This window comes from Streptomyces chromofuscus (genome assembly GCF_015160875.1).
Taxonomy (GTDB): Bacteria; Actinomycetota; Actinomycetes; order Streptomycetales; family Streptomycetaceae; genus Streptomyces; species Streptomyces chromofuscus.
The window spans coordinates 4,132,483-4,188,811 of the sequence record NZ_CP063374.1 but is presented as its reverse complement, the minus strand read 5'-3'; the positions used below and the strand labels follow the sequence as shown (position 1 = coordinate 4,188,811).

Genomic DNA, 56,329 nt, shown 5'->3' with positions numbered 1-56,329 from the left:
CACGCCGGGCGATGTCTTCCAGGTCGAGTGCTGGGTCAACACCGCCATGACCAGGGGCAACAAGATCGAGCTCAAGGCCGTCTTCGACCGCAGCGGAGGGGCGTACGGCTTTGTGAGCGGAGTCTTCGACATCTCGACGGGACAGGTCAGTATCCACTCCGGCACGCTGAACGGCACGAGCACGTACTTCTACTGGACCTCCAGCAAGCTGGCGGCCCTGCGGGGCACCTGGCATCTCGGCTTCATGGTCGACACCAGGTCGTCCGGCAGCAGCGTGTTCCCGACCGTACAGCCCCGGATGACGGGGCCCGACGGCTCGTACTTCGTCGGCGGCATGGCCACCTTCACGGATCCCGCGGCGAGTCAGCCCCGCGCCGAGCTCTACCGCGTCGACATGACCACGGACATGGCGGTGGAGTGCCTTCAGGTGACCGACCGGGTCTGGACCGACACGGCGACCTATCCCACGGCGGAGTGGGAACAGCGGGACAAATGGATCAAGGGTGCGGTGCTCGACGACGCCGACCTGCCCCTGTACGACATCCCGAAGGTGTCGGGTTCGCAGTGGGACGTGATCACCGAGATCGCCCGTGCCAGCATGTCCACGGCCGAATTCGACGAGCAGGGCATCTTCCACTGGAGGGGCCCGGCCCGGTTCGGCACAGTGCCCACCGAACCCGATCTCACCGTAACCACCCGCCGCGACATCGCCTCGCTCACCATCAGCGAGGAGATCGACGCCTGCCGCAATCACTGCGAGCAGCCGTACAAGGACTGGTCGGGTGTCAGCAGCGCCGCCGGCGCCGTCGTGGACGACACGGTGATACGGGAGCTCAAGCCGGGCATCCCGGTGGAAGTGCCCTACGCCATGGCGGAGGACGAGTACGACATCGGCCCCCTGGTCACCGTCGACGACTCGGTGGTGAACAACGGCCACCGGGTGCGCTTCGGCACCCTGGCCACCGGTGGTACGGCGGTCAAGGGTGTGGTCACGGTCAGCTGCCGTCGCGAAGGCCCGTCGTACATCGCCCGTTTCACCAACACCGGGACCACGAGCCTGTGGACGGTCACCTCGGACGGCAAGCCTTCCGTGCGCGTCGTCCCTCAGAAGGCGACGGGCGAGGCGAAGCAGCGCAACTGGGCCTGGTGGAACACGACCAGCCAGCAGTACTACGGCAAGCAGCAGTTCACGGCTCCCGCCTCCGACTGGGTGCAGAACAGCGCCACCGCGAGCACCCTGTCGAAGACCATGCTCAACGCCGGCCGCTATCCGGTGCCGGTGCTGGGAGAAGTCGAGGTCCTGCACGATCCCCGCATCCAACTCGGCGACGTAGTACGGGTGGTGGACACGTCGGGGGCGCAGCTCGACACGCTCGCCTGGGTGGTCGGGATGCGCACCTCCTTCACCGCGGGCAGCGCGCCGCAGCAGACACTCACCCTGCGCGGCACCTCGTACAACGGTGTCCCGCTGGACGCGGATCTGACCCCGGACGGGCCGCTCGATCCTGCCTACGGCACACAACGTCTGTACGCGCAGGTCACCGCCCAGTACGCCACGCTGGCCGACCTGATGGCGGGCGAGCCCCACTACCGGGCGCTGCTGACGGCCACGGGAGGTGCGTGATGAGCGAAGCGCCCGTCGAGCCCTCCGCCGAGCTCTTCGTCGAGCCCTCCGCCGAATCGCCCGCCGCGCTCTTCGTCGAACCCGCCGCCGAGCCGCCCGTCGGATTGTTCGCTGAGCCGTCCGTCGGCCCCACGGCCGAGCCGCCCCTGGACCCGCCCGCCGGCGTCCCCGTGCCCATCGACAGTCCCGTCGTGCGCTCGGGCGATGAGAGCGCCGGACCCGTGGTCCTGCCGCCGCTCTTCGAAGCCTGAGCCCGCCGCCCACTCCCTCTCCGTACAGCACCGCCGCCAGGAGGTCTCCCTGTCATGTCCCTGTTGACCCCGTTGGGGAATCTGCCCTACCCGCAGTCCACCGACGCCGCCAACGTCCCGCTCCACATCCAGTCGCTCGCCGAGGCGGTGGACGGCCGCACCGTCCTGCGCTTCGCCGACGCCGCCACCCGGGACGCCAAGATCACCGCCCCGGTCGCCGGCATGCTCGCCTGGCTCACCACGCCGGGGCGGCTGTACTACTACACGGGCACCCTCTGGGCCCTCGTGTCCCCCGGCCCGGTCCACAAGGCCAACACCACGACCGGCACCACCACGTCCACCGCCTACGTCGAAACCCTCACCGGCTCCACGGGGGACCCGACGGCCGTCTCCTTCACGGCCCCGCCGTCCGGCACCGTGCTCGTCTCCGTCGGTGCGAGGGGCAACAGCAGTGCCGCGACGTCCTGTTTCGTGTCGGCCAACGTACGGCTGGGCACCACGGTCACCTCGGCGGCGGCGGACACCCGTGCCGCGGTCGTCACCGGTACGAGCGCCGCCTCGGCGCACACCCAGTACCAGCTCACGGGCCTCACCGTGGGCGGCGCCTACACCGCGACCCTCGCCTACAAGTCGGCCGTCACCACCAGCACGGCCACGTTCACCAACCGCTTCGTGACCATCACCCCCGTCATGTGAGGACCCGCTCATGGCAGCACCCCTGACCGCAGACGCCTTCGTCCGCGCCCTGCGCGGCGAGGGCGTCCGCTTCGTGGAACACGGAACCTGGAAGACCCACAACCGCAATCACAAGGGCCCCTGGGGCCCGGTCCACGGCGTGATGCTGCATCACACCGCCGGCATCAACAGCCTCACCCTGTGCCGTGACGGCACCGCGGCGCTGCCCGGCCCGCTGTGCGTCGGGCTGATCGCCAAGGACGGCACGGTGCATCTCGTCGGATACGGCCGTACGAACCACGCCGGATCCGGCTCCACAGCCGTACTCGACGCGGTCGTCGCCGAGCGCACGCCGCCGTCCCCGGGGCCGGACGCAGTCGACGGCAACGCCCGTTTCTACGGCTTCGAGATCGAGAACCTCGGCGACGGCCGCGATCCGTACCCGGCGGATCAACTCGCCGCCGCGGAACGGGTGTCTGCGGCGCTGTGCCGGGCCCACGGCTGGTCGGCCGGGAGCGTGATCGGCCACAAGGAGTGGACCCGGCGCAAGATCGACCCGTCGTTCTCGATGGCCGGGATGCGCTCGCGGATCGAGGCCCGGCTGGGGACCAGGCCCGTCCCCGCGCCCGCGGCCTGCGCCCCCTTCCCCGGGGCCGCCTTCTTCGTGCCGGGCCGGCGCAGTGCGCTGTTCACGGCCGTCGGACAGCGCCTGGTGGCCGAGGGCTGCGGTCGGTACGCGGTCGGTCCTGGCCCGGTCTGGGGCGAGGCCGACGTCCGCTCGTACGCGGCGTGGCAGCGCAAGCTCGGGTACGCCGGTGCCGGGGCCGACGGCATACCGGGCCGGGCGAGTTGGGACAGGCTGCGTGTCCCGGCCGTGCCCGGCACGGGGTCATGACCCCGACGGAGGCCGGCGGAGTGGCCGTGGAACTGGAACGCCTGCGCCGCTCCGTGGACGTCGGCTTCGCCACCACCCGCGGTGACCTGGCCCTCCTCCTGCAACGCGCCGACCAGACCGACAAGACCCTCGCCGACCACGAGGAACGCCTCGACGCCCTGGAACGCACCCGCTGGCCCCTGCCGTCCCTGGCGGCAGCGACGTCCTGCACGGCACTCGCCATCACGCTGTGGGAGACGGTGGGACGTTGAGAAGCTGAGAAGGCTGCAGAGCGGACGTAGTGGCACGTATGTGGCACGACCCCGGATACGACGAAGGGCCGGCCTGGGAGGAAACCCGGATCCACATGGCTGACCACCGCCTTCCAGAGCCCAGATCCCCCGTCACCGTCACCTCCCACCCGTGCCGCCAGGCATCCGCGGCCCGGCCGATGTCCTCGGCGCGCAGTTCGACCCGGACGCGTCGCTGACGCTGGGTTTCTTCGTGGAGGAAGGATCCAAAGATCGTCGAGGGAGTGTTCTGAGCCCTCTGAGCTGATCTACAACCCTCCGGGGCGCTGAGTGGTCCCCTTCTCCGGCTGTGTGTCGAAGAAGGGGACTTCTCATGCGTGGATGGGGTGGGGCCGCGGTCGTGGCCGCCTCGGTGATCGCGGCGACGCTGGCGCCGGCCGGGTCGGCCGCCGCCGTGCACGGGGCAGTGCCGGGGGACTTCAACGGCGACGGGTACCGGGACCTGGTGCTGCCGGTGCCAGGGGCGGATATCGGCCCTTACGACAAGGCGGGAGCCGTCGTCGTGGTGTACGGCTCGGCGAACGGCGTCTCGACGACGAGCCGACGCCAGACGATCACCGAGGACTCGCCCGGTATCCCTGGGCACCTGTTCGAGGGGGACCGGTTCGGCACCACCACGGCAACGGCCGACCTGAACCGGGACGGATACGCCGACCTGGTCGTCGGCTCCCCGTACAGCATTGCGGACCGGCAGGTCACGGTGCTCTGGGGAAGCGGGAGCGGCCTGGCCAAGGGCACCCGGCTGCCGCAGCAGTTGCACCAGGGCGACAACGGCCTGGACGTGGCCGCGACCAGCCTGGGGACCGGCTCCAAGACCAAGATCCTGATCGGCGGCGACGTGTGGACGACCGTCTTCAAGGGCCCGTTCGCCACGGGCGGCTCGTACGGATCGAGCGTCGAGACCCGGATCGACAACGCCGTCGGCTCGGTCGCCCTCGGCGACTTCAACCGCAGCGGCAGCCCCGACCAGGTGGCCTTCGGCGCGCTCCGGCCCGAGCTGAGCGGCAGCCCGATCATGGTCAACCACGGCGGCACCGAGACGTGGCCGGAGCCGCTGGAGCAGGGCAACGGCCTGCTCGCCGCCACCGGTGACGTCAACGGCGACGGCTACGCCGACCTCGTGGTCGGGGACCCGCTGGAGCCCGTGACGCCTGGCGTCGACGGCGAGCTCGGCGGGCGTGTGCTGGTCTACCGCGGTTCGGCGAGGGGTATCAACCGCGAGCAGAAGCCCGAGGTGATCACCCAGCAGACCTCGGGCGTCCCCGGTACCAGCGAGAAGGGCGACGCCTTCGGCGGGGGCCTGGCCGTGGCCGACCTCAACCGGGACGGCGCCGCCGAGATCGTCGTCGGAGCGCCGTACGAGTCCGTCGGCGCGGCGGAGCGGGCGGGCACCGTCACCGTGGTCCCCGGCCGCCGCTCGGGCGCGCTCGGCACCGGCGGGTACTCCTTCCACCAGGACACCGCCGGAGTCCCCAGCGGCAACGAGGCCGGTGACTTCTTCGGCACCACGGTCGCCGCGGGGGACCTGAACCGGGACGGCAGGCCCGAACTGACCATCGGCGCGGCCGGTGAGAACAACGGCAACGGCGCGGTCTTCGTGCTGCCCGGTGGCTCCTCGCGCCCGACGGGCACCGGCAGCCGCGTCTTCACCCTGGAGTCGCTCGGCATGGCACAGGCCGAGGGCTGGCTGGGCGGCAAAGGCCTGCTCAGGCTCCTGTGACGGCCTGTCGCGACAATCTCCGTACAAGGTGACGTAACCAGCCGTACAACCGACCGGCGCCGTGACAAGTCCCCTTTCTCAAGGGCGTTGGGGAAGGGGAAAGACATGGGCAGATGGAGGGCGGCCGCACTGGTGGCCGCCGGACTGGTCGCGGGGCTGCTGGCACCGGCGACCCCCGCCGCGGCCATCCACGGTGCCGTGCCGGGCGACTTCGACGGTGACGGCTATCGCGACGTGGTGCTGCCGATCCCGGGCGCGGACATCGGTACGCACTCCCGGGCGGGTGCCGTCGTCATCCTGTACGGCTCCGCGAACGGGGTGACGACCAGGAGCCGGCGCCAGGTCATCACCGAGGACTCACCCGGCATTCCGGGGGAGATCCGCGGCTACGACCGGTTCGGCACCTCAACGGCCACCGCGGACCTGAACCGGGACGGCTACGCCGACCTGGTCGTCGGGACACCCTACGAGGGCGGCGGCGGCACGGTGCAAGTGATCTGGGGCGGCAGGAGCGGCCTGGGCAAGGGCAGCTTCCTGCCGATCGTCGCGGACGGCGCCGACTGGCACGGCGTGGACGTGGCGGCGATCAGTGCCGGACCCGGTGACAGAACCAAGGTCCTGGTCGGCGGATCGCAGCACACCGTCGTGTACAAGGGCCCGTTCAGCAGCACCGGCAACGCCTTCGCCTCGGCCTATCAGATCGGGTGGAACAGCACCGTCGGGTCGGTGGCGTTCGGCGACTTCGACCGCAACGGGACTCCCGACCAGGTGTACTTCGGCCCCCGGCGGGCCGATGTGACGGGCAGCGACATCGTGCTGGTCAAGGACGGCTTCACGGGCGGCCGGGACACCTTCCAGCAGGGCAACGGGTTCATCGCCGCGACCGGGGACGTCAACGGCGACGGCTACCCCGACCTCGTGGTCGGCGACCCGCTGACGCCCGTGACCCCGGGCGTCGACGGCGAGCTGGGCGGGCGGGTGCTGGTCTGGCGCGGATCGGCGCGCGGCCTCGACCCCTACGCCAAGCCCGAGGTGATCACCCAGGAGACCGAGGGCGTGCCCGGCACCAGTGAGAAGCAGGACACCTTCGGGGCCGCCCTCGCGGTGGCCGACCTCGACCGGGACGGTGCCGCCGAGATCATCGTCGGGGCGCCGTACGAGGCCGTCGGCGCGGTCCGGCGTACGGGCATGGTCACCGTGATCCCGGGCCGCCGCTCGGGCCCGCTCGGCCCCGGCGGGTACTCCTTCCACCAGGACACCCCCGGTGTCCCCAGCGTCAACGAGACCCGCGACTGCTTCGGCACCACGGTCTCCGCCGGAGACGTGAACCGCGACGGCAGACCGGAGCTGTTCATCGGCGCGGCGTGCGAGAACCACTACAACGGCGCTGTCTTCATGCTGCCCGGCGGCTCCTCCCGCCCGACCGGCACCGGCAGCCGCGTCTTCACCCTGGACTCGCTCGGCATGCCCCAGTGGTACGAGGGCTGGCTGGGCGGCAACGGACTGTTCTGGGTCATCTGACGCAGCCGCTCCGGTGAGTGCCCCCCATACGCCAGTGGCCCGGAACCGGCGTCGGTTCCGGGCCACTGGCGTGAGGTGCCTACTTCGGCTGCGGCTTGCGCACCGTCAGGTGCAGCTCCTTCAGCCGGGCCTCCTCCAGCTCCGTCGGGGCGCCCATCATCAGGTCCTGGGCGTTGCCGTTGAGCGGGAACGCGATGGTCTCGCGGATGTTGGGCTCGTCGGCGAGCAGCATGACGATGCGGTCGACGCCGGGCGCGATGCCACCGTGCGGCGGGGCGCCGAAGCGGAACGCGCGCAGCATGCCGGCGAACTTGTCCTCGACGGTCTCCCGGTCGTACCCGGCGATCTCGAAGGCCTTGAGCATGATCTCCGGCTCGTGGTTCCGGATCGCGCCCGAGGACAGCTCCACGCCGTTGCAGACGATGTCGTACTGCCAGCCCAGGATGTCCAGCGGGTCCTGGGTCTGCAGCGCCTCCAGGCCGCCCTGCGGCATGGAGAACGGGTTGTGCGAGAAGTCGATCGCGCCGGTCTCCTCGTCCTTCTCGTACATCGGGAAGTCGACGATCCAGCAGAAGCGGAAGACGCCCTCCTCGAAGTGGCCGGCCCGCTTCGCGGCCTCGACGCGCACCGCGCCCATGATCTTCGAGACCTCGTCGAACTCTCCCGCGCCGAAGAACACCGCGTGACCGGCGGCCAGCGACAGCCGCTTGGTCAGCTCGGCGACGTTGTCCTCCGTGAGGAACTTCGCGATCGGACCGGACAGCGTGCCGTCCTCGCCGACCCGCACCCACGCCAGGCCCTGCGCGCCCAGCGAGACGGCGTACTCGCCGAGCTGGTCGAAGAACTTCCGGGGCTGCGCGGCGACGTCCGGCACCGGCAGCGCCCGCACGTGCTTGCCCGCGAACGCCTTGAACGCGGAGCCCTCGAAGATGTCGGTGATGTCGACGAGTTCCAGCTGGGCGCGCAGGTCCGGCTTGTCGGAGCCGTACTTCAGCATCGCCTCGCGGAACGGGATCCGGGGGAACGGAGAGGTGACGTGGCGGCCGCCGCCGAACTCCTCGAACAGCTCGGTCATCAGCTGCTCGACGGGCTGGAAGACGTCCTCCTGCTCCACGAAGGACATCTCGATGTCGAGCTGGTAGAACTCGCCCGGCGAGCGGTCCGCGCGCGCGTCCTCGTCGCGGAAGCAGGGCGCGATCTGGAAGTAGCGGTCGAAGCCGGAGATCATCAGCAGCTGCTTGAACTGCTGCGGGGCCTGCGGGAGGGCGTAGAACTTGCCCGGGTTCAGGCGGGAGGGGACGACGAAGTCGCGGGCGCCCTCGGGAGAGGTCGCGGACAGGATCGGCGTCGCCATCTCGTTGAAGCCCAGCGCCGTCATCTTGTGCCGGATCGCCGAGATGACCGCCGTGCGCAGCATGATGTTGCGGTGCATGCGCTCGCGGCGCAGGTCCAGGAAGCGGTACTCCAGACGCCGCTCCTCGTTGACCCCGTCCTCGGTGTTGATCGTGAAGGGCAGCGGGGCGGCCGCGCCCAGCACCTCGACCTCGCCGACCTCGATCTCGATCTCGCCGGTGGGCAGCTCGGAGTTGATGTTCTCGGCGCCACGGGAGACGACCTGGCCGTCGACCCGGACGACGGTCTCCTTGGAGAGCTTGTCCAGCGCCTCGTACGCGGCCGTGTTGGGCCGGGCGACCAGCTGCGTGATGCCGTAGTGGTCACGCAGATCGATGAAGAGGATGCCGCCCAGGTCGCGCCGATTGTGCAGCCAGCCACTCAGCCGGACGTCGGTGCCGACGTCAGAAGCGCGGAGCTCGCCGCAGGTGTGGGACCTGTACCGATGCATCGTCGTTCATCCAGCCTTCGCAGATCGGGGTTGTTTCACGTGAAACACCCCCAGGGTACCGGCCGCCCGGGAAGGCCTCTTCACGATGACCGGTGTACCGACATGGGTGGCAGCGTCCGATCACCTGTTCTTAGAGTGGGGCAATGCGCACTGGTGAGCCCCTGCCCGCCGTGGGGCAGGTTCTCACTGCCCTCGCGACCGGCCTGTGGCACTGGGACACGGCCACGAAGCTGGTCACGGTGGACGCCGAGGCCGCTCGGCTGCTCGGCCTGCCCGCCGAGCAGGCGACCTTCACCGAGGCCCGGGTCAGGGCCCGGCTGCACCCCGTGGACTGGAACGAGATCGTCAGCGTCGTCGGCCTCGCCGCCGCCGAGGGCACGCTCGCCGAGGTGCGCGTGCGGATCATGGACGAGCGGGGCCGGGTGATCCGTACCGTGCGCAGCCGGTCCAAGCCGAGCTACGACCGCACACGCCGGGCCTTCCAGCTGATCGGCACCCTCCAGGAGGTCACCGACCCCTCCCCGGGCACCCCGGCGGGCCGCCGAACGGTCACCGGCGACTGGCGGCGCTCCAGGGAGGCGTTCCTGCTGGACGCGGGCCGTGCGCTGGCCGAGGCACGGTCCACCACGGAGGTGCTGCGGGTCGCGGCCGGGCTGTCGATGCCGGGCTTCTCCCCGGACGGGCTCGCGGTCTTCGGCGTCGAGGGCGACCGGCTGACGATCATCGGCCACCACGGTCAGCGGCCCGGTGACGAGGACCCGTTCCTGGACATGGCCCTGGCGACGGACTATCCGGCGGCGGAGGTCGTGCGGACCGGCCGCGCCGTCTACCTCTCCTCGCCCGAGCAGTACAAGTCTCGTTACCCGCTCACCTGGCATCTCGCCGAGCAGTTCGGCCGCCAGTCGTGGGCCTTCCTTCCGCTGACGGTCGCCGGGCGGACCATGGGCGCCTGGATGGCGGCCTTCGCCTATCCGGTGACGTTCACACCGGACGAGCGGTCCGTGCTGACCACGGTCGCCCGGATGCTCGCCCAGGCCCTCACCCGGGCCGGCGCCGCCGAGTCCGAGCGGGAGCTGACCGACGGCCTCCAGCGCTCCATGCTGCCCACCCTGGGCCCGGAGATCCCCGGCATGAGCGTCGCCGCCCGCTACGTCCCCACCGGCGGCGGTCTGCAGGTCGGCGGCGACTGGTACGACATGATCCCGCTGCCCGGGGGCACGTCCCGGACGACGTCCGGGGGAGGCAGGTTCGCCCTCGTCATCGGCGACGTCCAAGGGCACGACGTGCGGGCGGCGGGCCTGATGGGCCAGCTGCGGATCGCCCTGCGGGCGTACGCCTCCGAGGGCCACCGCCCCGACGCCGTGCTGTCCCGCGCCTCCCGCTTCCTGCACGGCATCAACGCCGCCGGCGAGGACCCCGCCGACCTGCGCTTCGCGACCTGTCTGTACGTCGAGGCCGACCCGGAGACCGGTGTGCTGGAGATCGCCCGCGCCGGGCACCCGGACCCGGCGATCAGGATGGCGGACGGCACGGTCCTGAAACGCCCGACGGCCGGCGGGCTGCCCCTCGGCATCGACCCGGACGCCGACTACCCCACCACCGAGCTGGTCCTCGAACCCGGCGAGACCATGCTGCTGTGCACCGACGGCCTGATCGAGACCGGCGGGCACGACCTGGACACCGGCTGGGCGCGCGTCCGCACCATCCTGGAGGAGCACCAGGGCGACCTGGACGAGCTCGCCGACTCGCTGGTCCAGGCCGTGCACGGGCCGTCGTCCCACCACACCACCGGTCCGCTCGTCGACCGGCGCGAGGACGACATCGCCGTCCTGCTGCTGCGCAGACAGGTTGAGGGCTGCGGCGGCGACACGGCGCCCGCACCGCCGCGGCGCCGGCGCACGGTGCTGACGGTCGCCCAGGCCGAGCCGGAGCGCGTCGCCGAAGCCCGGCAGCACTTGCGCGAGCTGCTGCACGACTGGGGCTCCGCCGACCAGGTCGACTCGGCGGTGCTGCTGCTGTCCGAGATGCTCACCAACGTCCTCGTGCACACCGACAACGACGCGCTGCTGGTCGCAGAGGTCACCGAGGTCGCCGGGGAGCCGGGCGCCCGGCGGATGCGGGTGGAGGTCACCGACGCCAGCGACAACCTGCCGCACAGGCGCCGACCCGGGGAACTGGCGTCCTCCGGGCGCGGCCTGATGCTGATCGAGCTGCTGGCGCACGCGTGGGGGGTCGATCCGCGGGGTGAGGGCAAGAGCATCTGGTTCGAGCTGAACGAGGCCGACGCGTCGGACGGCGCCGCCGGGACCGACGGCCACCACCCCTGACGAGGGCGCGCCCGCCCGCCGGCTACGACTCTGCGGGCTCCGGAGGTGCTCCGCTGCGCGACCGCAGCTCGTGCACGACGGCGAAGGCGGCGGCGGTGAGCGGCACCGACAGCAGGATGCCCAGGATCCCGGCGACCGACGCCCCGGCGGTGATCGCGAGCAGCACGATCGCCGGATGCATGTGCACGGTCCGGCTCTGCACCAGCGGCTGGAGCACATGCCCTTCCAGCACCTGCACGGCGAGCACCACCCCGAGCGCCCACAGCGCGATGACGAACCCCCGGTCGGCGAGCGCGACGAGCACGGCCACGGCACCGGAGAGGAACGCGCCGAGGTAGGGGATGTACGCGGCGACGAAGACCAGCGCGCCCAGCCCGACCGCGCCCGGCACGTCCAGGATCAGCAGCCCGACGGTGATGCACACGGCGTCGATGAAGGCGATGAAGGTGGTGCCGCGCATGAACCCCTCGACGGCCCGGAAGGCCCGCCGCGCCATGGCCTCCACGGTGTCGGCGGTGCCGCGCGGCGCGAGCGTGCGCAGGCCGTGCGCGGCCCGGTCGGAGTCCCGCAGGAAGAAGAAGACGAGCAGCAGGGCCAGTACGGCCATGGCGATGGTCTCCCCGACCACGCTGACCCCGCTGATCACTCCCGAGGCGGCCGTGCCGCCGAACCTCCGCAGCAGTTCGCGGGAGTTGGAGGCGAGGTCGTCCAGCGACGTCCCGGCCGCCCCGAAGTACTTGGCGATGTCCTGGGCCGCCCGCCGCAGCGAGGCGACGATCTGGTCGCCCGACTCGATGAGCGCGGCGACGACGATGTAGAGCGCACCGCCCACCACCGCCACCACGGCGACGCAGGTGAGGGCGGCGGCGAGGGACCGGTTGACGCCGACGTCGACGAGCCGCCGGTACAGCGGACCCAGCAGCGCGGCGCCGAGCAGCGCGAGCAGCACCGGCACGACGGCCGTGCGCAGCTTGCCGCAGAGCAGGACCCCGAGGTACCCGACGGCGGCGGCCAGCAGCACGACCGCGCACCAGGCGGCGAACCGCCGGACGGGAACGGGAAGCAGGTGCACGCTTCCCACCCGACCATGCGACGGCCGGGCTGTCTCGCGCGGACAGCCCGGCCGGGTGACGGTGCGTCAGGACGTCAGTCCTGCGGGCCGCTCTCGGTCATGCCGTGCACCGCCGGGATCGTCCCCAGACGGCCCTTCTGGAAGTCCTCGAAGGCCTGCATCAGCTCGTCCTTGGTGTTCATGACGAACGGGCCGTAGTGGGCCATCGGCTCACGGATCGGCTGTCCGCCGAGCAGGACGACCTCCAGGTCCGGCGTGTGCGAGTCCTGCTTCTCGTCCGCGCGGACGGTCAGCGCGGAGCCCGCGCCGAACACGGCGGTCTGCCCGAGGTGGATCGGCCGCCGCTCGGCACCCACCGCGCCCCGCCCCGCCAGCACGTACGCGAGCCCGTTGAAGTCCTCCCGCCACGGCAGGGTGATCTCCGCGCCGGGCGCCAGCGTCGCGTGGATCATCGTGATCGGGGTGTGGGTGATGCCGGGACCGGCGTGACCGTCCAGCTCACCGGCGATGACACGGAGCAGCGCGCCGCCGTCGGGGGACGTGAGCAGCTGGACGCTGCCGCCGCGGATGTCCTGGTAGCGCGGCGCCATCATCTTGTCCTTGGCCGGCAGGTTCACCCACAGCTGGAGGCCGTGGAAGAGGCCGCCGGACATCACCAGATGCTCCGGCGGGGCCTCGATGTGCAGCAGGCCGGAGCCCGCGGTCATCCACTGGGTGTCGCCGTTGGTGATGGTGCCGCCACCGCCCTGGGAGTCCTGGTGGTCGAAGATCCCGTCGATGATGTAGGTGACGGTCTCGAAGCCGCGGTGCGGGTGCCAGGGCGTGCCCTTCGGCTCTCCGGGCGCGTAGTCCACCTCGCCCATCTGGTCCATCATGATGAACGGGTCGAGGTGGCGGTAGTTGATCCCCGCGAACGCCCGGCGCACCGGGAAGCCCTCGCCCTCGAATCCGCTCGGCGCGGTCGCGACGGCGAGCACGGGGCGTGCCACGGCGTCGGCCGGCGCGGTCACGCGGGGCAGCGTCAGCGGGTTCTCGACGGTCACTGCGGGCATGTCGGTACCTCCTTGGGCGACGTGCGTTTCAGTTTAGTTGAGCGTTGAACTTTCTGCCACCCCACAACGCCGACGGCCCGGAGGCCATTCCCTCCGGGCCGTCGTCGTCGCACAGGTGCGCCGGTTGCTTGGGTCAGCTGCTTCAGTTGCTGAAGTAGAGGTACTTCCACGAGCCGTACGTCGTGGAGTTCACGGAGTCGCCGGACGAGCCGTTGACGTACACCGAGCGCATCCGGGCCCGGATGCCCGACTCGTCGGGCGCCCCCAGGCTCACGGCCGACTTGCCGGCCGTACCGAGCGGGAAGTACTGCGACTCCGCGGAGTACCAGGTGCCCTGGTAGTAGACCTGCAGGTCGAACCGCTGGTGACGGCCCGGGTAGTAGGTCATCGTCGTGGTGAGCAGCGGGTCGGTGCTCTTGTGGAACCAGTAGTAGAGCGTCGTGCCGATCTTGGCCGTCTTGTAGTGCTTGGAGACGGCGGTGGAGATCCGGACCCGGGCGAACGCGGTCGACTTCACCGTCTTGGGCTTGTAGCGGGCGTCGCCTCGGAAGACCGCGGTGACGGTGGTGTCGCGGGTCATGTCCACCCAGGCGGCGATGTTGCCCTGGGAGTCGACCGTGCCGAGCTTGATCCGCGTGTTGGGCTTGTCGGCGCCGAACGGGTCGGCGTAGATCTCGACCGAGCGGTTCTTGTACGTCGTGCCGAGGTGCGCGACGAACCGGACGTCGGCGCCGTAGTTGTACAGCTTGCCGTTGTTGTTCAGGGTCAGCGAGGTCGAGGCGCGGGACACCTCGACACTGTCCGAGGCGCTGACGGCCGTGTGCCCGGAGTCACCCGCGTAGGCGACCTTGTAGGTGACCTTGCCGCCGGCCGGCGGGATGTCCGTGAAGGAGTACGTCCCGTCCGCCTTCACCGCGACGGAGGCCAGCGCCTTGCCGGCCGGGCTCTCCAGGTCGGTCCGGGTGACCGACAGCCTGATCCCGGTGGGCAGCGGCACGGTCGCCGAAATCCTGCCGGTGACGGTGAGCTGCTTGGCGCGGGTGGCCGTGGCGGGAGCGTTGACCGTGAGGGTGGGGACGTTGAGGGTCGGCTGGGTCAGCGGCTTGAGCGTGTAGCCGCCGGCCGACGGGACCAGCGCGAAGATCCGGGAGGAGTCCGGCGCCCAGGCCACCGCGGCCGCTGCCTGGGTGCCCATGCTGTACGTCCGTACCGGCTGGGTGGCGTTCGGACGGTAGACCGCGACCTTGGTGCCCGAGATCTGGGCGATCATGCCGCTGAGCCCGACGTCGGCCCGCTGCCCGGCCGGGTAGGCACCGGCCTCGGTGAGCGTGCCGTTCGCATAGGCGTGCCGTTCGGTGCCGTTGATCAGCACCTGGTCGCCGCCCGCGACGAGGTCGATGTCCCCGACGCCGTCGTTCAGCTGGTACGAGCTGTCGTGCCAGGCGGTCAGCACCGGCGTGCCGCTCGACACGTCGAAGACGGCCTCGGTGCCCGTGGAGTCCCCCGTCTCGCCGACGGCCAGCAGGCCGGGGCGCAGCGGGTCGGTGTCCAGCAGGGCCTGCCCCCACATCCCGGACCCCGTGCCCTCGGCCGGGATCTGGGCCAGCGCCACCGGGTCGGCGCCGCTCGCCGGGTCCACCGACGGGTCGACGGAGCCCAGGTCGCCGTCCCACTGGTCGCCGTAGCTGAACCAGACCTTGCCGCCGGCGAACTCGACATACGCCGGACCGGCGTTGGTGGCGACCGGGTAGCGGGCCTTGATGTCCAGGGTGGCCGCGTCCAGGGCCACGATCTCGTGGCTGACCCGCGCGGTGGCGTACAGGGTGCTGCCGTCGTCGGAGAGCGCGAGGTCGAAGACGCCGTTGATCCCGCTCACCGAGTCGACCCGGTTGCCGTTGTAGTCGGCGGCGATGATCTGCCCCGTCGCGTCGTCACCGAGGTAGACCCGCCCGCGCGCCCCGTCGACGACCATGCCGCCGTACGAGCCGACCGTGGCCGTCACGGCCGAGGCGGGACCGGCCGCGACCACGCTCAGCACCGCCGAGCTGAAGAGGACCGCGAGCGCCGTCGCGGCCGAAGTGCTGCGCATACGCACAGTGATGAGACCCCCACAGGAAATCCCGGCGGAGCCGGGAGGTGAAAGCGCCGCGCGGCACCCGGGAGGACCGCGGGGGACGCGGTGGCACACGGGGCGCGGCTGCCGGGGCAGCATATGGCATGACTGTGACAGTTGAGCAGGCAATTACGGGCGGGCGATCAGCCCGTGCCCGGCCGGACTCCAGGCGTCCTCAGCCGTACATCCGCCGCATCGCGAAGTCGACCATTTCCTCCACGGCCTTGGCGTCGAACACCATCCGGTGTTCGCCCTCCATGTCGAGGACGAAGCCGTACCCGGTCGGCAGCAGGTCGATCACCTCGGCGCCGGTGATCACGAAGTACTTCGACTCCTTGCCCGCATAGCGCCGCAGCTCCTTCAGCGAGGAGAACATCGGGATCACGGGCTGCTGGGTGTTGTGCAGGGCCAGGAAGCCGGGGTTGTCACCGCGCGGGCAGTAGACCTTGGACGTCGCGAAGACCTGCTGGAAGTCCTCCGCGGTCATCTGCCCGGTGGTGAAGGCGCGCACCGCGTCCGCGAGCGACGGCGGCGACGGCTCCGGGTACAGCGGCGGCTGCTGCCCGTAGCCCCCGGCGCCGGGCATCTGCTGCTGCGGCTGGGCGTACTGCTGCCCCACGCCCGCGCTCTGGTCGTAGCCGTACATGCACGCAAGAGTACTGACCGACCACGAGGGCTGAGTCACAGATGCCCGGATCGGGGTTGCTTCTTATTACCGACGGGTAGCATCATCTCAGTCACCAGTTGGTACGTGTACTTGGGCGCGAGGTCCGTGCCTCGCCGATCTCTCTCAACGGAGCCAGTCGCCATGGGGCACTACAAGTCGAATCTCCGCGACATCGAGTTCAACCTCTTCGAAGTACTCGGGCGCGACAAGCTGTACGGCACCGGCCCGTTCGAGGAGATGGACGTCGACACCGCCAAGAGCATCCTCGACGAACTGAGCCGGCTCGCGGAGAACGAGCTGGCCGAGTCCTTCGCGGATGCCGACCGCAACCCGCCGGTCTTCGACCCGGAGACCAACACCGCGCCGGTCCCGGAGTCCTTCCGCAAGAGCTACCAGGCCTTCATGGACTCCGAGTACTGGCGCCTGGGCCTGCCCGAGGCCATCGGCGGTACGACGGCTCCCCCGTCGCTGATCTGGTCGTACGCGGAGCTGGTCCTCGGCTCGAACCCGGCCGTGTGGATGTACTCCTCCGGCCCGGCCTTCGCCGGGATCCTGTACGACGAGGGCAACGACGTACAGAAGAAGATCGCGCAGATCGCCGTCGAGAAGCAGTGGGGCTCGACGATGGTCCTCACCGAGCCGGACGCCGGCTCGGACGTGGGCGCGGGCCGCACCAAGGCCGTGCCGCAGGAGGACGGCTCCTGGCACATCGAGGGCGTGAAGCGGTTCATCACCTCCGGCGAGCACGACATGTCGGAGAACATCCTCCACTACGTGCTGGCCCGTCCCGAGGGCGCCGGCCCCGGCACCAAGGGCCTGTCCCTGTTCCTCGTCCCGAAGTACGTCTTCGACTTCGAGACCGGCGAGCTGGGCGAGCGCAACGGCGTCTACGCCACGAACGTCGAGCACAAGATGGGCCTGAAGGCCTCGAACACCTGCGAGATGACGTTCGGCGACAAGCACCCCGCCAAGGGCTGGCTGATCGGCGACAAGCACGACGGCATCCGGCAGATGTTCCGGATCATCGAGTTCGCGCGGATGATGGTCGGCACGAAGGCGATCTCCACGCTGTCCACGGGCTACCTCAACGCGCTGGAGTACGCCAAGGAGCGCGTCCAGGGTCCGGACCTGGCGAACTTCATGGACAAGACCGCGCCCAAGGTCACCATCACCCACCACCCCGACGTGCGCCGCTCGCTGATGACGCAGAAGGCGTACGCGGAGGGCATGCGCGCCCTGGTGCTCTACACGGCGTCGGTGCAGGACGCGATCGCCGTCAGGGAGGCCGCCGGCGAGGACGCCTCCACCGAGCACGCGCTGAACGACCTGCTCCTGCCGATCGTCAAGGGGTACGGCTCGGAGAAGGGCTACGAGCAGCTCGCCCAGTCGCTGCAGACCTTCGGCGGCTCCGGCTTCCTCCAGGAGTACCCGATCGAGCAGTACATCCGGGACTCCAAGATCGACACCCTGTACGAGGGCACCACCGCGATCCAGGGCCAGGACTTCTTCTTCCGGAAGATCGTCCGCAACCAGGGCGCCGCGCTGAACTCCCTCGCCGAGGACATCAAGAAGTTCCTCGCCCTCGGCACGGGCGGCGAGGAGCTGTCCGGCGCCCGCGAGCAGCTGGCCAAGGCGGCCGTGGAGCTGGAGTCCGTCGTCGGCCTGATGCTGACCGACCTCGCGGCCACCGAGCAGGACGTCAAGAACATCTACAAGGTGGGCCTGAACACCACCCGCCTGCTGATGGCCTCCGGAGACGTCATCGTCGGCTACCTGCTGCTGAAGGGCGCCGCGGTCGCCGCCGAGAAGCTTCCGACGGCCTCCGCCAGGGACAAGGCGTTCTACACCGGCAAGATCGCGGCGGCGAAGTTCTTCGCGGCCACCGTCCTGCCGGGCGTCACCCTGGCCCGCAAGCTCGCGCAGGGCGTCGAGCTGGACCTGATGGAGCTGGACGAGGCGGCGTTCTAGCCGGCCCGCCCGGTCGGCGACCGGATTTCCACACCGCTCTCACGAGGGCCCGCTCCCGGCAAGGGGGAGCGGGCCCTCGTCCGTCGTTAAGGTGAACCCATGAGCGAACCCTCCCGCTTCGACCGCGGCCACACCGACGACCTCATGTCCTTCCTGGCGGCGAGCCCCTCTCCGTACCACGCGGTGGCGAACGCCGCGGAGCGGCTGGAGAAGGCCGGCTTCCGGCAGGTCGCCGAGACGGACGCCTGGGACGGGACGAGCGGCGGCAGGTTCGTGCTGCGCGGTGGCGCGATCGTGGCGTGGTACGTCCCGGAGGGCGCCGCCCCGCACACCCCGTTCCGGATCATCGGCGCGCACACCGACTCCCCCAACCTGCGGGTCAAGCCGCTGCCCGACACCGGGGCGCACGGCTGGCGCCAGGTGGCGGTGGAGATCTACGGCGGCCCGCTGCTGAACTCCTGGCTGGACCGCGACCTCGGCCTCGCCGGCCGGCTGACGCTGCGCGACGGCACCACCCACCTGGTCAACGTGGACCGGCCGCTGCTGAGGGTGCCGCAGCTGGCCATCCACCTGGACCGCTCGGTGTCCTCGGAGGGCCTCAAGCTCGACAAGCAGCGCCACCTCCAGCCCGTCTGGGGCCTCGCGGGCGACGTGCGCGACGGCGACCTGATCGCCTTCCTGGAGGCGGAATCGGGGATCGCACCGGGCGAGACGACCGGCTGGGACCTGATGGTGCACTCCGTCGAGCCGCCCGCGTACCTCGGCCGCGACCAGGAGCTGATGGCCGGGCCCCGCCTGGACAACCTGCTGTCGGTGCACGCGGGCGTGGCCGCGCTGACCGCCGCCGCGACCGGCGGTGAGGACCTGTCCTCCATCCCGGTGCTGGCCGCCTTCGACCACGAGGAGAACGGCTCCCAGTCGGACACGGGCGCGGACGGCCCGCTGCTCGGCGGCGTCCTGGAGCGCTCCGTCTTCGCCCGCGGCGGCTCCTACGAGGACAGGGCGCGGGCCTTCGCCGCCACCGTCTGCCTGTCCTCCGACACCGGTCACGCGGTCCACCCGAACTACGCCGAACGCCACGACCCGACCCACCACCCCCGGGTCAACGGCGGCCCCATCCTCAAGGTCAACGTCAACAACCGCTACGCGACGGACGGTTCGGGCCGCGCGGTCTGGGTCGCGGCCTGCGAGAAGGCCGGCGTCCCCTTCCAGTCCTTCGTCTCCAACAACTCCATGCCCTGCGGCACCACCATCGGCCCCATCACGGCGGCCCGGCACGGCATCCGCACGGTCGACATCGGTGTGGCGATCCTGTCGATGCACAGCGTCCGTGAACTGTGCGGCGCGGAGGACCCCTACCTGCTGACGCGGGCGCTGGTGGCGTTCCTGGAGGGCTGAGCGGACCGCGCCCCGGGCGAGTTGACGGGCGGTGAGGACTGCATGCCGGGCGCGCGGGTACCCGAACCGCACCGGAAGCTCCGGAATCACCGGACCGGAACAGGGAGGCAACGCTCATGGGCCTCGGCGGGTGCATCATCCTCATCGCCGTGGGAGCCATCCTCACGTTCGCTACCGACTGGAACATGGAGGGGGTCAACCTCGATCTCGTCGGCGTCATCCTGATGATCGTCGGACTGATCGGGGTCACCACGTTCAGCAGCATCGCGCGGCGCCGCCGCGTCGTGATGCCGCCCACCGCGCCGGTCGTCGAGGAGGAACGGCCCCACCACCGGCGCGACGGCTACAGCGACGGGTACGGGGTGTGACACCCCGCGCCGTCAGCCGTCCAGGCCGGCCAGGACGAGGGGCAGGCGGGCCGTCCCCTTGTCGGTGAGGCGGACCGGGACGCCCCAGTCCTGCTGGTGGACATGGCAGGCGGGGTATTCGTTCGCCGGATCGTCGTCGCACGAGGCGGCCATCGCGGAGACGTGCAGGACTCCCTCCGGCACCGCGGGGTCGAGTTCCAGGGCGCGGGACAGGTCCGTTCCCGCGCCCTCGCCGTGTGCCAGTAGCTCCGGTGGCGTCGAGGAGACCAGCAGGCGGGTCGAGGGGCCGTAGCGGGTGTCGAGTTTCTGGCCCGCGGGCGCCTCGAAGATCACGTCCAACTGGAGCCGCCCGGGGGCGACTTCGGTGGCCGCGCGCTGCGTGCGGTGGGCGACCGCCTCGACGCGGACCGCCTCCTGAGGCAGCCGCAGCCGGGTCAGGCGGTGCCGGGCCGACTCCACGACCACGATGTCGTCGCCGACCAGCACCGCGTCGCTCGGCTCACGCAAGTCCGTGGCCAGGGTGGTCACTTCGCCGGTCGCCGGGTCGTAGCGGCGCAGGGCGTGGTTGTAGGTGTCGCTGACGGCCACCGAGCCGTCGGGCAGGGCGGTGACGCCCAGCGGGTGCTGCAACAGGGCCTGCTCGGCGGGTCCGTCGCGGTGGCCGAAGTCGAACAGGCCGGTGCCGACGGCGGTGTGGACGGTGCCGTCGAGGCCGACCCAGCGCAGGGCACTCGTCTCCGAGTCCGCCAGCCACAGCCGCTCGGACGTGGCCGAGAGGCCGGACGGCTGGGCGAACCAGGCCTCGGCGCCGGGGCCGTCGACCAGCCCTTCGTTGGTGGTGCCGGCCGCTACGGCGACGGTGCCCGCCGCCGGGTCGTAGGTCCACAGCTGGTGCACGCCCGCCATCGCGATCCACACCCGGCCGCCGAAGAGCGCCACGTCCCACGGCGAGGAGAGGTTCACCTCCCGACCGGGGCCCGACGTGGAGTCGCCCTGCATCCACTGCCTGCCGGTCCCGGCGAGCGTGGTGACCGCACCGGTGGTGAGGTCCAGGCGGCGCAGCGCGTGGTTGACGGTGTCGGCGACCACCACGGAGCCGTCGCCGAGGAGCGCCGGCCCCTGCGGCTCGTTGAAGGACGCCGACTCGGCCGGACCGTCGGCGAACCCGCGCGCGCCGGACCCGATGCGCCGGACCACGCTCTCCCCGTCCTCCGCCAGCTCCACCAGCTGGTGCCGGGTGGTGTCGCTGACCAGGAACGTCCCGCCGGGCAGCAACAGCGCCTTGCCCGGGAAGCGCAGCACCGTGGGCTCCGGCTCCGGCGCCACGTACGGCCCGTCGCCCCGCCGCAGCGTGCCCTTCGCCGTGTGCTCCGCCTCCAGCTCGGTCACCAGCCGCTCGATGGCGTGCACATGCCCCTCACCGGCGTGCTGGGCGACGACGTACCCCTCGGGGTCGATCACCACGAGCGTCGGCCAGGCCCGTACGGCGTACTGCTTCCAGGTGCCGAGCTCGGGGTCGTCGAGCACCGGGTGCTCCACCCCGTACCGCTCCACGGCGTCCGCCACCGCCGCGTGCTCCGCCTCGTGCACGAACTTCGGCGAGTGCACCCCGATGACCACGACCGTGTCCCGGTGCTTGGCCTCCAGCTCGCGCATCTCGTCGAGGACGTGCAGGCAGTTGATGCAGCAGAACGTCCAGAAGTCCAGCAGGACGATGCGTCCTCGCAGGTCGGCGAGGGTGTACTGCTTCCCGCCCGTGTTCAGCCAGCCACCCTTGCCGATCAGTTCGGGGGCGCGGACACGGGCGCGGCGGCGGCTCGGGGCCGGGGCGGAGTCGGTCATGACTCCAGAGTGCCACTCACCACTGACAGTCACCGCACCGGCCGCCCCGCGACCCAGAGTCACCCCAGCGAGTGGCCCGTGGTCGCGTCCACGTGGTCGGGTACGTCGTCATGGCGGTCGCCGACCGTGAGGGTGCCGGTCGGTTCGAAGAGGAGGAGCGCGGTGGGGACGGGGGCGTACGGCTTGTGCTCGGTGCCGCGCGGCACGGTGAACACGGAGCCCTTCGGCAGCACGACCGTGCGCTCGCCGCCGGACTCCCGCAGGGCGATGTGCAACTCGCCCTCGATGACCAGGAAGAACTCGTCGGTGTGGTCGTGCGCGTGCCAGACGTGCTCGCCCTCGACCTTGGCGACGCGTACGTCGTAGTCGTTGACGGCGGTGACGATGCGGGGACTCCACCGCTCGGTGAAGGAGTCCAGGGCCTGGGTCAGCGAGATGGGTTCCATGCGGTCATCGTCCGGGGTGGTGTCGCACCCGCACGAGTGCTAGGAATCGCACATGCCGCAACGATCCTCTCAGCAGCCGGGACCGCACCGCGTCGTCGTGATCGTCGACGAGAACTCCAACCCCTTCGAGATGAGCTGCGCGATCGAGGTCTTCGGGCTGCGCCGGCCCGAGCTGGGGCGGGAGCTGTACGACTTCCGGCTGTGCGCGGCCGGAGAGCGCACCCGGATGCGGGACGGCTTCTTCACGCTGACGGACGTCGCCGGGCTGGAGGCCGCGGACGAGGCGGACACGCTGATCGTGCCGAACCGGCCGGACACCGACACCCCGCGCGCGGGTGCGGTGCTCGACGCCGTACGCCGGTCACACGCGCGTGGCGCCCGGCTGGTCGGCTTCTGCTCGGGCGCGTTCACGCTCGCCGAGGCGGGGCTGCTGGACGGGCGGCGGGCGGCGTGTCACTGGATGTGGGCGGAGACGTTCCGCGCGCGCTTCCCCCGGGTGCGCCTGGAGCCGGACGTGCTGTTCGTGGACGACGGGGACGTCCTGACCGCCTCCGGCAGCGCCTCGGCGCTGGACCTGTGCCTGCACGTCGTACGCCGGGACCACGGCGCCGAGATCGCCAACGCGGTCTCCCGGCGCCTGGTGTTCGCCGCGCACCGGGACGGCGGCCAGAAGCAGTTCGTGGAGCGGCCGTTGCCCCAGGTGCCGGACGAGTCCCTGGGTCCCCTGCTGGCGTGGGCGCAGGAGCGGCTGGGCGAGCCGCTGAGCGTGGCGGACCTCGCGGCGCGGGCGGCGGTGTCCCCGGCGACCCTGCACCGGCGCTTCCGCGCCCAGCTCGGCACGACCCCGCTGGCGTGGCTGACCGGGGAACGGGTGGCGCTGGCGTGCCGGCTGATCGAGCACGGCGAGGAACGGCTGGACGTGGTGGCCGCGCGCTGCGGCCTGGGGACCGCGGCCAACCTGCGGGCCCGGCTGCGGCGCGCGACCGGCCTCAGCCCGTCGGCCTACCGGCGGCGTTTCGGAGCGGCCGCCGGGGAACCGGTCATGGCATGAGATTCCTCGTGCGCGAACGGCTCCTCGGATTCGGTGACGACTACTGGATCGAGGACGACCGGGGCAACAGGGCCTTTCTGGTCGACGGCAAGGCGATGCGCCTGCGGGACACCTTCGAGCTGAAGGACACCCAGGGGCGGGTGCTGGCGGACATCCGGCAGAAGATGTTCGCCCTGCGGGACACCATGCTGATCGAGCGGGACGGCGAGCCGCTGGCCCGGATCAGGCGCAAGCGGCTGTCGCTGCTGCGCAACCACTACAAGGTGATCCTGGTCGACGGCACCGAACTCGACGTCAGCGGCAAGATCCTCGACCGCGAGTTCGCCGTCGAGTACGACGGCGAACTCCTCGCCGTGATCTCCCGGCGCTTCCTGCACGTGCGGGACACCTACGGCGTGGACGTGGTCAGGGACGACGCGGACCCGGCGCTGCTGATCGCCGTGACGGTGTGTGTGATCCACCTGGCGGACAAGGAACGGGAGGACGACTAGGGCCGTCGCGGGTCGCGCTGCTGGTGCGCCCCGTCGCTCAGCGTCGCCGGGGCCGGTCCAGTCCCAGCACCCGGTCCTTCAGCACCGGGAACTGCTCCCGGGTCGCCGCCACCTTCCCGGGGTCGAACTCCACGGTGAGCACCTCCTCCCCCCGGCCGGCCTCCGCCAGCACCTCGCCCCACGGGTCGACCACGAGCGAGTGACCGGCCTGCGGAACTCCCGCATGCGTCCCGGCCGTTCCGCAGGCGAGGACGAACGCCTGGTTCTCCACCGCCCGCGCCTGGGCCAGCAGCGTCCAGTGGGATCGCCGGCGCTCCGGCCACCCCGCCGGGATCACCAGCGTCTCGGCGCCCGCGTCGACGAGCCCGCGGAACAGCTCGGGGAACCGCAGGTCGTAGCAGGTCGCCAGCCCCAGCGTCGTCGCGCCCGGCATCCGCACCGTCACCAGGTCGTCACCCGCGCCCATCAGCACGGCCTCGCCCTTGTCGAAGCCGAAGCGGTGGATCTTGCGGTACGCGGCGACCAGATCACCGGTAGGGGAGAAGACGAGCGAGGTGTTGTACAGCGGCCCGTCGCCCGCGGGTGAGCCGCCGTCGGGCTCGCCCCGCTCGGGAATCGAACCCGCGTGCAACCACACGCCCGTGTCGCTCGCGGCCTTGGCCATGGCCTCGTGCGTCGGCCCTTCGAGCAGCTCGGCCTCCGGGCCGAACTCCTCGTAGGCGAACGCCCCCGTCGTCCACAGCTCCGGCAGGACCACGAGGTCGGCACCCGCCTGCTCCCGTACCAGGGAGACCGCCCGCTGTCGACGTTCCGCGACCGATTCGCCCTCGTCTACGGCGATCTGGATCAGAGAGGCGCGCACACTACCACCGTCCTGGCGTTCGAGCCGTCCATACGGGCCTACGATCGTCACACGAAAGCACTGCCGGGGTGCCTCACAGCAGCGTAACTTGGGGGTCCTCCCTGTTCGAGCCCAGCCGAGAACCGGGGGAACCTCAAGACACCCGCCGAGTGCAGCCACCTCCCACTGGCAACGCCGCCACAACCTGCCCGTGTACCGACCGCCGAGGGGTCCCGTTCCGTGAGTCTGCATCCCACCCTCCAGCCCTACGCCGACGCCTGGACCCACTCCATCGAAGCGATATCCGAGCTGGTGCAGCCCCTTGTGGAGGGCGAGTGGAACCGGCGGACCCCGTGCCCGGGCTGGTCCGTGCGGGACATCGTGTCGCATGTGATCGGCCTGGACTGCGAGATGCTCGGCGACCCGCGCCCGATCCACACCCTCCCGCGCGACCTGTTCCACGTCACCAACGAGCAGCAGCGCTACACGGAGATGCAGGTCGACGTGCGCCGCCACCACACGGCGCCGGAGATGACCTCCGAGCTGGAGTACACGATCATCCGGCGCAACCGGCAGCTCCGCAACGAGTCGCGCGACCCCGGCACCAAGGTGCGCGGCCCGCTCGGCAAGGAGCTGACGCTGGAGGAGTCGATGCGGACCCACGCCTTCAACGTGTGGGTGCACGAGCAGGACCTGCGCGCCGCCCTCGGCAGCCCCGGCAACCTCGACTCCCCCGGCGCCCACGTCGCCAGGGACGTCCTGCTGTCCGAACTCCCCGACGTCGTCGCCGCCAGGGCGAACGCGCCGCGCAGCTCGGCGATCGTCTTCGACGTGCACGGCCCCGTGGAGTTCCTGCGCACCATCCGCGTCGACATCCAGGGCCGCGGCACGCTGGAGACGGCCCCCGCCCTGGGCCCCGCGGCCACGCTCACCCTCGACTGGGAGACCTACGTCCGCCTGGCCTGCGGCCGCGTCACGCCCGAGGCGGTCGCGGACCGCGTCAAGACGGAGGGCGACCCGGATCTGACGGCGGCGATCCTGCGCAACTTCACGGTGACGGCGTAACGCCGGCCGGCAGGTCACAGCCGGTCCGGCATAGGAGGACGAGGCCCGTTCAGGGCCGGCGCGGGGGTCTGGGGGCGTCAGCCCCCAGGGCGCCCACCCCGGCCCCGACCCCGACGCCGGGCGCCTGCGCAAAAACGCGCACCGCGTACGCAGGAACGTGCACCGCCTACGCAGGAACGTGCACCGCCTCCACGCGACTGGCCACCAACCGCTCCCGCTCCCGCCGCGCCGCCCGCCTGCGCAGCCGCAGCACCTGCGAGACCCCCAGTGCCTGGAGCACGAACACGGACGAGAAGGCCACGGTGTAGTCGCCGCCGGTCGCGTCGAGCAGCGCTCCCACCGCGAACAGCGTGGTCATGGAGGCGACGAAACCACCCATGTTGGTGATCCCGGACGCCGTCCCCTGACGCTCCGGCGGATTCGCCGGGCGGGCGAAGTCGAAGCCGATCATCGAGGCCGGCCCGCACGCGCCGAGCACCACGCACAACACGATCAGCAGCCACATCGGCGCCCGGTCGGCCGGATGGAACACCGTCGCGGCCCACAGCAGCGACGTCGCCCCGACCGTGCCGAGCGCGAGCGGCAGCCGAGCGCCGTGGTGCCGGGCGACGATCTGGCCGTACACCAGTCCGATCGCCATGTTCGACAGCACGACCAGGGTCAGCAGCTCACCGGCTGTGGCCCGGGACAACCCCTGCGCCTCGACCAGAAACGGCAGTCCCCACAGCAGCAGGAACACCATCGCCGGGAACTGGGTCGTGAAGTGCACCCACAGCCCCAGCCGGGTCCCGGGCTCGCGCCAGGACGCGGCGATCTGCCGCCGTACGTACGCGGCCCCCATGTGCGCCACCGGCTCCGGTTCGTAGCCCTCGGGGTGGTCCTTCAGGAACAGCAGGAGCGGCACCAGGACCACCACCCCCGCGAGCGCGCTGCCCGCGAAGGCGGCCGTCCAGCCGATGCCGTGCAGCAGCCGGGCGAGGACGAGGGTGGAGACCAGGTTGCCCGCCATGCCGACCAGCCCGGCGAACTGCGCGACCAGTGGGCCGCGCCGCGCCGGGAACCAGCGGGTGCCGAGCCGCAGCACGCTGATGAACGTCATCGCGTCACCGCAGCCGAGCAGCGCGCGCGAGGCGAGCGCCATGCCGTACGAGGGGGAGAACGCGAAGCCCAGCTGCCCGGCCGTGAACAGCACGACGCCCAGCCCCAGCACCTTCTTGGTGCCGAGCCGGTCGACGAGCAGGCCGACGGGTATCTGCATGCCGGCGTAGACCAGCAGCTGGAGGATCGAGAACGTCGACAGGGCGGAGGCGTTCACGCCGAACCGGTCGGCCGCGTCGAGGCCGGCGACCCCCAGCGACGTACGGAAGATGACGGCGACGAAGTAGACCGAGACACCTGTGCCCCACACGGCGACGGCGCGGCGGCCGCCTGGGGGTGCCCCCTCGGGGGGAGGGTCGCCGGGCAGGGACACCGACGGGGAGGTCATCGGACCTCACCCCGTGCGAGGTGGGAGAACCAGCCGATGTGCCGGTGGACCACGTCGACGGCCGCGTCGGGGTCACCGGAGCGCAGCGCCTCCAGGATCTCCTGGTGCTCCGCAAGGGTCTTGGCGATCCGGTCGGGGTGGGAGTGCATGACGGCGACGCCCATCCGCAACTGCCGGTCGCGCAGCTGGTCGTACAGCCGGGACAGGATCTCGTTGCCGCCGCTGCGCACGATCTCGGCGTGGAAGCAGCGGTCGGTGACGGCGGCGGCGGCCAGGTCTCCGGCGGCGGCCTGCTCCCTCTGCCGCTCGAGGAGTTCCTCGAGGCGCCCGATGAGCCCGGAGGACGCGGGGACGGCCTTGCGCGCGGCGTGTTCCTCCACCAGCAGGCGGGTCTCGACGACGTCCGCGATCTCCTGCGCGGAGACCGGCAGCACCAGGGCGCCCTTCTTCGGGTACAGCTTGATCAGGCCCTCGACCTCCAGCCGCAGCAGCGCCTCGCGCACCGGCGTGCGCGAGACCCCGACGGCGTCGGCCAGCTCGCCCTCGGTGAGGAGGGTGCCGCCCTCGTAACGGCGGTCCAGGACGCCTTGTTTGACGTGGGTGTAGACGCGGTCGGCGGCAGGGGGTTGCTTCACGGCGGCCATGGTCATGCCGACAGGATAGATACAACACGTACGCATGGCCCGCACCGTCCACCATGCGGACCCGCCCCCGTACCGCGGACCACGTCCGGGCGTCTCTCGAAAATTCCCCCGGTCGGACCAAGTTCCCGCGCAACCATCCGCGCCACTCGCGTGTCACATACATGCGGCCTGCCGTAGTCCCGTTCACATCGGCCGCGTACAGGGGCATTTCGACGTATTCGGGGTATCTCAGTTGATAACCGCCATCAAGGGCATCCGTATTCGCAGAGCCGCCGCCGCCGCCATGACGACCGGCGCGGTGCTCGCCGCCGGAGTCGTCACCGCGGCTCCCGCGCAGGCGCTGACGACGCCCACCATCACCGCCAAGGGCGGGTTCCTGATGAACAGCGCGACCGGCGCGACGCTCTACACCAAGTACGGCGACACCAGGAGACTCACCGCCTCCACCACGAAGATCATGACTGCCAAGGTGGTGCTCTCTCAGACGAACCTGAACCTGGACACCAGGGTCACGATCAAGAAGGCCGTCAGCGACTACATGGTCGCCAAGGGTTACCCCTCGTCGGCCCGCCTCATCGTGGGCGACAAGGTCACTGTCCGTCAGCTGCTGTACGGGATGATGCTCCCGTCCGGCTGCGACGCCGCGATGGCCCTCGCCGACAAGTTCGGTACCGGCACGACGGTGAGCGCTCGCGTGAACTCGTTCATCGGCAAGATGAACACCATGGCCAAGAACCTGGGCATGACGAACACGCACTTCGACTCGTTCGACGGCATCAGCAACGGCTCGAACTACTCGACGCCGCGCGACCTGACCAAGCTCGCCCGCAGCGCCATGAAGAGCACCACGTTCAGGGCCGTCGTGAAGACCAAGTCGTACACGGCGAAGACCATCACGAGCAGCGGTTACACGCGCACGATGGCGCCCTGGACCAACACCAACACCCTGCTCGGCTGGAACGGCACGCTCGGCATCAAGACCGGCTCCGGCACCCAGGCCAAGTACTGCCTCGTCTTCGCCGCCACCTACAACGGGGAGTCGGTGATGGGCACCGTCATGACCTCGGCCTCCGCGGCCGACCGCACGACGGACGTGAAGAAGCTCATCAACTACGGCTACGCCAAGATCAGCTGACGCTCGGCAGGTCCCGCCCGCACCGGCGGGGAACGTGACAAGGGGCGGCCACTCGACAGTGGCCGCCCCTTTCGCTACCGCCCGTGGCTCACGCCCAGGTGATCAGCCGCTTCGGCTGCTCCAGGATCGCCGCGACGTCCGCCAGTACCTTCGAGCCCAGTTCCCCGTCCACCAGGCGGTGGTCGAAGCTCAGCGCCAGCGTCATGACCTGACGGGGCTTGACCTTGCCCTTGTGGACCCACGGCTGGAGCTTGATCGCGCCGACCGCGAGGATCGCGGACTCGCCGGGGTTGAGGATCGGCGTGCCGGTGTCGACGCCGAAGACGCCGACGTTGGTGATGGTGACGGTGCCGCCCTGCATCGCCGACGGGGAGGTCTTGCCCTCCCGGGCCGTGGCGACCAGTTCACCGAGGGCCGCGGCCAGTTGCGGGAGGGTCTTCTCGTGCGCGTCCTTGATGTTCGGCACGATCAGCCCGCGCGGAGTGGCCGCGGCGATGCCCAGGTTGACGTAGTGCTTGAGCACGATCTCCTGGTTGGCCTCGTCCCAGGACGCGTTGACGTCCGGGTTGCGCCGGATCGCCACCAGGAGCGCCTTGGAGATGAGGAGCAGCGGGTTCACCCGCAGGCCCGCGAACTCCTTGTCCTCCTTGAGCTCCTCGACCAGCTTCATCGTGCGCGTCACGTCGACCGTCACGAACTCCGTGACGTGCGGCGCCGTGAAGGCCGAGCCGACCATCGCGGCGGCGGTGGCCTTGCGGACGCCCTTGACCGGGACACGCGTCTCGCGAGCCGTGTCGTAGGTGGCCGCCGGGGCCGGGGCGTGGGCCGCGGGTGCCGCGACCGGCGTCGGCGCCTGCGGCTCGGGCACCGTCACCGGCGCCGCCGCCGCGTGCACGTCCTCGCGCGTGATGATGCCGTCCGGGCCGCTCGGGGTGACCGTCGCCAGGTCGACGCCGAGGTCCTTGGCCAGCTTGCGCACCGGCGGCTTGGCGAGGGGGCGCTGCTGCGACGGCACGGCCGCGGAAGCCGGGGCGACCGGTGCCTGCGTGCCCTGGCCGACGTGGCCGTTCAGCTCGGCCTGCACGGCGGACGAGGCCTGCCGGACCGACACCTCGGGGCCCCTGCGCGGGCGGCGCTTGGTGGCGGCGGTGGACACGCCGTAGCCCACGAGCACCGGCTGGCGGCCCTCCGGCTTCGGCTCCTCCTCCGGCTCGGCGGGCGCCTGAGGCGCGGGCGCCGCGCCGCCGCCGACGTCCACCGCGATGATCGACGTGCCGACGTCGACCGTGGTGCCCTCGGGGAAGTGCAGCTCGCGGACCACGCCGTCGTACGGGATCGGCAGCTCGACCGCCGCCTTCGCCGTCTCGACCTCGCACACCACCTGGCCGTCGGTGACCGTGTCACCGGGCTTGACGTACCACTTGAGGATCTCGGCCTCGGTCAGTCCCTCGCCCACGTCGGGCATCTTGAACTCGCGCACGGACGCTTCCGTCATCGTCGTCACGACCCTCTCCCTCAGTACGCCAGCGAGCGGTCGACGGCGTCGAGCACGCGGTCCAGGCCCGGCAGGTACTCCTCCTCCAGGCGGGCCGGCGGGTAGGGGGCGTGATAGCCGCCGACCCTGAGCACCGGGGCCTCCAGGTGGTAGAAGCAGCGCTCGGTGATCCGGGCGGCGATCTCCGCGCCGGAGCCGAAGAACACCGGCGCCTCGTGGACGACGACCAGGCGGCGGGTCTTCTCGACCGACGCCTGGATGGAGTCGAAGTCCAGCGGGGAGACCGAGCGCAGGTCGAGGACCTCCAGCGACCTGCCCTCCTCGGCGGCGGCCTCCGCGACCTCGTGGCAGAGCTTCACCATCGGGCCGTACGCGGCGAGCGTGAGGTCGGTGCCCTCGCGGGTGACCCGCGCCTTGTGCAGCGGGCCGGGGATGGCCTCCGTGCTGACCTCGCCCTTGTCCCAGTAGCGCCGCTTGGGCTCGAAGAAGATCACCGGGTCGTCGCTCTGAATGGCCTGCTGCATCATCCAGTACGCGTCCGAGGCGTTGGACGGGGAGACGATCTTCAGGCCCGCCACGTGCGCGAAGAGCGCCTCGGGGGACTCCGAGTGGTGCTCGACCGCGCCGATGCCGCCGCCGTAGGGGATGCGGACGACGACCGGGAGCTTGACCTTGCCCAGCGAGCGCGCGTGCATCTTGGCGAGCTGCGTGACGATCTGGTCGTACGCCGGGAAGACGAAGCCGTCGAACTGGATCTCGACGACGGGGCGGTAGCCCCGCAGGGCCAGGCCGATCGCCGTGCCGACGATGCCGGACTCGGCGAGCGGGGTGTCGATGACGCGGCTCTCGCCGAAGTCCTTCTGCAGGCCGTCGGTCACGCGGAACACACCGCCGAGCTTGCCGACGTCCTCGCCCATGACGACGACCTTGGGGTCGGCCTCCAGGGCACGGCGCAGCGACTCGTTGATCGCCTTGGCCAGGGCCATCTTCTCCACGGCCATGTTCAGACCCCCTCTACGTCCGCGAACGACGCCTGGTAGGCGGCGAACTGCGCTCGCTCCTCGTCGACGAGCGCGTGCCCGTCCGCGTACACGTTCTCGAAGATGGCGAAGTGGTCCGGGTCCGGCATCGCGCGGACCGCTTCGCGCACTCGCCTGCCCAACGCCTCGCTCTCCGCCTCCAGTTCCGCGAAGAATCCCTCGTCCGCGTGGTTTGCGGCCTCCAGGTGGCGGCGAAGACGCAGGATCGGGTCCTTCGCCTCCCAGGCGGCGCGCTCGTCGTCGTGCCGGTAGCGGGTCGGGTCGTCGGAGGTGGTGTGGGCGCCCATGCGGTAGGTGTACGCCTCGACCAGCGTCGGGCCCTCGCCGCTGCGGGCCCGCTCCAGCGCCCACTTGGTCACCGCGAGGCAGGCCAGCACGTCGTTGCCGTCGACGCGGACGCCGGGGAAGCCGTAGCCCCGGGCGCGCTGGTACAGCGGCACGCGCGTCTGCCTCTCGGTCGGCTCGGAGATCGCCCACTGGTTGTTCTGGCAGAAGAACACCACGGGGGCGTTGTAGACCGCCGAGAAGGTGAACGATTCGGCGACGTCGCCCTGGCTGGAGGCGCCGTCGCCGAAGTAGGCGATGACCGCCGAGTCCGCGCCGTCCTTGGCGACGCCCATCGCGTAGCCGGTGGCGTGCAGCGTCTGGGAGCCGATGACGATCGTGTAGAGGTGGAAGTTGTTGCTGTTGGGATCCCAGCCGCCGTTGTTGACGCCGCGGAACATGCCCAGCAGGTTGGTCGGGTCGACGCCGCGGCACCAGGCGACGCCGTGCTCGCGGTAGGTGGGGAAGACGTAGTCGTCCTCGCGGGTGGCCCGGCCGGAGCCGATCTGGGCGGCCTCCTGGCCGAGCAGCGAGGCCCACAGTCCCAGCTCGCCCTGGCGCTGCAGGGCGGTGGCCTCGGCGTCGAAGCGGCGGGTGAGCACCATGTCGCGGTAGAGGCCGCGGAGCTCGTCGGGGGTGATGTCGTCGACGAACCGCTCGTACTCGGCGTTCTTGACGCGCTCACCCTCGGGCGTCAGCAGCTGTACGAGTTCCGGGTCGGTGTCCTGGGGGGTGTTGCGGGTGGTGCGCTTGGTGCCGGCCTTGCCTCCGGCGCTGCGTCGCGGCTTGCGCGCGGCAGTGCTCTCCACGGTCACGTGTGCTCCTCCGTCGGTCCGGCCCCCGGGATTGCCGGGAAAGCCAGTGCGGCTCACCTGTTCCGTCCCGTGCACGGGGTGGGTGCCGCTCGGCCGGAACAGGCGTGACAGGTGCCCCGGCGAGCGCCCTGCAAAGGTGACATTACCCAGTGCTCCACATTTCTGTGAAACCCCTCCTGACCTGCGTTTTTGCTTGGAAATCCAAGTAAATCGAAAAGCCGGGAAGGGGCCCTGGTCACAGCCTTGCAGGGGGCCGGAACACCGGCACGTTATCCCGCGCACCCAGGTCACGGGAAGAGCCGGTGTGTGAGACTGACGACGTGGGCGAAGACGGAAAAATCAGGGTATTCCTGCTCGACGACCACGAGGTGGTCCGGCGTGGCGTGCGCGAGCTGCTGTCGGTCGAGGACGACGTCGAGGTGGTCGGCGAGGCCGGCACGGCGGCCGAGGCGCTGGTGCGGATCCCGGCCACCCGGCCGGACGTCGCGGTGCTCGACGTACGCCTACCGGACGGCAGCGGCATCGAGGTGTGCCGCGAGATCCGCTCCCGGGACGACACGGTCCGGTGCCTGATGCTGACCTCGTTCTCCGACGACGAGGCACTGTTCGACGCGATCGTGGCGGGCGCCTCCGGATACGCCCTCAAGGCCATCCGGGGCAGCGAGCTGCTGTCGGCAGTCCGGGACGTCGCGGACGGGAAGTCCGTGCTCGACCCCGCGGCGACGGCCCGGGTGGTGGAGCGGCTGCGCGGCGGCGACGGCGGCGCCAAGGGCGACGAGCGGCTCGCGCGGCTGACCGAGCAGGAGCGCCGGATCCTCGACCTGATCGGCGAGGGGCTCACCAATCGGCAGATCGGCGGGCGCCTGCATCTCGCGGAAAAGACGATCAAGAATTACGTGTCCGGCCTGCTGTCCAAGCTCGGCATGCAACGGCGTTCCCAGGCTGCCGCATTCGTGGCGCGCATGCAGGCCGAGAAGCAGTGAACGCACTTGTGGCCACTCTTGTGACCGAAAGCGACCATCGGCGACTTCCTGTGACAACGCCCAGCTCACGGGCCCGGATTCGTGCCCTAGCATCTGGCGCGTGCCGCGCCCTTGTGTACCACCCCCCGCACCCCATGCGCCCCCGCTGAGCGCCCTTCTGCGCCAGTACGCCGCCGGTTCCGCCCTCACCTGCGACCCGGTCGACCAGGGCCTGCTCAACCGGGGCTACCGGCTCCGCACGACCCGCGGTCGCTACTTCCTCAAGCACCACTTCGACCCCGACACCGCCGACCCCGCCGCCATCGAGCGCCGGCACCGGGCCACCCAGCGCCTGGCCGACCTCGGCGTCCCGGTGGCCCCGCCGCTGACCGGGCGGGACGGGCGCACGGTCGCGGTGGTGGGCGGGCACGCGTACGCCCTGCACCCCTGGGTCGACGGGCGGCACCGGCACGGCGGGCAGCTCAGCACCGGCCAGTGCGGACGCCTGGGGGCACTGCTGGGAGCGGTGCACGCCATCCTCGAGCGCGTGATGCCGCCCAAGGGGCGCACACCCCCGGCCACGAGCCCGCACCCCGTGGAGAGCGCCGACCCCGCCGACACGTTCGACCTGATCGACGACCTCCTCGCGCGCGTGCGCCGGCACCGCCCCGCCGACTCCTTCGACGAACTGGCCCGCCACCGCCTGCTGGAGCGGCGCGACCTGCTGGAGCGGCACGCCGACCGGCGTCCTCCGCGCGGCGCCTCGGTCGGCTGGGTGCACGGCGACTTCCACCCGTTCAACCTGCTCTACCAGGGGGACGCGCCGGCCGCGATCGTCGACTGGGACCGGCTCGGGGTGCAGCCCCGCGCGGAGGAGGCCGTACGCGCCGCCGCGATCTTCTTCGTACGGCCCGTGGGGACCCTCGACCTGCCGAAGGTGCGGGCGTACGCGCGCGCGTACCGGCGCGCCGCCGGTGCCACGCCGTCGGAGCTCGCGGCGGCCGTGCACCGCGTGTGGTGGGAGCGGCTGAACGACTTCTGGATGCTGCGCTGGCACTACGAACGCGGCGACACCCGCGCCGACCCCCAGTTCCCGGCCGCCTCCGCGCTGGCCGTGTGGTGGACGCGGGAGTACGACGCGGTGTGCGGGTCGTTCGTGGACTGAGCCGGCGGCCCGCCGGCAACGGCACGCGCGCGTGGAGCCCGGTCGGGGCCGCACGCGCGCGTGGGGGGCTCTGTCGGCGGAACGGGGCCTCGGATCAGCCGCCCGTGGTGCCCTCGGTGACGCCGCCGACCGTGCCGCCCGTCGGCTCCGGGTCCGTCGGCTCGGGGTCCGAGGGCTCCGGGTCCGTCGGCTCGGTCGCCGTGGGCTGGGTGTCCGTCGGCTCGGTGTCCGTCGGCTCGGTGTCCGTCGGCTTGTCGGTGGGGGTGTACGACGGCGTGGACGAAGGGGTGTACGACGGCGTGTAGTCACCCCAGTCGGAGTCCGAGTTCCCGCTGTCCTCGGTGGACGTGTCCGTGGACTCGTCGGTCGGCTGGTCGCTCGGCGACTCGCTGGCCGTCTCGTTCCCGGTGCTCTGCGAGCTGGTCGGCGTCGGCGTCGTGCCGGTGCCGCCCTTGCCGTCGCCGCCGTCGTTCAGCGCCAGCGCGACACCGGCCGCGATGGCGATCACCGCGAGGACGGCGAGGATCCACAGCTTGCCGCGGCCGCTGCCCCTGTTGCCGTGCCCCTCGAAACCGCCGTCGTCACGGCCGTCGTAGCCGGGGATGATCGGCTGCGGGATCTGCGTGGTGCCCTCGGCCGAGGTCGCCGGCACGCCCGTGCCCGCCATGCCCATCGCCGGGGTCTTCCCGGCGTCGTGCGCGGCGACGGGACCGGTGTTCCAGGTGCCGGTGTGGCCGCCCTGGTCGTACAGCATCTGCAGGCCGTACTGGACCAGCCCGCGCATCTCCTCGGCGGTCTGGAAGCGGTCGTCGGGCTCCTTGGCGAGCGAGCGCATCACGAGCCCGTCGAGCTCCGGCGGGGAGCCCTCGTGGATCTCGGACGGCGGGGTGGGGATGTCCTGGACGTGCTGGTAGACCACCGACAGTGGGGTCTCGCCGACGAACGGCGGACGCAGCGCGAGGAGTTCGTACAGCAGGCAGCCCGTGGCGTACAGGTCGGAGCGGTGGTCGACGGCCTTGCCGAGCGCCTGCTCCGGGGAGAGGTACTGCGGGGTGCCCATGACCATGCCGGTCTGCGTCATCGTCGTGGACGCGCCGTGCAGGGCGCGGGCGATGCCGAAGTCCATCACCTTGACGGCGCCGTTGTGGGTGATGATGACGTTCGCGGGCTTGATGTCGCGGTGCACGATGCCGTGCTGGTGCGAGTAGGCGAGCGCCTCCAGGACGCCGGAGACGATGATCAGGGCCTGCTCCGGGCCGGGCGCCTCCGCGTTGTGCAGCAGGTCACGGATGGTGCGGCCCTCGACCAGCTCCATCACGATGTACGGCACCGACTGGCCGCCCACGAGGTCCTCGCCGGAGTCGTACACGGCGACGATCGCGTGGTGGTTGAGGCCGGCCACCGACTGGGCCTCGCGCGTGAAGCGGGCCTTGGACACCGGGTCCTCGGCGAGGTCGGAGCGCAGCAGCTTCACCGCCACGGTGCGCCCGAGTCGTACGTCCTCGGCCGCGAACACCTCGGCCATGCCGCCCCGGCCGAGTCTGTGGGTCAGCCGGTACCGGCCGTCCCCGACTAGCCCTCCGTTACCCCACATTTCCGGCGCATCTGACATTCCGCCGCCAGTCGCCTCGGGGTCGGACGGGCCCTGAGCGCGCTGCTGCTGTGCCATCGGTCCTCGCCGTCGTTTCTGCCCGCGGTGCGCGCGGTGTTGTTACGGTCTCCGTCGGCCACGCTACAGCCTTCACGCAAGCCGCCGGTCCGCAATGGATACCGGGACCGGTCCGGGACGGACGGGCCGTCGAACCGGTCATCAAACCCTCGTGCCGTCGCGTCGTGCAAATCCCGTGTACCGGCCGTACGCCCGCTGTAACGCTTCCGCGACGCTTCTTTCGCGTACGGTCACGGAACGGGCACCGCGCTTGACGTGTCGGTGCCCTGGGGCAGACTTGGCCGGGAATAGCACTCTGGATCAACGCGCCTGAAGGCCGACGGGGGATACGGGAACATGAGCCAGGACGGCGCACAAGGCCGGTACACGGGGCGGTCCCTGGCCGGCGGCCGGTACCAACTGCGCGACTTGCTCGGCCAGGGCGGCATGGCCTCGGTGCACCTCGCGTACGACGCGGTGCTCGACCGCCAGGTCGCGATCAAGACCCTGCACACCGAGCTGGGCCGCGAACAGGCCTTCCGCGAGCGTTTCCGCCGCGAGGCGCAGGCCGTGGCGAAACTCACGCACACCAACATCGTCTCGGTCTTCGACACCGGCGAGGACACGCTGTCCGACAGCGGCTCCGCCGCGGGCGACGGCATGCCGACGCCGTACATCGTCATGGAGTACGTCGAGGGCCGCCCGCTCGGCTCGGTGCTCGACGAGTCCGTAGGGCAGTACGGCGCGATGCCCGCCGACAAGGCGCTGAAGGTCACCGCCGATGTGCTCGCCGCGCTGGAAGTCAGCCACGAGATGGGGCTGGTGCACCGGGACATCAAGCCGGGCAACGTGATGGTGACCAAGCGCGGTGTGGTCAAGGTCATGGACTTCGGCATCGCCCGCGCCATGCAGTCCGGGGTCACGTCGATGACGCAGACCGGCATGGTCGTCGGCACCCCGCAGTACCTCTCGCCGGAACAGGCGCTCGGCCGGGGCGTGGACGCGCGCTCCGACCTGTACTCGGTCGGCATCATGCTGTTCCAACTGGTCACCGGACGGCTGCCGTTCGACGCGGACTCGCCGCTGGCGATCGCATACGCGCACGTGCAGGAGGAACCGCCGGCCGCGTCCTCGATCAACCGCTCGCTGCCGCCGGCCGTCGACGCGCTGATCGCCCGCGCGCTGAAGAAGAACCCCAACGAGCGTTTCCCGACGGCCGAGTCCATGCGCGACGAGTGCCTGCGCGTGGCGGCCTCCTTCCAGGCGGCAGCGCCGAGCATCGTGCCGGGCGCACCGACGCAGAGCGGCGCGGGCGTCGGCTCCGCGGTGTTCCCGCCGGTCGACCAGGCGGCGCCGCCGCCCCAGAGCAACGTGCAGACGCCGTACCAGCCGCACCCGACGCCGAACCCGTACGGCACGCCCACGCCTTCCCCGGCGTACGGCTATCCGCAACAGGGCGGCTACCAGACGCCGCACGCCGCGTACGGGCCGCAGCCGACGTCCAACACGCCGCCGCCGTACACCATCTCGCCCCAGGGGCAGACGCCGGCGAGCGGGGGCAGGAGCAACAAGCCGGTGATCGTCGGCTCGGTCGTCGTCGCCGTCGTCGCGGTCGGCGCCCTGGTCACGGCCATCGCCCTCAACGGCGGCGACAGCGGCAACAAGGGCGGGGGCAGCGGAACTGGCACCTCCGCGTCCGCGTCGTCGACCGACGTGCCGGGCTACCGCGGACCGGACACGACGAAGACGATCGAGAAGGAGGAGTGCACGGAACCGGAGGAGGCCTACAACGACCCCGACAAGGTCCGGATCCCGAACTTCCAGTTCAAGAACCTCACCTCGGTCAAAGAGTGCCTCCAGGCCGCCGGCTGGCAGCTGAAGACCAAGGAGGTCGACGAGAACACCTACGGCAAGGACACGGTCATGAACCAGTTCCCGTCCGCGGGGACGGACGTGAACCCGAGGGACATGCCGGAGATCCTGCTCGAGGTGTCGACGGGCTACCCGCCCTCCTGAACCGTGGCCCGCGCGGTAGCCGCGGGAAGAAGGAAGCGACGTCGCGGCCGGACGACGCCGAAGGCGCGGCGTGAGGTGGCCGTCGTCACGGCGAGAAGACAAGAAGAAAGGGCCCGGCGTGTGCCGGGCCCTTGTGTCGTTTCCGGGCTTTTGTGCCGTTTCGGGGCCCTTGTGTCGTTACCCGACCCTGTCTAGAGGTACGGGCCACCCGAGCGGCCGCCCGTGCGGGGGTCGTCGCCCTCCGCGGTGATGCCCGGCGGGAGCGCGCGGCGCATCTGCTCCAACTGGGCCCGCGCCGCCATCTGCTGGGCGAACAGCGTGGTCTGGATCCCGTGGAAGAGTCCCTCCAGCCAGCCGACCAACTGGGCCTGCGCGATCCGCAGTTCGGCGTCGCTGGGGGTCGCCTCGTCGGTGAACGGCAGGGAGAGCCGCTCCAGCTCCTCGACGAGCTCCGGCGCCAGGCCGTCCTCCAGCTCCTTCACCGAGCTCGCGTGGATCTCCTTGAGCCGGACCCGGCTGGCCTCGTCGAGAGGAGCCACGCGCACCTCCTCCAGGAGCTGCTTGATCATGCTGCCGATCCGCATCACCTTGGCCGGCTGCTCGACCTGCTCGGTCAACGGAGTCTCATGGGAGTCGTCGTCCCCACCGCCACCGCCGAGCGCCATGCCGTCCTGGCCCACGACCAGGATCTTCTGGGCGTTATCCGACGACCGTTCGTTCCTCGGCATCTCCATGCCGTCATTCTCTCGCACACGTCCACCCCACCACCGAGGCGCCCCCCGTGCAGCGCGATACGCCGATTACGACCACTTGGCGGCATCCGGAATGCCCCGATCGTCCGCTGATGTGAGGATCGTTCCGTCGATTGTGGCGACCTGTTTCCGGGAGGGGTCACCGACGTGACTTCAAGGCGGCGCGTGAAGCGTCCGACGGGGATGGTTGTGCTGGGGGTGGCGCTGAGCACGGCCCTCCTCGCATGCGGGGCCGTGCTGCCGCACGACGCGGACGTCCCGTCGTACGACGCGGGCACCCCGTCGTACGACGGCAAGGCGCCGTCGGCGAGTGGTGAGCCGTCCGGCACCGCCTCCGCCTCCGCCTCCGCCTCCGCCGACCCAAGCTGGGCCGGGAGCCGGGCCGGGGAGGGACGGATGCGGCCGGGGCGGCCGGAGGAGCCGTGGCCCGGGACGGCGACGGCGCACCCGAGCGGGACCGGCGCCGAGGTACCCGCGTCGCCATCGGCGTCGGACCCCGGGGCGGGCGCCGACGAGGATGCGCAGCAGGCCGTGCCGGGCTCGGACGCGTCCGGACCGGTGCTGCGCGTGCTGCCGCTGGGCAGCGGGCTGGTGCTCATCGGTCTCGGGCTCGGCATCGCCTTCGTGGCGCTGCGGGTGCGCCGGGCGCAGGAGTGAGTTCCTTGCGCGCTCCCCCGGCGCCGACGGCCCCTTCGCTACGCCGTGACCAGCAGGACCTTTCCGACGTGGCCGCTCTCCTCCAGCAGGCGGTGGGCGGCCGGCGCGTCCCGCATGGGCAGCTCGCGGTCGATCACCGGACGGACGTGGCCCGCCTCGAGCAGTGGCCAGACGTGTTCGCGTACGGCGGCGACGATGGCCGCCTTCTCGCCGAGCGGGCGGGCGCGCAGCGAGGTCGCGCTGATCGCGGCGCGCTTGGTGAGCAGGGCACCGATGTTCAGCTCGGCCTTGGCGCCGCCCTGCATGCCGATGATCGCGAGCCGGCCGTTGACGGCGAGGGCCTGGACGTTGCGGTCGAGGTACTTGGCGCCCATGTTGTCGAGGATGACGTCGGCGCCCGCGCCGGCCGTGGCCTGCCTGATCTCCTCGACGAAGTCCTGCTCGCGGTAGTTGATCAGGATGTCGGCGCCCAGCTCCGCGCAGCGTTCCAGCTTCTCCTTGGTGCCCGCGGTGACGGCGACCTTGGCGCCGACGGCCTTCGCGAGCTGGATCGCCATGGTGCCGATGCCGCTGGAACCGCCGTGCACGAGCAGGGTCTCGCCGGGGCGCAGCTGGGCCACCATGAAGACGTTCGACCAGACCGTGCAGGTCACCTCGGGCAGGGCCGCGGCCTGCGGGAGGTCGAGGCCGCCGGGGACGGGGAGCAGCTGGCCGGCCGGAACGGCGACCTTCTCGGCGTACCCGCCGCCGGACAGCAGCGCGCACACCTCCTCACCGACGGACCATCCGGCGACGCCGGGGCCGAGCTCGGCGATCCGGCCGGAGCATTCCAGGCCGGGGTAGGGAGACGCGCCGGGCGGCGGGTTGTAGAAGCCCTGTCGCTGAAGGATGTCGGCCCGGTTGACGGCACTGGCCGCCACCTCGACCAGCACCTCGCCCTCTCCGGCGACCGGATCCGGGACCTCGTCCCACACCAGCGCCTCGGGCCCACCAGGTTCGGGAATCGTGATCGCATGCATGAGGGGGACGCTACTCCTCCGCCTGCGGGCGAAGACCTCTCCGTCGCCGGTCCGGTCGGCCGGGAAATTCCGGTGCGCGACCGATGAGTTCGCGCGACGGTGAAGGTCTGCCCATGCGTAGCCCACGTACGCGGAAGGACACCCCAACCATGAGCCAGCAGACGCCCGGTCTGGCCATCGAGACCGCGGGCCTGGTGAAGACGTTCGGCGAGACGAGGGCCGTCGACGGCGTCGACCTGGCCGTGCCCACCGGCACGGTCTACGGCGTCCTCGGTCCGAACGGCGCCGGGAAGACCACCACCGTGAAGATGCTCGCCACCCTGCTCAGGCCGGACGGCGGCGAGGCCCATGTCTTCGGCCACGACGTCGTCCGGGAGGCGGACGAGGTACGCGGCCGGGTCAGCCTGACCGGGCAGTACGCGTCCGTGGACGAGGACCTGACCGGCACCGAGAACCTGGTCCTGCTCGGCCGTCTCCTCGGTCACCACAAGAGGGCCGCGCGGGAGCGCGCCGCCCAGCTGCTGGAGGCCTTCGGACTGTCCGACGCGGCCGGAAAGCAGGTCAAGAACTACTCCGGCGGCATGCGGCGGCGCATCGACATCGCCGCGTCCATCCTGAACACGCCGGACCTGCTGTTCCTGGACGAGCCGACGACCGGTCTCGACCCGCGCAGCCGCAACCAGGTGTGGGACATCGTGCGCGCGGTCGTCGCCCAGGGCACGACCGTGCTGCTGACCACGCAGTACCTGGACGAGGCCGACCAGCTGGCCTCCCGGATCGCCGTCATCGACCGCGGCAAGGTGATCGCCGAGGGCACCAAGGGCGAGCTGAAGGCTTCCGTCGGCGCCGGCTCCGTGCACCTGCGGCTGCGCGAGGCGGAGCAGCGGCCGGAGGCCTCCCGGGTGCTGCGGCAGGTGCTCCAGGCGGACGTGCAACTGGAACCGGACCCGGTGGCGCTGACCGCGCGCGTCGGCGCCGGTGCCCCGGGCGGCCGGGGCGCCGCCGAGCAGGCCGCCGCGGCGCTCGCCGAACTGGCCCGCGCCGGCGTCGTCGTCGACAACTTCTCGCTGGGCCAGCCCAGCCTGGACGAGGTCTTCCTCGCCCTCACCGGGCACGACACCACGGTGCACGACGAGCCGCAGGCTCACGACGCGAAGGACGGGGCAGCCGCATGAGCACCGCTACCAGCACCGAGACCAGGGAACTCGCCCCCGTCAGCACCGAGTCGCTGGCCGCCCTGCTCGTGGGCGGGGAACGGCCGCCGCGGCCGAGCGCCCTGTCGGCGTCGCTCACCTTCGGCTGGCGGGCGATCCTGAAGATCAAGCACGTCCCGGAGCAGCTCTTCGACGTCACCGCCTTCCCGATCATGATGGTGCTGATGTACACGTACCTGTTCGGCGGGGCGCTGGCCGGTTCGCCGCGGGAGTACATCCAGTTCCTGCTGCCGGGCATCCTGGTGATGTCGGTCGTGATGATCACGATGTACACGGGTGTGTCGGTCAACACGGACATCGAGAAGGGCGTCTTCGACCGGTTCCGCAGCCTGCCCATCTGGCGTCCGTCGACGATGGTCGGCTATCTGCTCGGCGACGCGCTGCGCTACACCATCGCGTCCGTGGTGATGCTGACCGTCGGGATGGTCCTCGGATACCGGCCGGACGGCGGGCTCGGCGGCGTGATCGCCGGGATCGTGCTGCTCGTGGTCTTCTCGTTCGCGTTCTCGTGGATCTGGACGATGTTCGGGCTGCTGCTGCGCACCGAGAAGTCGGTGATGGGCGTCAGCATGATGGTGATCTTCCCGCTCACCTTCCTGTCCAACGTCTTCGTCGACCCGCGGACCATGCCGGGCTGGCTCCAGGCGTTCGTCAACAACAGCCCGGTCACCCATCTGGCCTCCGCGGTGCGGGGACTGATGGCCGGAGAGTGGCCCACCGACGAGGTCGCCTGGTCGCTGGGGTGGGCGGGCGTGTTCGTGCTGGTCTTCGGACCGATCACGATGCGGCTGTACAACCGCAAGTAGGTTGGCTCGTCCACCGGCGCGGCTCGTCCACCGGCCCTCTCATCCACCGGCGTGAGCAGGCCCGCTCGCGCGCCGGCTCACCGCTGCGGGCCGCGCCGGTTGTCCGGTGCGGCCCGCGGCACGATGGTGATCACCCGGTCCGTCAGTTCCAACGTGTGGACGGCCGGATCGTCGTAGTGCAGCACCCGGTGCCCGCGGACGACGCTGATCACCAGGTCCTCCGTCTCGCGCGGGCTCAGGCCCACCTCGGCCCTGGTCACCGGCCGGTCGACGACGTCGAGCCCGCTGCCCTCGCGGATGAGGTCCTCCATGACCAGGCCCGCGGCGGGGCTCAGCACGGACAGACCCAGCAGGCGCCCGGCCGCGCCGGCACTGGTGATGACCTCGTCGGCGCCGGACTGCCGCAGCAGCGGCGCGTTCTCCTCCTCGCGCACCGCGGCCACGATCGTCGCGCCCTGGTTGAGCTGCCGGGCCGTCAGCGCCACCAGGACGGCCGTGTCGTCGCGCTGGGTCGCGATGATGACCCGCAGCGCCCGCTGCACCTCGGCCCGCTTCAGCACGTCGCTGCGCGTGGCGTCCCCGAGCACGGCGGCGTATCCGGCGGCCGTGGCCGCGTCGATCGCCTTGGCGCTGGGGTCGATCACGACGACCTGTTCCTTCTTCAGCCCCGAGGCACAGACCGCGTGGATCGCGGCCCGGCCCTTCGTACCGAAGCCGACGACGACGGTGTGGTCGCGCAAGGAGAACCTCCAGCGTGGTGTGCGGGCCATCGGACCGGGGTACGGCGCCCGGACGTCGGGTCCGACGCTACCGACCGACCCGGTGGGAGCCCACCCCGGTCGGCGCGTCAGCCGGGGGGCGCGGAGACCGCGCCGGACGCCGTGCGGAACGATGGACCCGACTGTCAGGACGACGCCGCAGGGGGCCAGCGATGAAGGACGACGAGCATCCAGCCGCGAAGCGGGCGAGGTCCGCACTGCTGCGGTCCCTCTGGAGCCGCTCACGCAAGGAGGCCCGCGCCGACGCCGAGGCGGGCCGCGCCATCACCATGCCGGTGCAGAACGTCGTGCCGCCGCTCCAGCAGGTCCTCAAGCGCCTGTTCATGGCGACGGCGGTGCTGATCGTCACCGTGCTGATCGTCTATCTCGACCGCGAGGGCTACAACGACAACTCCGACGGCTCCCTCGACCTGCTCGACGCCGCGTACTACGCCACCGTCACCCTCTCCACCACCGGATACGGCGACATCACCCCGGTCAGCGACTCCGCCCGGTTCACCAACATCTTCGTCATCACACCCCTGCGCGTGCTGTTCCTGATCATCCTGGTCGGCACCACCCTGGAGGTGCTGACCGAGCGCACCCGCCAGCAGGTCCGCATCCACCGCTGGCGCTCACGCACCCGGGATCACGTCGTGGTGGTCGGCTACGGGACGAAGGGACGGCACGCCGTGCAGACCCTGGTCGGGCAGGGCATCGGCAAGGACCGGATCGTCGTCGTGGACGCCCAGCGCAAGACGGCCGACGCGGCCGGTGACGACGGGCTGGTGGCGGTGACCGGCGACGCCACCCGCTCGGAGACCCTGCTCAAGGCCGAGATTCACCGCGCCTCCCGCGTGATTGTCGCCCCTCAGCGCGACGAGACGGCCACCTTGATCACTCTCACCGCGCGCCAGCTGAACCGGCACGCCACGATCGTCGTGGCGGTCCGCGAGGACGAGAACGTGCCGCTGCTCAAGCAGAGCGGCGCGGACACCGTCGTGACGAGTTCCAGCTCGGCCGGCCGGCTGCTCGGTAAATTCACCGCGAGCCCGGCCGTGGCCCGGACGCTGGAGGACCTCATGACCCTGGGCAGCGGCATGGACCTCATCGAGCGGCCAGTGACCGCGGAGGAGGCGGGCCGGACCCCCCGGGAGTGCGCCGACCTGGTGGTCGCGGTCGTCCGGGACAGGAAGATCCTGGACTACACCGACGCGCGGCGGACGGAGCTCCGGTCGGGGGACCGGGTCATCACGGTGAGCCGACCGGTCCCCGCGGTGTGACGGGCCGGAGGGGTGACTGCGGTGCGTGGCCGATGTTTCACGTGAAACGCCCGCGGACCCCTTCCGTGGCCCACGGCAGGCGCAGGATCTCCGCCGACTGACCGGGCCGTGCGCCGCCCGGCGGCACGACCGCGAGGGCGTCGGCGGCCGCGACGCCGCGCAGCATGGCCGGACCGTTGTAGTGCAGCGGCACGGCGCGGTCACCGCGCAGGACGACGGGAACGAGCCGGGTGTCGTACGGGTGCCCGTGCACGGCTTCCTTCAGGGGCAGCGCGTTCGCTTCCTGCGGCGCACGTCCCGCGAGCGTGCGCAGCAGGGGCTCGGCGAGGGTGAGCAGACCGGAGACGGCGGCCAGGGGGTTGCCGGGCAGACCGACGAGGTGCTGGTTCTGCCTGGTGCGGGCCAGCAGCATGGGGTGGCCCGGTCGCACCTTGACGCCGTCGACCAGCAGCTCGGCGCCGATGCGACGCAGGGTGGGGTGGACATGGTCGACGGGCCCGGAGGCGGTGCCGCCGGTGGTGACCACGAGGTCGGCCTCGCTGGACGTGATCGCCTCGTACAGGGCGTCCGCGTCGTCGCCGATCCGCCGCACGCCCGTGACCTCGGCGCCGAGCGATCGCAGCCAGGGCGGCAGCATGGGGCCGAGGGCGTCGCGGATGAGGCCGTCGTGCGGCAGCCCCTCGGTGAGCAGCTCGTCGCCGAGGACCAGGACGTCGACGCGGGGCCGCGGGACGGCCGTGAGGGCGTCGTATCCGGCGGCCGCGGCGAGCCCGAGCACAGCGGGCGTGACGAGCGTGCCGGACGGCAGCAACTGGTCGCCGCTGCGGCACTCCTGGCCGCGCGGGCGGATGTCCTGGCCGTGACCGGGCTCGCGGGTGGCGTGCAGCCTGCCCCGGTCGTCCACCCGGCCGTGCTCGCTGCGGAGCACCGCGGTGGTGTCCGGCGGGATCCGGGCGCCGGTGGCGATCCCGACGGCCTCGCCGTCGTCGAGGGGCGTGCGCGCCGCATGGCCCGCGAGCACGCCCTCGTCCCGCAGCCTCCAGGGACCGGGACCGGCGACCGCCCAGCCGTCCATCGCGGAGGTGTCGAACGAGGGGAGGTCGGTGAGCGCGGTGAGTGGAGCGGCCAGGGTGAGGCCGAGGGCGGCGTCGAGCGGGAGCGGGGCGGACTCGCGGCGGACGCCGCCTCGGGCTGCACGGGTGGCGATGTCGCGGGCCTCCGGCCAGGGGGTGGCCTCGTGGTGCCGGTCGGAGTCGGCGGCGCGGGAGTGGGCGGTGCGGGCCCAAAAGCCGGTGGCGCGGGGCGGCTGCGGGGCGCCGGGCGGCTGTGGCTGGGTGGTGCCGGACGGTGACTGCTGGGCGGACGTACCCGGGTCGGCGGGCCGGTCGGGGGCGCCCGGACCGTCGTGGGCGGGGGTGTGACCGGAGCGGGGGGCGACGTGCCGGTCGGCGGCGCTGCCGCGGTGGGGTGTGCTGTCGCGGTCAGGGATGCGGTCCTGGTGAGACGCGTCGGCCCTCACGGGGGCACCGTCCCCGGGGGAGGCGTCGGCCCTGCCGGGGGCGCTGTCCCGCTGACGGGTCCTGTCCCGGTCCTGCCTCACGAGTGCCAGTGCCTCCTCCACGTCCCGGTCCTCGACGTCCTCGCCGTCACGGATGCCGGGGGCAGTCATCCGGCGTCCGGGTGGGCTTCGGTCGCGGCCCCGGTGTCGGTGGCGGCGCCCTCGGCCGGGCCGTCCTCCTCCGCCCAGCGCAGCGCCAGGGCGGTGGCCTTGCGCGAGGCCTCCGCGACGGCTTCGGGGCCGCCGCCGGCGCGGGCCGCGGCATAGCCGACGAGGAAGGTGGTCAGCGGGGCCGCGGGGCGTGCCACCCCGTGCGCCGCGTCGCGGGCGAGGTCGAGCAGGACACCGGTGTCGACGTCGAGGTCGATGCCCAGCTCGTCCTTGACTGCGGAGATCCATTCATCCAACACGAGCCCATGCTCCCTGATGCGTGCCCTGGCAGTGGCGATGTCGTCCCAGGTGTCGCAGTCGAAGGACGCGACGGGGTCGGGGACGCGGGTGAGGTTCAGTTCGGCGGTGAGGAGCCTCAGGGGCAGGCCGGTGAGCCCGCCGTGCTCGGCTCCGAGGTGCGCGAGGGTTCCGCGCAGGCGTGGTGCGCGATAGGCGGCGACGAGTGGCTGGTCCCGGCCGCCGGGATCGGTGAGCAGCACCCCGTCGGCCGTGCCCGCGTCCAGCTCGGCGAGCAGTCCTTCGACCGTCGGCTCGCCGAGGAAGGGCAGGTCCGCGGAGAGGACCACCACCCGGTCGGTTCCGGTCAGCGGCAGGCCGGCGGCGAGGGCCGCGAGCGGGCCGCCGCCGGGCGGGTCCTCCCGCACCCAGGTCACGGGCCGGGCCGTCGGCCTCGGATCGGCGACGACCACGGTGGTCCGGGCGTCCGCGCAGGCGGCGAGCACCCGGTCCAGCAGCGGGCGCCCGCCGACGCGTACGCCGGGCTTGTCGGCCCCGCCGAGCCGATGCGCGGCCCCGCCGGCGAGCACGACCGCGTCGTAGCCGCCGACTTGGCCGGCCGCGGGGCCGGCAGGCTGGTTGTCGCTCACCCCCTGAGTATGCGGTCCGCCCGCCGTCCCGGGGAATGCGGGCGCACCGCCCGATCACAGGGTGCGCAGCAGCACCGCCGGCTGTTCCACGCAGTCCGCGACATAGCGCAGGAAACCGCCCGCCGTGCCGCCGTCGCACACCCGGTGGTCGAAGGTGAGCGACAGCTGCACGACCTGCCGCACCGCCAGTTCGCCCTCGTGGACCCACGGCTTGGGGACGATGCGGCCGACGCCGAGCATGGCCGCCTCGGGGTGGTTGATGATCGGCGTGGAGCCGTCGACGCCGAACACGCCGTAGTTGTTCAGCGTGAAGGTGCCGCCGGTCAGCTCCGCGGGGGTGAGGGTTCCGGCCCGGGCCGCCTCGGTGAGCCGGGCGAACTCCGCGGTCAGCCCTTCGGCGTCCCGCGCCTGCGCGTCCCGGACGACCGGCACGACCAGTCCCCGCTCGGTCTGCGCGGCGAAGCCGAGGTGCACCCGGTCGAGGCGGACGATCTCCCGGGCCGCCATGTCGACCGTGGAGTTCAGCTCCGGGAAGCGGGTGAGCGCGGCGGTGCAGATCCGGGCCAGCAGGGCGAGCAGGGAGATCTTGGGACCGCCGGCCGCGTTCATCGCGGTGCGCGCCCGCATCAGCTCCGTCGCGTCCGCGTCCACCCAGCAGGTAGCGTCCGGGATCTCCCGCCGGCTGCGGGAGAGCTTGTCGGCGACGGCACCCCGCACGCCCTTGAGCGGGACGCGGACGCCGTGCGCGGGGGCGGAGGTGACCGGGGCGGGCGCCGGTGCGGGAGGCGCGGTGACGCCGTCCGCGGCGGGGGCCACGCGGGCGTGCGGCCCGGCCTGCACCGGTGCGGCCATGTGTGCGGGCGCCTCGGTGCGCGGCTGGGCGGAACGCCCCTGCGCGGCGGCGGCCCGCAGCGCGTACTCCACGTCCGCGCGAAGGATCAGCCCGTCCGGTCCGGAGCCCGTCAGCTCGCGCAAATCCAGCCCGTTCTCGCGGGCGAGCCGCCGCACGAGGGGGGAGATGACGGGCACGGGACCCTCGCCACGGGCGGCGTCGCCGTTGGCGCGGGTGTCGAGGGGCGATCCGGGGGACGCCGGGGACGTGGCAGCCCGCGCCTGGGCAGTCGTGGAGGCCCTCGGGGGAACTGTCGGGGCCTGGGGCCGCACCCGGCGGCGCCGCGCCGGAGGGGCGCCCGTGCCGTAGCCCACGAGGACGTTGCCGGACGCGGTGTCGGAGCCGCCGCCCGTCCGCGTGCCGGAGCCGTTGACCGAAGAGACGGCCGTACCGTCGGCAGCACCTGATCCGAGGCCCGTGCCCTGCGCCGAACCCGGCCCCGGCTCGGCGGCCACGCTCCGGGCCGGCCCGGAACCCGCGTCCGTCCCGGCGCCCGCGTCACCCGGGGCCCCCACCGCAACCGTCAGCAGCGGTGCGCCCACCGGGAGTTCCGTGCCCTCCTCGCCGAAGCGGGCCGTGACCACGCCGCCGTAGGGGCAGGGGACCTCGACCATCGCCTTGGCCGTCTCCACCTCGACGACCGGCTGGTCGACGGCGACGACGTCGCCGACCTGGACCAGCCAGCGCACGATCTCCGCCTCGGTGAGCCCTTCTCCCAGGTCGGGGAGCTTGAACTCCAGCACCTGTGCCATCAGCTCTCGGCCTCCCATTGCAGACGCGCCACGGCGTCCAGGATGCGGTCGACGCCAGGGAGATGGTGCCTCTCCAGCATGGGCGGCGGATAGGGGATGTCGAACCCGGCCACGCGCAGCACCGGCGCCTCCAGGTGGTGGAAGCAGCGCTCCGTGACCCGGGCCGCGATCTCCCCGCCCGGTCCGCCGAACCCGCCCGACTCATGGACGACGACCGCTCGCCCGGTCCGTCGTACCGAGGCGCAGACCGTCTCGTCGTCGAACGGCACCAGGGAGCGCAGGTCGACGACTTCGAGGTCCCAGCCCTCGGCCCGGGCCGCCTCGGCGGCTTCGAGGCAGACGGGTACCGACGGGCCGTACGTGATGAGCGTGGCGCTCCGGCCGGAACGCCGCACCACCGCGCGGCCGATGGGTTCAACGCTTTGCGGCTCGTCCGGGTTCCAGACGTCCTTCGACCAGTACAGGCGCTTGGGTTCCAGGAAGACGACCGGGTCGTCGGAGGCGATGGCGGCGCGCAGCAGGCCGTAGGCGTCGGGGACGGTCGCGGGCGTGACGACATGGAGCCCCGGAGTCGCCATGTAGTACGCCTCGGAGGAGTCACTGTGGTGTTCGACGCCGCCGATGCCGCCGCCGTAGGGGACGCGGATGGTGATCGGCAGCGGCATCTTCCCGCGCGTGCGGTTGCGCATGCGCGCCACATGGCTGACGAGCTGCTCGAACGACGGGTAGGCGAACGCGTCGAACTGCATTTCGACGACCGGCCTGAGCCCGTACATCGCCATGCCGACGGCCGCGCCGAGGATGCCCGCCTCGGCGAGCGGGGTGTCCGTGCAGCGGTCCTCGCCGAACTCCTTGGCGAGCCCGTCGGTGATGCGGAAGACGCCGCCGAGGGTGCCGACGTCCTCACCCATGACGTGCACGGACGGGTCGGCGGCCATGGCGTCGCGCAGCGCGCGGGTGAGGGCCTGGGCCATGGTGGCGGGCTTCACGGCGACCGTCGTCATCACAGCTCCCCTTCCTGCCCGGCCGCCAACTCGGCCCGCAGCAGGGCCTGTTGCTCGCGCAGTTGCGGGGTCGGCTCGGCGTAGACGTGGTCGAACAGGTCCATGGGGTCGAGCTCGGGATCCTGATTCAGACGGGCGCGCAGGTCGGCGGCGAGCGCCTCGGCGTCCTCGCGCGCGGCCCGGACTCCGGCCTCGTCGAGCCAGCCGCGCTCGGTCAGCTCCCGCTCCAGGAGCGCGATCGGGTCGTGGTCCCGCCAGGCGTCGACCTCGGAGTCCGCGCGGTAGCGCTTGTCGTCGTCCGCGTTCGTGTGGGCCTCCAGGCGGTACGTCACCGCCTCGACGAGCGTCGGACCGCCGCCCGCGCGCGCGTGACGTACGGCGTCGGTGAGGACCTCGTGCACGGCGGCGGCGTCGTTGCCGTCCACCAGGCGACCCGGCATGCCGTACCCGACGGCCTTGTGGGCCAGGGAGGGCGCGGCGGTCTGCTTGGCGAGGGGGACGGAGATCGCGAAGCCGTTGTTCTGGACCAGGAAGACGACCGGCGCCTGCCAGACGGCGGCGAAGTTCAGCGCCTCGTGGAAGTCGCCCTCGCTGGTGCCGCCGTCGCCGACGATCGCGAGCGCGACCACGTCGTCGCCCTTGAGGCGGGCGGCGTGCGCGAGGCCGACGGCGTGCGGCAACTGGGTGGCGAGCGGGGTGCACAGGGGGGCGACACGGTGGGCATACGGGTCGTAGCCGGTGTGCCAGTCGCCGCGCAGCAGGGTGAGGGCCTCGACGGGGTCCACGCCCCGGACGACGGCGGCGAGGGTGTCGCGGTAGCTGGGGAAGAGCCAGTCACGGTCCTCGAGGACCAGTGCGGCGGCGACCTCGCAGGCCTCCTGGCCGGTGCTGGACGGGTAGACGGCGAGGCGGCCCTGCTTGGTGAGGGCGGTGGCCTGCGCGTTGTACCGGCGGCCGATGACCAGCTGTGCGTACAGCCGGCGCAGCAGCTCGGGGTCGGCCTTGCCGGCCGTCTCGGTGCCGAGCACGCGGTACGGAGCCGCGTCGGGCAGCAGCGGCGTGGGGTCGGTGCGGGGCTGCCAGGCGGGCGGTGGCGACGGCCGATACGCGCCACGCTGCTCCATGACCGTCATGACGGCACCTCCTCGTGGGAGCGGCTTCGGGGAGGCGCGGTCTGTGATGCGCCTCACCTACCGATTGTTCGGTCGACGGCACATTTTGGCTACAGGCGGCCCCGGGCTGTGGACAAACGGTTCTCCACAACCTGAGATGGACGCATTACGTCCATGGTAGAGAGGCGGGGGGACATGGCATCTGAACAAATGGCCGAAGGGACGGAGGCCGGTGCTGTCCTGCCGCCGCGTCCCCTCGACGCGATCGACCAGGACATCCTGCGGATGCTCCAGGCCGACGGCCGCGCGTCGATACGGTCCGTCGCCGAGCGCGTGCACGTCTCGCGGGCCAACGCCTACGCCCGCATCAACCGGCTCGTCGAGGACGGCGTCATCCGTGGATTCGGGGCCCGCGTCGACCACGAACGCGCGGGCCACGGGACGTCGGCGTACATCACTCTGAAGATCGTCCAGAACTCCTGGCGCACCGTGCGCGAGCAGCTCAGACAGCTGCCCGGCGCCTCGCACATCGCCCTCGTCGGGGGCGATTTCGATGTGCTGCTGCTGGTGCACACCCCGGACAACCGGGCGCTGCGCGAGCTGGTGCTCACCCGGCTCCAGGCGATTCCCGAGGTGCTGAGCACACGCACGTTGCTGGTGTTCGAGGAGGAGGACCTGGAGCCGCAGGGCTGAGGGCCCGTCAGTCGGCGGCCGGGCTCGCCTGCCGCCCGGCCGGGGCGGCGCACCATCGCGGTGCCGGGCGGCGGCGTGAACGCCACGGGGAGCGGCGCGCAGCCGGGCCCGGGGCCGTGTGCCGCGACCCTCGGTCCGCGCCGTTACCGGCGGTGCGGCACCGGAAGGAGGGTCAACCCGTCCTCGCCGCGTCCGCCCGCGCCTCGGGCCGACGTCAGGCCGCCCGGCGCAGTCCCCCGAACACCAACTGCACGACCGCGTCGGTGACTTCGCGCTCCCCCATGCCTCGCCCGTCGGGCCGGTACCACTCGACGATCGAGTTGATCATGCCGAAGACCAGCCGCGTGGCGAGCCGCACCTCCACGTCGCCGCGCACATCCCCGTCCGCGGCGGCCGCCTTCAGCAGCTCGGCGACCCGGTGGTCGAAATCGCGGCGCCGCTCCAGCGCCCACCGCTCGGTGCCCGTGTTTCCCCGCACGCGCAACAGCAGGGTGACGTAGGGCAGTTCGGTGATGAGCACCTCGACCATGCGCCGCACGACGTACTCCAGCCTCTCGGCGGCGCGCCCCACGCGCGCGTGCTCCTCGTCGAGGATCCCGAAGAGCTCGTCCAGCGCCCGGCTCACGGCCCGGCGCAGCAGCTCCTCCTTGCCCGTGACGTGGTGGTAGATCGACGACTTGGAGATGCCGGCCGCCTTGGAGAGGTGCTCCATGGAGGTGCCGTCGTAGCCGCGCTCGATGAAGACCTGGACGGCTACCGACAGCAGCGTCTCCGGGGTGTACGTGTCGCGCTTGGCGGTGGTCATGACGTGCTGCCCTCCCGCTTGTCGGTGGCGTACGCGTGGCGGTAGAGCGCGAGGGAGGGCGCGTAGCGCCCGGAGGGGTCGCGCAGGTGCAGGTCGTCGAGGAGGGCGTACGCCCAGCTGCGGCCGAGGCGGCGGCTCCATTCGAAGGGACCGAGCGGGTAGTTGACGCCCAGGCGCATCGCGGTGTCGATGTCCTCCTCGGTGGCGACGCCCTTGGCGACGGCGTCGTACGCAAGGTCGACGATCCGCGCGACCGTGCGCGCGACGATCATGCCGGGGACGTCGCCGATCACGCTGACCTTCTTGCCGAGCGCCTGGAACAGGCCGGTGGCCTCGGCGAGGGTCTGCGGGGAGGTGTCCTGCGACGCCGACAGGGCGACACGGGTGGCCCGGCGGTAGTCGAGGGCGAGGTCGAAGTAGACGACGTCCCGGAACTCCACCGACGTCTGGCCGTCGGCGAGCGCCAGCTGACCGCCGCCGGGCAGCACCAGCCGGGTGCCGTGGTCCTCGTCCTCCTCGCGGACCTGGATGCCCGCCTCGCGGATCAGCGCGAGCAGCTCGGACGCGGGCCCCAGGTCGCCCTCGGCGACGACGTACGCGGGGGGCCGGGCGGCTTCCGCGGTGTGCGGTTCGGCGCGCTCGGCGCCGTCGCGGTAGTCGTACCAGCCCTGGCCCGACTTGCGGCCGAGCCGGCCCGACTCGACCAGGCGGCGCTGGGCCGCCGACGGCGTGAAGCGGACGTCTTGGAAGAAGGCCTGCCACACGGAGTGCGTCACGGACTCGTTGACGTCCTGCCCGATGAGGTCGGTCAGTTCGAAGGCGCCCATCCGGAAGCCGCCGCACTCGCGCAGTACCGCGTCGATGGTGGCGGGGTCGGCGCCGTGCGCCTCGTAGACGGCGAAGGCCTCGGCGTAGAAGGGCCGGGCGATGCGGTTGACGATGAAGCCCGGGGTGTCCGCGCAGGCCACCGGCGTCTTGCCCCAGGCGCGAGCCGTCTCGTAAGCGCGCGTGGCGGAGGTGACGTCGGTGGCGAACCCGGAGACCACCTCGACCAGCGGCAGCAGCGGGGCGGGGTTGAAGAAGTGCAGGCCGACGAAGCGGCCCGGAACGCGCAGGGCGCCGCCGATGGCGGTCACCGACAGGGAGGAGGTGTTGGTGGCGAGCAGACAGTCCTCGGCGACCACGTCCTCCAGCTCGCGCAGCAGGTCCTGCTTGACGTCCAGCCGCTCCAGGACGGCCTCCACGACAAGGGCGCAGTCGGCGAGCTCGGCGAGGCTCTCGGCGGGCAGCAGGCGGGCGCGCGCGGCGTCCCGGTCGGCGGCGGTGAGACGTTCCTTCTCGACGAGCCGGTCGAGCCGGGCGCCGATCGCCGCGGCGGCTTCGCCGGCGCGCCCGGGCACGGCGTCGTACAGCCGTACGGGGTGGCCCGCGACCAGCGCCACCTGGGCGATGCCCTGACCCATGGTGCCGGTGCCGACGACGGCCACGGGGCTGCTGAGGTCGAGTGCTGTCATGGACGCGATCCTCCCGCACGGGGTTTTCCACAGATGCGGCGGACCCCCTTGAACCGACCGATCGTTCGGTTACTCTAACTCTGACCGCCTGATCCTGCCCATGTTTCTGCCCAGGTCATGAGCTCGACGGAGAGCTCACAAGACGAGGAGTTGGTCCCGCATGGCCGCCGAACTCACCGCCCACGAGCTGATCGCCCAGCACCGGCCCACCCTCGATCAGGCGCTGGAAGCGATCCGCACGCGCGCGTACTGGTCCCCCCACCCCGAGCACCCCAAGGCCTACGGGGAGAACGGCAGCCTGGACGCGGCCGCGGGCAAGGCCGCCTTCGACGCCCTGCTCGGCACCCGCCTCGACCTGGACCAGCCCGGCACGGACGACTGGGTGGGCGGTGAGGTCTCGCCGTACGGCCTCGACCTGGGCGTCAGCTACCCGCACGCCGACCTCGACGTGCTGCTGCCCGCCATGCGGGCCGGGCAGCGCGCCTGGCGCGACGCGGGCCCGGAGCTGCGCGCTATGGTCTGCCTGGAGATCCTCAAGCGGATCAGCGACCGGACCCACGAGTTCGCGCACGCGGTCATGCACACCTCCGGCCAGGCCTTCATGATGGCGTTCCAGGCGGGCGGCCCGCACGCGCAAGACCGCGGCCTGGAGGCGGTGGCGTACGCGTACGTGGAGCAGGTCCGCACCCCCGACACCGCCGAGTGGACCAAGCCGCAGGGCAAGCGCGACCCGCTCGCGCTGACCAAGCGCTTCACCGCGGTGCCGCGCGGGATCGGCCTGGTGATCGGCTGCAACACCTTCCCGACGTGGAACGGCTACCCGGGCCTGTTCGCCTCGCTGGCCACCGGCAACGCGGTCCTGGTGAAGCCCCACCCGCGCGCGGTGCTGCCGCTCGCGCTCACCGTCCAGGTCGCGCGCCAGGTGCTCACCGAGGCCGGCTTCGACGCGAACCTGGTCGCGCTGGCCGCCGAGCGCCCCGACGAGGGCATCGCCAAGACCCTCGCCGTCCGCCCCGAGATCCGGATCATCGACTACACCGGCTCGACGGCGTTCGGCGACTGGCTGGAGGCCAACGCCCGCCAGGCGCAGGTCCACACGGAGAAGGCCGGCGTCAACACGGTGATCGTGGAGTCGACCGGCGACTACAAGGGGATGCTGTCCAACCTGGCGTTCTCGCTGTCGCTGTACAGCGGCCAGATGTGCACCACCCCGCAGAACCTGCTCATCCCCCGCGACGGCATCCGCACCGACCAGGGCCCGAAGTCCTACGACGAGGTGGTCGCCGATCTCGCGCAGGCCGTCGACGGGCTGCTCGGCGACGACGCGCGCGCGAACGCGCTGCTCGGCGCCATCGTGAACCCGGACGTCAAGACCCGTCTGGAGGCCGCGGCCGGTCTCGGCGAGGTCGCCCTCGCCTCCCGGGTGGTCACCAACCCCGACTTCCCGGCGGCGGTGGTCCGCACGCCCGTCATCGTCAAGCTGGACGGCGCCAAGCCGGACGACGAGGCCGCCTACATGAGCGAGTGCTTCGGGCCGGTCTCCTTCGCCGTCGCCGTCGACTCCGCCATGGACGCGGTGGAGCTGCTGCGCCGCACCGTGCGGGAGAAGGGCGCGATGACGGTCGGCGCGTACACGACCGACGAGGACGTCGAGCGGGCGGTCGAGGAGGCCTGCCTGGAGGAGGCCGCGCAGCTCTCGCTGAACCTGACCGGCGGGGTGTACGTCAACCAGACCGCCGCCTTCTCCGACTTCCACGGCTCGGGCGGCAACCCGGCGGCCAACTCCGCTCTGACCGACGGAGCGTTCGTGGCGAACCGCTTCCGGGTGGTGGAGGTACGCCGGGAGGCGTGACCCTTCAGGACGCGGCGCCCCCGGTCGCGCTCCAGTGGTACAGCGTCATGGCCACGCTGGTCGCGAGGTTGTAGCTGGAGACCTGGGGGCGCATCGGCAACGCCACCAGATGGTCGGCACGCGCGCGTACGGCCGCCGAGAGGCCGCTGCGCTCCGAACCGAACGCGAGCAGCGCGTCGTCCGGCAGCTTCAGGCCGCGGATGTCCTCGCCCTCCGGGTCGAGGGCGAACAGCGGCCCGGGCGGCAGTTCACCGACGTCCAGCCGCTCCACGGCGGTCGCGAAGTGCAGCCCCGCGCCGCCGCGGACGACCGTGGGATGCCAGGGGTCGAGTGTGCCGGTCGTGACCACGCCGGTCGCCCCGAAACCGGCC

Annotated in this window: 48 protein-coding genes and 1 pseudogene (2 of these 49 running past the window's edge); 24 read left to right on the top strand and 25 right to left on the bottom strand. The window is 71.7% G+C overall.

Annotation, left to right across the window (positions count from 1 at the left end; genetic code table 11):
- The 7 genes from IPT68_RS18930 to IPT68_RS18900 all read left to right on the top strand — a co-directional run.
- Nucleotides 1–1,624, top strand: partial view of a hypothetical protein gene (locus tag IPT68_RS18930; RefSeq protein ID WP_189695898.1) — the 3' portion only. Its footprint begins 746 nt before the window's first position; only the last 1,624 of its 2,370 coding nucleotides appear in the window; the start codon falls outside the window, past its left edge; it ends in the stop codon at nt 1,622–1,624.
- Nucleotides 1,624–1,875, top strand: a complete 252-nt coding sequence (locus IPT68_RS18925) for a hypothetical protein (RefSeq protein WP_189695899.1) — start codon at nt 1,624–1,626, stop codon at nt 1,873–1,875. Before IPT68_RS18930 ends, IPT68_RS18925 begins: the two co-directional genes overlap by 1 nt.
- A gap of 54 nt (nt 1,876–1,929) precedes the next feature.
- A complete protein-coding gene (locus IPT68_RS18920; protein WP_189695900.1) occupies nt 1,930–2,571 on the top strand; it encodes a hypothetical protein in 642 nt (213 codons plus the stop codon).
- Nucleotides 2,572–2,581: 10 nt separating this feature from the next.
- Entirely contained in the window at nt 2,582–3,445 is an 864-nt protein-coding gene (locus tag IPT68_RS18915) for a peptidoglycan-binding protein (protein ID WP_189695901.1), read from the top strand.
- Complete coding sequence (locus IPT68_RS18910; protein WP_189695902.1) at nt 3,442–3,696, top strand: hypothetical protein; 255 nt, start codon at nt 3,442–3,444, stop codon at nt 3,694–3,696. The genes IPT68_RS18915 and IPT68_RS18910 overlap by 4 nt, the downstream gene beginning before the upstream one ends.
- A 352-nt stretch (nt 3,697–4,048) precedes the next feature.
- Nucleotides 4,049–5,455, top strand: coding sequence for an FG-GAP-like repeat-containing protein (locus IPT68_RS18905; RefSeq protein ID WP_189695903.1), 1,407 nt, complete (start codon nt 4,049–4,051; stop codon nt 5,453–5,455).
- A gap of 105 nt (nt 5,456–5,560) precedes the next feature.
- Nucleotides 5,561–6,976: an FG-GAP and VCBS repeat-containing protein gene (locus IPT68_RS18900; protein WP_189695904.1), complete on the top strand. Its 1,416-nt coding sequence runs from the start codon at nt 5,561–5,563 to the stop codon at nt 6,974–6,976.
- 79 nt (nt 6,977–7,055) lie between these two features.
- Here the strand turns inward: IPT68_RS18900 and aspS are convergent, their stop codons facing one another.
- Complete coding sequence (gene aspS / locus IPT68_RS18895; RefSeq protein WP_194073993.1) at nt 7,056–8,819, bottom strand: aspartate--tRNA ligase; 1,764 nt, start codon at nt 8,817–8,819, stop codon at nt 7,056–7,058.
- A 143-nt stretch (nt 8,820–8,962) separates the two neighbouring features.
- On the opposite strand from aspS, the gene IPT68_RS18890 reads away from it, so the two are divergent.
- Nucleotides 8,963–11,146 (top strand): SpoIIE family protein phosphatase, encoded by a 2,184-nt coding sequence (locus IPT68_RS18890; RefSeq protein WP_189695906.1) that lies wholly within the window; start codon nt 8,963–8,965, stop codon nt 11,144–11,146.
- Between the two features lie 22 nt (nt 11,147–11,168).
- Here IPT68_RS18890 and IPT68_RS18885 read toward each other — a convergent pair whose 3' ends face one another.
- The 4 genes from IPT68_RS18885 to IPT68_RS18870 all read right to left on the bottom strand — a co-directional run bounded on the left by IPT68_RS18885 (nt 11,169) and on the right by IPT68_RS18870 (nt 16,029).
- Nucleotides 11,169–12,218, bottom strand: a complete 1,050-nt coding sequence (locus tag IPT68_RS18885; protein WP_189695907.1) for an AI-2E family transporter — start codon at nt 12,216–12,218, stop codon at nt 11,169–11,171.
- Between the two features lie 74 nt (nt 12,219–12,292).
- A complete protein-coding gene (locus tag IPT68_RS18880) occupies nt 12,293–13,270 on the bottom strand; it encodes a pirin family protein (RefSeq protein ID WP_194073992.1) in 978 nt (325 codons plus the stop codon).
- 142 nt (nt 13,271–13,412) lie between these two features.
- A complete protein-coding gene (locus IPT68_RS18875) occupies nt 13,413–15,359 on the bottom strand; it encodes an NHL repeat-containing protein (protein ID WP_189695908.1) in 1,947 nt (648 codons plus the stop codon).
- Between the two features lie 199 nt (nt 15,360–15,558).
- Entirely contained in the window at nt 15,559–16,029 is a 471-nt protein-coding gene (locus IPT68_RS18870; protein ID WP_189695909.1) for an SseB family protein, read from the bottom strand.
- A 162-nt stretch (nt 16,030–16,191) separates the two neighbouring features.
- Here IPT68_RS18870 and IPT68_RS18865 point away from each other — a divergent pair, with 162 nt between their 5' ends.
- From IPT68_RS18865 to IPT68_RS18855, 3 genes are all read left to right on the top strand, one after another.
- Nucleotides 16,192–18,018 carry an acyl-CoA dehydrogenase gene (locus IPT68_RS18865; protein ID WP_189695910.1) on the top strand — a complete coding sequence of 609 codons (1,827 nt, stop codon included), beginning with the start codon at nt 16,192–16,194 and terminating at the stop codon, nt 18,016–18,018.
- 99 nt (nt 18,019–18,117) lie between these two features.
- Complete coding sequence (locus IPT68_RS18860) at nt 18,118–19,416, top strand: M18 family aminopeptidase (RefSeq protein WP_189695911.1); 1,299 nt, start codon at nt 18,118–18,120, stop codon at nt 19,414–19,416.
- 116 nt (nt 19,417–19,532) lie between these two features.
- Nucleotides 19,533–19,784, top strand: a complete 252-nt coding sequence (locus IPT68_RS18855; RefSeq protein WP_189695912.1) for a DUF6458 family protein — start codon at nt 19,533–19,535, stop codon at nt 19,782–19,784.
- A 12-nt stretch (nt 19,785–19,796) separates the two neighbouring features.
- On the opposite strand, the gene IPT68_RS18850 is transcribed toward IPT68_RS18855, so the two are convergent.
- Together IPT68_RS18850 and IPT68_RS18845 are read right to left on the bottom strand one after the other, a co-directional pair.
- The gene (locus IPT68_RS18850; RefSeq protein WP_189695913.1) at nt 19,797–21,626 is read right to left on the bottom strand and encodes a thioredoxin-like domain-containing protein; all 1,830 of its coding nucleotides are present in this window, start codon (nt 21,624–21,626) and stop codon (nt 19,797–19,799) included.
- A gap of 59 nt (nt 21,627–21,685) precedes the next feature.
- Nucleotides 21,686–22,072 carry a cupin domain-containing protein gene (locus IPT68_RS18845; RefSeq protein WP_189695914.1) on the bottom strand — a complete coding sequence of 129 codons (387 nt, stop codon included), beginning with the start codon at nt 22,070–22,072 and terminating at the stop codon, nt 21,686–21,688.
- Between the two features lie 52 nt (nt 22,073–22,124).
- Here IPT68_RS18845 and IPT68_RS18840 point away from each other — a divergent pair, with 52 nt between their 5' ends.
- Nucleotides 22,125–23,123: a GlxA family transcriptional regulator gene (locus tag IPT68_RS18840; protein ID WP_189695915.1), complete on the top strand. Its 999-nt coding sequence runs from the start codon at nt 22,125–22,127 to the stop codon at nt 23,121–23,123.
- The gene (locus IPT68_RS18835) at nt 23,120–23,614 is read left to right on the top strand and encodes an LURP-one-related/scramblase family protein (protein WP_189695916.1); all 495 of its coding nucleotides are present in this window, start codon (nt 23,120–23,122) and stop codon (nt 23,612–23,614) included. The genes IPT68_RS18840 and IPT68_RS18835 overlap by 4 nt, the downstream gene beginning before the upstream one ends.
- Nucleotides 23,615–23,651: 37 nt before the next feature.
- Here the strand turns inward: IPT68_RS18835 and IPT68_RS18830 are convergent, their stop codons facing one another.
- Entirely contained in the window at nt 23,652–24,476 is an 825-nt protein-coding gene (locus IPT68_RS18830; RefSeq protein WP_189695917.1) for a carbon-nitrogen family hydrolase, read from the bottom strand.
- Nucleotides 24,477–24,695: 219 nt separating this feature from the next.
- On the opposite strand from IPT68_RS18830, the gene IPT68_RS18825 reads away from it, so the two are divergent.
- A complete protein-coding gene (locus tag IPT68_RS18825; protein WP_189695918.1) occupies nt 24,696–25,520 on the top strand; it encodes a maleylpyruvate isomerase family mycothiol-dependent enzyme in 825 nt (274 codons plus the stop codon).
- Nucleotides 25,521–25,686: 166 nt separating this feature from the next.
- On the opposite strand, the gene IPT68_RS18820 is transcribed toward IPT68_RS18825, so the two are convergent.
- Both IPT68_RS18820 and IPT68_RS18815 read right to left on the bottom strand, forming a co-directional pair.
- Nucleotides 25,687–27,006 carry an MFS transporter gene (locus tag IPT68_RS18820; RefSeq protein ID WP_189695919.1) on the bottom strand — a complete coding sequence of 440 codons (1,320 nt, stop codon included), beginning with the start codon at nt 27,004–27,006 and terminating at the stop codon, nt 25,687–25,689.
- Nucleotides 27,003–27,656, bottom strand: coding sequence for a GntR family transcriptional regulator (locus IPT68_RS18815; protein WP_189695920.1), 654 nt, complete (start codon nt 27,654–27,656; stop codon nt 27,003–27,005). Before IPT68_RS18815 ends, IPT68_RS18820 begins: the two co-directional genes overlap by 4 nt.
- A gap of 277 nt (nt 27,657–27,933) precedes the next feature.
- Between IPT68_RS18815 and IPT68_RS18810 the strand changes: the two genes are divergently transcribed.
- A complete protein-coding gene (locus IPT68_RS18810) occupies nt 27,934–28,785 on the top strand; it encodes a D-alanyl-D-alanine carboxypeptidase family protein (protein ID WP_373300490.1) in 852 nt (283 codons plus the stop codon).
- Nucleotides 28,786–28,873: 88 nt separating this feature from the next.
- Here IPT68_RS18810 and IPT68_RS18805 read toward each other — a convergent pair whose 3' ends face one another.
- From IPT68_RS18805 to pdhA (IPT68_RS18795), 3 genes are read right to left on the bottom strand one after another with little or no spacing between them, the layout of a single operon-like run.
- Entirely contained in the window at nt 28,874–30,289 is a 1,416-nt protein-coding gene (locus IPT68_RS18805) for a dihydrolipoamide acetyltransferase family protein (protein WP_189695922.1), read from the bottom strand.
- Nucleotides 30,290–30,300: 11 nt separating this feature from the next.
- Nucleotides 30,301–31,281 (bottom strand): alpha-ketoacid dehydrogenase subunit beta, encoded by a 981-nt coding sequence (locus tag IPT68_RS18800; RefSeq protein ID WP_189695923.1) that lies wholly within the window; start codon nt 31,279–31,281, stop codon nt 30,301–30,303.
- Between the two features lie 2 nt (nt 31,282–31,283).
- The gene (gene pdhA, locus IPT68_RS18795; protein WP_189695924.1) at nt 31,284–32,459 is read right to left on the bottom strand and encodes a pyruvate dehydrogenase (acetyl-transferring) E1 component subunit alpha; all 1,176 of its coding nucleotides are present in this window, start codon (nt 32,457–32,459) and stop codon (nt 31,284–31,286) included.
- A gap of 320 nt (nt 32,460–32,779) precedes the next feature.
- Here pdhA (IPT68_RS18795) and IPT68_RS18790 point away from each other — a divergent pair, with 320 nt between their 5' ends.
- Together IPT68_RS18790 and IPT68_RS18785 are read left to right on the top strand one after the other, a co-directional pair.
- Nucleotides 32,780–33,442, top strand: a complete 663-nt coding sequence (locus IPT68_RS18790) for a response regulator (RefSeq protein ID WP_189695925.1) — start codon at nt 32,780–32,782, stop codon at nt 33,440–33,442.
- Between the two features lie 100 nt (nt 33,443–33,542).
- Nucleotides 33,543–34,586 carry a phosphotransferase gene (locus tag IPT68_RS18785; protein WP_228039753.1) on the top strand — a complete coding sequence of 348 codons (1,044 nt, stop codon included), beginning with the start codon at nt 33,543–33,545 and terminating at the stop codon, nt 34,584–34,586.
- Nucleotides 34,587–34,680: 94 nt separating this feature from the next.
- Here the strand turns inward: IPT68_RS18785 and IPT68_RS18780 are convergent, their stop codons facing one another.
- Complete coding sequence (locus tag IPT68_RS18780) at nt 34,681–36,255, bottom strand: protein kinase domain-containing protein (protein WP_189695926.1); 1,575 nt, start codon at nt 36,253–36,255, stop codon at nt 34,681–34,683.
- 336 nt (nt 36,256–36,591) lie between these two features.
- Here IPT68_RS18780 and IPT68_RS18775 point away from each other — a divergent pair, with 336 nt between their 5' ends.
- Nucleotides 36,592–38,250, top strand: a complete 1,659-nt coding sequence (locus IPT68_RS18775; protein WP_189695927.1) for a Stk1 family PASTA domain-containing Ser/Thr kinase — start codon at nt 36,592–36,594, stop codon at nt 38,248–38,250.
- 191 nt (nt 38,251–38,441) lie between these two features.
- Here the strand turns inward: IPT68_RS18775 and IPT68_RS18770 are convergent, their stop codons facing one another.
- Nucleotides 38,442–38,984: a bacterial proteasome activator family protein gene (locus IPT68_RS18770; protein WP_189695928.1), complete on the bottom strand. Its 543-nt coding sequence runs from the start codon at nt 38,982–38,984 to the stop codon at nt 38,442–38,444.
- Between the two features lie 183 nt (nt 38,985–39,167).
- Between IPT68_RS18770 and IPT68_RS18765 the strand changes: the two genes are divergently transcribed.
- Entirely contained in the window at nt 39,168–39,659 is a 492-nt protein-coding gene (locus IPT68_RS18765) for a hypothetical protein (protein WP_189696214.1), read from the top strand.
- A 38-nt stretch (nt 39,660–39,697) separates the two neighbouring features.
- Here IPT68_RS18765 and IPT68_RS18760 read toward each other — a convergent pair whose 3' ends face one another.
- A complete protein-coding gene (locus tag IPT68_RS18760; protein WP_189695929.1) occupies nt 39,698–40,678 on the bottom strand; it encodes an NAD(P)H-quinone oxidoreductase in 981 nt (326 codons plus the stop codon).
- 149 nt (nt 40,679–40,827) lie between these two features.
- Between IPT68_RS18760 and IPT68_RS18755 the strand changes: the two genes are divergently transcribed.
- Nucleotides 40,828–41,853, top strand: coding sequence for an ATP-binding cassette domain-containing protein (locus tag IPT68_RS18755; protein ID WP_189695930.1), 1,026 nt, complete (start codon nt 40,828–40,830; stop codon nt 41,851–41,853).
- Nucleotides 41,850–42,698 carry an ABC transporter permease gene (locus IPT68_RS18750; RefSeq protein ID WP_189695931.1) on the top strand — a complete coding sequence of 283 codons (849 nt, stop codon included), beginning with the start codon at nt 41,850–41,852 and terminating at the stop codon, nt 42,696–42,698. Before IPT68_RS18755 ends, IPT68_RS18750 begins: the two co-directional genes overlap by 4 nt.
- Before the next feature lie 77 nt (nt 42,699–42,775).
- Here the strand turns inward: IPT68_RS18750 and IPT68_RS18745 are convergent.
- Nucleotides 42,776–43,462 (bottom strand): annotated as a pseudogene (locus IPT68_RS18745) (potassium channel family protein); the annotation flags it as partial.
- A 167-nt stretch (nt 43,463–43,629) separates the two neighbouring features.
- On the opposite strand from IPT68_RS18745, the gene IPT68_RS18740 reads away from it, so the two are divergent.
- Complete coding sequence (locus IPT68_RS18740; RefSeq protein WP_189695932.1) at nt 43,630–44,739, top strand: potassium channel family protein; 1,110 nt, start codon at nt 43,630–43,632, stop codon at nt 44,737–44,739.
- 37 nt (nt 44,740–44,776) lie between these two features.
- On the opposite strand, the gene IPT68_RS18735 is transcribed toward IPT68_RS18740, so the two are convergent.
- The 5 genes from IPT68_RS18735 to pdhA (IPT68_RS18715) are packed head-to-tail and all read right to left on the bottom strand — an operon-like array spanning nt 44,777 to nt 51,115.
- Nucleotides 44,777–46,408, bottom strand: a complete 1,632-nt coding sequence (locus tag IPT68_RS18735) for a molybdopterin molybdotransferase MoeA (protein WP_228039752.1) — start codon at nt 46,406–46,408, stop codon at nt 44,777–44,779.
- Nucleotides 46,405–47,334, bottom strand: a complete 930-nt coding sequence (locus IPT68_RS18730) for an NTP transferase domain-containing protein (RefSeq protein ID WP_189695933.1) — start codon at nt 47,332–47,334, stop codon at nt 46,405–46,407. The genes IPT68_RS18735 and IPT68_RS18730 overlap by 4 nt, the downstream gene beginning before the upstream one ends.
- A 54-nt stretch (nt 47,335–47,388) precedes the next feature.
- Nucleotides 47,389–48,978: a dihydrolipoamide acetyltransferase family protein gene (locus IPT68_RS18725; RefSeq protein ID WP_189695934.1), complete on the bottom strand. Its 1,590-nt coding sequence runs from the start codon at nt 48,976–48,978 to the stop codon at nt 47,389–47,391.
- Nucleotides 48,978–49,982: an alpha-ketoacid dehydrogenase subunit beta gene (locus tag IPT68_RS18720; RefSeq protein WP_189695935.1), complete on the bottom strand. Its 1,005-nt coding sequence runs from the start codon at nt 49,980–49,982 to the stop codon at nt 48,978–48,980. The genes IPT68_RS18725 and IPT68_RS18720 overlap by 1 nt, the downstream gene beginning before the upstream one ends.
- Nucleotides 49,982–51,115, bottom strand: a complete 1,134-nt coding sequence (gene pdhA / locus IPT68_RS18715; protein WP_189695936.1) for a pyruvate dehydrogenase (acetyl-transferring) E1 component subunit alpha — start codon at nt 51,113–51,115, stop codon at nt 49,982–49,984. The genes IPT68_RS18720 and pdhA (IPT68_RS18715) overlap by 1 nt, the downstream gene beginning before the upstream one ends.
- Nucleotides 51,116–51,289: 174 nt before the next feature.
- Between pdhA (IPT68_RS18715) and IPT68_RS18710 the strand changes: the two genes are divergently transcribed.
- Nucleotides 51,290–51,787 carry an Lrp/AsnC family transcriptional regulator gene (locus IPT68_RS18710; RefSeq protein WP_373300483.1) on the top strand — a complete coding sequence of 166 codons (498 nt, stop codon included), beginning with the start codon at nt 51,290–51,292 and terminating at the stop codon, nt 51,785–51,787.
- 214 nt (nt 51,788–52,001) lie between these two features.
- On the opposite strand, the gene IPT68_RS18705 is transcribed toward IPT68_RS18710, so the two are convergent.
- Both IPT68_RS18705 and IPT68_RS18700 read right to left on the bottom strand, forming a co-directional pair.
- Nucleotides 52,002–52,592, bottom strand: a complete 591-nt coding sequence (locus IPT68_RS18705) for a TetR/AcrR family transcriptional regulator (protein WP_189695937.1) — start codon at nt 52,590–52,592, stop codon at nt 52,002–52,004.
- Nucleotides 52,589–54,106, bottom strand: a complete 1,518-nt coding sequence (locus IPT68_RS18700; protein ID WP_189695938.1) for a 3-hydroxyacyl-CoA dehydrogenase — start codon at nt 54,104–54,106, stop codon at nt 52,589–52,591. Before IPT68_RS18700 ends, IPT68_RS18705 begins: the two co-directional genes overlap by 4 nt.
- Nucleotides 54,107–54,266: 160 nt before the next feature.
- Between IPT68_RS18700 and paaN the strand changes: the two genes are divergently transcribed.
- Nucleotides 54,267–55,958, top strand: a complete 1,692-nt coding sequence (gene paaN, locus IPT68_RS18695; RefSeq protein ID WP_189695939.1) for a phenylacetic acid degradation protein PaaN — start codon at nt 54,267–54,269, stop codon at nt 55,956–55,958.
- 4 nt (nt 55,959–55,962) lie between these two features.
- Here paaN and IPT68_RS18690 read toward each other — a convergent pair whose 3' ends face one another.
- Nucleotides 55,963–56,329 carry the end of a TrmH family RNA methyltransferase gene (locus tag IPT68_RS18690; protein ID WP_189695940.1) on the bottom strand. 419 nt of this gene lie beyond the right edge of the window, so only the last 367 of its 786 coding nucleotides appear in the window; its start codon lies beyond the right edge, outside the window; the stop codon is at nt 55,963–55,965.

What these genes read in the sequence shown, in the direction of transcription:
- IPT68_RS18890 (WP_189695906.1), top strand. Translation starts at nt 8,963, where the DNA reads ATGCGCACTGGTGAGCCCCTGCCCGCCGTGGGGCAGGTTCTCACTGCC.
- IPT68_RS18775 (WP_189695927.1), top strand. Translation starts at nt 36,592, where the DNA reads ATGAGCCAGGACGGCGCACAAGGCCGGTACACGGGGCGGTCCCTGGCC.
- IPT68_RS18925 (WP_189695899.1), top strand. Translation starts at nt 1,624, where the DNA reads ATGAGCGAAGCGCCCGTCGAGCCCTCCGCCGAGCTCTTCGTCGAGCCC.
- IPT68_RS18770 (WP_189695928.1), bottom strand. Translation starts at nt 38,984, where the DNA reads ATGGAGATGCCGAGGAACGAACGGTCGTCGGATAACGCCCAGAAGATC.
- IPT68_RS18840 (WP_189695915.1), top strand. Translation starts at nt 22,125, where the DNA reads ATGCCGCAACGATCCTCTCAGCAGCCGGGACCGCACCGCGTCGTCGTG.
- IPT68_RS18740 (WP_189695932.1), top strand. Translation starts at nt 43,630, where the DNA reads ATGAAGGACGACGAGCATCCAGCCGCGAAGCGGGCGAGGTCCGCACTG.
- IPT68_RS18815 (WP_189695920.1), bottom strand. Translation starts at nt 27,656, where the DNA reads ATGACCATGGCCGCCGTGAAGCAACCCCCTGCCGCCGACCGCGTCTAC.
- IPT68_RS18760 (WP_189695929.1), bottom strand. Translation starts at nt 40,678, where the DNA reads ATGCATGCGATCACGATTCCCGAACCTGGTGGGCCCGAGGCGCTGGTG.
- IPT68_RS18705 (WP_189695937.1), bottom strand. Translation starts at nt 52,592, where the DNA reads ATGACCACCGCCAAGCGCGACACGTACACCCCGGAGACGCTGCTGTCG.
- IPT68_RS18860 (WP_189695911.1), top strand. Translation starts at nt 18,118, where the DNA reads ATGAGCGAACCCTCCCGCTTCGACCGCGGCCACACCGACGACCTCATG.
- IPT68_RS18810 (WP_373300490.1), top strand. Translation starts at nt 27,934, where the DNA reads ATGACGACCGGCGCGGTGCTCGCCGCCGGAGTCGTCACCGCGGCTCCC.
- IPT68_RS18725 (WP_189695934.1), bottom strand. Translation starts at nt 48,978, where the DNA reads ATGGCACAGGTGCTGGAGTTCAAGCTCCCCGACCTGGGAGAAGGGCTC.
- IPT68_RS18880 (WP_194073992.1), bottom strand. Translation starts at nt 13,270, where the DNA reads ATGCCCGCAGTGACCGTCGAGAACCCGCTGACGCTGCCCCGCGTGACC.
- IPT68_RS18710 (WP_373300483.1), top strand. Translation starts at nt 51,290, where the DNA reads ATGGCATCTGAACAAATGGCCGAAGGGACGGAGGCCGGTGCTGTCCTG.
- IPT68_RS18835 (WP_189695916.1), top strand. Translation starts at nt 23,120, where the DNA reads ATGAGATTCCTCGTGCGCGAACGGCTCCTCGGATTCGGTGACGACTAC.
- paaN (WP_189695939.1), top strand. Translation starts at nt 54,267, where the DNA reads ATGGCCGCCGAACTCACCGCCCACGAGCTGATCGCCCAGCACCGGCCC.
- IPT68_RS18800 (WP_189695923.1), bottom strand. Translation starts at nt 31,281, where the DNA reads ATGGCCGTGGAGAAGATGGCCCTGGCCAAGGCGATCAACGAGTCGCTG.
- IPT68_RS18750 (WP_189695931.1), top strand. Translation starts at nt 41,850, where the DNA reads ATGAGCACCGCTACCAGCACCGAGACCAGGGAACTCGCCCCCGTCAGC.
- IPT68_RS18850 (WP_189695913.1), bottom strand. Translation starts at nt 21,626, where the DNA reads ATGACCGACTCCGCCCCGGCCCCGAGCCGCCGCCGCGCCCGTGTCCGC.
- IPT68_RS18780 (WP_189695926.1), bottom strand. Translation starts at nt 36,255, where the DNA reads ATGGCACAGCAGCAGCGCGCTCAGGGCCCGTCCGACCCCGAGGCGACT.
- IPT68_RS18755 (WP_189695930.1), top strand. Translation starts at nt 40,828, where the DNA reads ATGAGCCAGCAGACGCCCGGTCTGGCCATCGAGACCGCGGGCCTGGTG.
- IPT68_RS18855 (WP_189695912.1), top strand. Translation starts at nt 19,533, where the DNA reads ATGGGCCTCGGCGGGTGCATCATCCTCATCGCCGTGGGAGCCATCCTC.
- IPT68_RS18900 (WP_189695904.1), top strand. Translation starts at nt 5,561, where the DNA reads ATGGGCAGATGGAGGGCGGCCGCACTGGTGGCCGCCGGACTGGTCGCG.
- IPT68_RS18910 (WP_189695902.1), top strand. Translation starts at nt 3,442, where the DNA reads ATGACCCCGACGGAGGCCGGCGGAGTGGCCGTGGAACTGGAACGCCTG.
- IPT68_RS18865 (WP_189695910.1), top strand. Translation starts at nt 16,192, where the DNA reads ATGGGGCACTACAAGTCGAATCTCCGCGACATCGAGTTCAACCTCTTC.
- IPT68_RS18870 (WP_189695909.1), bottom strand. Translation starts at nt 16,029, where the DNA reads ATGTACGGCTACGACCAGAGCGCGGGCGTGGGGCAGCAGTACGCCCAG.
- IPT68_RS18920 (WP_189695900.1), top strand. Translation starts at nt 1,930, where the DNA reads ATGTCCCTGTTGACCCCGTTGGGGAATCTGCCCTACCCGCAGTCCACC.
- IPT68_RS18700 (WP_189695938.1), bottom strand. Translation starts at nt 54,106, where the DNA reads ATGACAGCACTCGACCTCAGCAGCCCCGTGGCCGTCGTCGGCACCGGC.
- IPT68_RS18820 (WP_189695919.1), bottom strand. Translation starts at nt 27,006, where the DNA reads ATGACCTCCCCGTCGGTGTCCCTGCCCGGCGACCCTCCCCCCGAGGGG.
- IPT68_RS18720 (WP_189695935.1), bottom strand. Translation starts at nt 49,982, where the DNA reads ATGACGACGGTCGCCGTGAAGCCCGCCACCATGGCCCAGGCCCTCACC.
- IPT68_RS18915 (WP_189695901.1), top strand. Translation starts at nt 2,582, where the DNA reads ATGGCAGCACCCCTGACCGCAGACGCCTTCGTCCGCGCCCTGCGCGGC.
- pdhA (WP_189695936.1), bottom strand. Translation starts at nt 51,115, where the DNA reads ATGACGGTCATGGAGCAGCGTGGCGCGTATCGGCCGTCGCCACCGCCC.
- aspS (WP_194073993.1), bottom strand. Translation starts at nt 8,819, where the DNA reads ATGCATCGGTACAGGTCCCACACCTGCGGCGAGCTCCGCGCTTCTGAC.
- IPT68_RS18845 (WP_189695914.1), bottom strand. Translation starts at nt 22,072, where the DNA reads ATGGAACCCATCTCGCTGACCCAGGCCCTGGACTCCTTCACCGAGCGG.
- IPT68_RS18875 (WP_189695908.1), bottom strand. Translation starts at nt 15,359, where the DNA reads ATGCGCAGCACTTCGGCCGCGACGGCGCTCGCGGTCCTCTTCAGCTCG.
- IPT68_RS18735 (WP_228039752.1), bottom strand. Translation starts at nt 46,408, where the DNA reads ATGACTGCCCCCGGCATCCGTGACGGCGAGGACGTCGAGGACCGGGAC.
- IPT68_RS18905 (WP_189695903.1), top strand. Translation starts at nt 4,049, where the DNA reads ATGCGTGGATGGGGTGGGGCCGCGGTCGTGGCCGCCTCGGTGATCGCG.